Below are 43763 nucleotides of genomic sequence, written 5' to 3' on the forward strand. Positions count from 1 at the left end.
GGAAACGGACGACTCCGGCAATGGCGATAGGTCTCTGCTCTCGCCCCTTATCAACCCAGGAAATCCTCTGCATGAGAGGGTTTCGATACATCTCCTCTTAACGAACCAGTGCCGACAATATGACAATCAATACACAAAGTGTTGAAAGCAAAAAAATCGTGTTATTTAAAGAGTAAATAATTCCTTGATTCGGCTTGACCCTGAGTTTTACTTCGCTTGCTTTCACAGAGGCTGCAAACCCAAAAATAATTGCAAAACCACTGCCATAAGAAATCAACAGGGGGAATAAAGGTAAAGAGGGAGAGGATAAATTTGATAATACCCAAAATAGTGAGCCAATTACTGCTCCCTGAAATAATCCACGAAAAGTTTCTACTGCCACAAATTTAGATAAAGAGAAACTTAACTTCTCTACAGTTTTTAATTTTCCGGTTGTCGTGATAATTTTCAATAAGAGCGCAGATAGGCATCCAATAATCGCTCCAAAGGTTGGGAAAAGGACGAGTGCGTCGTTTGACCCAATAAATATTTTGACAACAAGTGAGAAAAATGTTCCGAAAAGCAATCCGACATTTATTCCGAAGACTAGTCGATAGATGTTTTTTTGCTTATCAGAGACAAGTGTCTTAGGCTGCATTTTCTCAATCAAGAACTCATCCTGTGACTGCTCTTTTAGCTGCTTGGCCACCCAGACTAGCCAGAGTCGTGTTTGCTTCGTTGTGGGTTGCTTATTCAATGGATAGTATTTGCTAGCTGCCCGCTCATTCAACCGCCGCAGAATGTAGGTATCGAGTAAGAAATCAAGTCGATCTTGGGTGTTTTGCAGTCGGCTCCACTGCACTTTATCGAGATCATCATTCGCCGAAATCGACACACTCAGCAATAGCGGGGTGCGCACCAGTTCTAATAGGTCGTCATCGTGCTGTAGGGTTTTCCACAGGTGCTGCATCTTCAGTGAGGCTAGGTAGCTTTTTAGCTGCTTGTCGGTTAGAGGGCTAAGGCAAATAGCACCGTTGAGGTCAAGCTTGCTAGCATAGAGTTCGTATTCTTCTAGGCGGCTGCACACCAGCAGGCGGGGTGCCCCGGTTTCGCTTTGCAGCCAAACGTTTATGCCCTGCACTACGAGCTCCTGGCGATCAGGGGGCAACTCATCAAGGCCATCCAGTAGTGGCAGCAGCTTTTTCTCAGTTAGCCAAATTTGGCCCAGTTTTGCCGACACGCCATACTTCAGCTTTAGCTCATTCAGCAGCCAGTCAGTAAAGCTCTGCTTAGCGTTTTGCCACGACGACAGGTTCACCATCACGGGGATAGGTTCATCGGGGTCACTATTCGCCCGCTGCACTAGGGTTGCCGCCAGGTCGAGCATGGTGGTGGTTTTGCCTGCGCCGGGGTTGCCCAGCACCAGCAGCTTACCGCCCACATCGCGGCGGTCAAACACCTCCGCGATATGGGTGCCGGGGGCTAAGATTTTAGGCTTTTGATCAGCCGTGCGCAGTTCGCTATCCCAGGGGCGGCTCACCTGGCGGCGCTGCTCAGCCATATCCAGGCGAATCAAGATGGCGTTGTGCAACGACTGGCGCAGGCGATCCTCTACCTCCGTCCACACCGCGTCAATCAGCGTTTTTTCGCTGCGGTCTTGGCGGTTAGATGCAGGTTTTTGCGCAGGCAAGCCATAGTTCCCGTCTTGCCCCTCCAGGTTGGGCTGCTCTACTGGAGGGGCTATTGAGGGTCGGGGAGCACATTGGCTAAAACAGTTTTTAGCGCGTCTAATCCTGGCCCTATGGGGCTTTCTAACCACGCCAGCAATTCTGGCACCCGCTGCCCCTGGGGAGCATTGGAGGGTGAAATGTTGCCCCTTGGCGGGTTGAGGGCAAACAAGACCGACTCAAACTGAGGGCCGGGGAGGTTGAGAAGGAGTTGGTAGAGTTTGGTACGAGTTTGAGAAATGGGGGAGGAGGCTGGAGAAGGTGAGGAAGATGGGGAGGGTGGGGCTTTCTTATTAATCAGCTCTGGGGTGGCGCTTTCCGGCTTGCCTGCCAGGTCGATCGCAGCGCAGCCCAGCCTAAAGGCAAACTCAACGCTGCGCCCAGCTCCAAGGGCATCATAAAAACCTACGGCAAACTCGATCGCCGCTTTGTCGCCCACCGCTTTGCTCATGCCCACCACGTAAGGCACATGGTCGGCAATAGCGTCCGCCTGCACCGCTGAGTAGCACCCATTTAGCACCACGCAGTGTATCGGGTCGGGGAACTCTGTCGGGTCAGTAAATAGCTCAAACAGCCCCGCCAGCGCAGTCCCAGAGACCACCTTGGCATTTCCACTTTCATCCTCAAACACCAACCCTTCTTCGCCGTCGCCGTGACCTGAGAAGTGAACGATCTGCGGCGTTTCTTCGAGCATGGCTCGCTGAATATCGCGGGGGCGCACCGCTAGCCGCTGGGCCAGGGTAAAGCGATCGCGGTGCTGTGCCCGCTTCAGCCCCTCTTCGATGTCGCGCAGTTCTTCGTCGAGACGTAGGCGGCTAGTGTTTTTGGGATTAGCCGCCAGGATGAGAATTTTTTGCATGGAGGGCTGAGGCAGTTTCTCTAACTATAGTCTCAGCCTCCGAAATAGCGAAAAGAGATGGTTCAACTGCCCCAAAACTGGCGAAAATCTTCGTCCTGGTCGCTGAGCTGAGCCCAGGGGGCACCCCACTGCTGCACAATCTCCGTCAGGCGGGCACAGGCCGGGCGCTCGGTGGCGTAATGGCCCGCGTCGATCAGCACGAGGTTGCGATCGCGCCCTTCCTGAAACTGGTGAAACTTGCAGTCTGAAGTTAGATAGGCCTGCGCCCCAGTTTTGGCCACCGCTCCCATAAAGCTAGCGCCGCTGCCCCCCAGCACCGCCACTCGGCTGATGGTTTGGGTCAGATCGGCGGCGGGAGAGTAGATCAGGCGCGGCGGCGAGAGCTGGGCTTGAATTAGATCCAGCAGCCCTTGCAGACTGAGTGCCGGGCTGAGATCGCCCACGCGCCCGTAACCAATACCAGGCTGGGTGGGCACCACAGGTGCTGAGTTTTGCAGGTGCAGCACCTGGGCCAGCAGGTCGGCGGTGCCGTCTTGCACCTGGTCAAAGTTGGTGTGGGCGGTGTAGATGCCAATGTTGTGGGCGATCGCCTGTTGCACCATTTCCCCCACCGGGTCACCCTGAATAACGCGCTTAAGCGGGCTAAAGATCAGCGGGTGGTGGGCCAAAATCAGGTTTACACCTACGCCCTGCTGGCGGAGTTTGAGGGCTTCGGCCATCACCGCCAGGGTGGGGGTGAGGCACACCAGCACGTGGGCTGGTTCATCGAGCAGGCCGGGCTGCACTTGCCAGCCGCAGTTGTCCCAGTCTTCTTGCCAGGCAGGGTTAGCCCAGGCTTCGAGTTTAGAGATCAGATCTGCGATCGCGAGGGCCATAAAAAACACCGCTGGCCGGGGTAGCCAGCTCCAGGAGAAAACCCTCCTAGTCTACCGCGCTACCCCTGACCAACGGCGTCAGGAAGGTCTGTTGAGTGGGTTTACTTGGTCATATTGCTCAGGGCGGCTTTGATCTTATCGATGGGCGAGGTAGCCTGACCAGAGTTCGCGGGGGTGTTCATCTGGTTAACATCGGCGTTTTTCTGCACTTCGTTCAGCCCTTTGTTGGCTCGGTCGATCATCTTGTCGCCATTGAGGGCGTTCTCAGGCTGCACCGCTTTTTCAGCTTCGTTGTAGATGCTATTGAGTGGGGCCGTGCCCTGTTTGGGGTTGCTCGGGGTACTGCTATTGGCCAAAGCAGGGGTAGCAGTCAGCAGCACCACCATGCAGGAAAGGGCGATCGCAGCGTGGCGTGCCCAGCCCATGGCCGCAGCAAAAAAAGTATTCATGGTCAGTCTCCAAATCGGATAGGAAAAACTTGTTTCGGCAACCTGATGATTCCTGTCTCAATCACCACTCACCAAAGCCTCCTATTTTTACCGATTTGACCACCCCGCTTGCATCGCTCCAGAGACGTAGGCAAGGGGCAGAGATTAATGGTGTCAGCGCTCTACCTTTAGATAGAGACAGAGCGCTCCGGGCCGCTTTAGCCAGCTTTAACCAAAAACTTCTGAGGAATTTGGGTGTATTGGCTAACAATCTGGCGAAATTCTTCGCCATCCACGGTTTCGCACTCTAGCAGCACATCCACCAGGTGATCCATCAGCACGCGGTGCTCGCGCAGCAGGCTGCGGGCGCGATCGAGGCAGTTCAGAGCAATGCCACGCACCTGGGCATCGATCTTGCTGGCCATCTCCTCGGACACTTCGCTGCGGGGCATCAGGTTACGGCCCAAAAATACCTGGTTGTCCATGCTTTCTAGGGCCACAGGGCCAAGTTCAGACATGCCGTAGAGGGTCACCATCTGACGGGCCAGGTTACTCACCTGCTGAATGTCGCCGCTGGCTCCGGTGGTGGTCTCGTCGTCGCCAAACACCTCGGCCTCGGCGGCAAAGCCCCCTAAGGCCACGGTAATGCGATCGACCAGCCAGTTGCGGGTGTAAAGGCCGCTGTCGATGATGTCTTCGTTGGGCAGCGACTGGGTAAAGCCCTCAATGCCGCCCGATCGCGGAATAATCGTCACCTTGTTCAGCTCGTCGGAGTGGGTGAGCAGGGTGGTGAGCAGAGCGTGGCCGACCTCATGGTAGGCGGTCATGCGCTTGCGGCTGCTGTCGAGCAGGGGAGTGAGGCTGAGGCCAATGGTGAGGCGATCGATCGCATCTTCAATCTCGGTCATGCCCATTGCCTCTTTGCGGCGGCGGGCGGTGAGAATGGCGGCCTCATTGAGCAGGTTGGCTAGCTCTGCCCCAGAAAAACCAGGGGTGCGCCGCGCCACTGCTTCCAGGGAAACCTCGGGCTCAATTTTTTTGTTGCGGGCGTGGACTTCTAAAATCGACAGCCGCCCCTTGTAGGTGGGCAGGTCAACTACCACCTGGCGGTCAAAGCGACCAGGACGCAGTAGCGCCAGGTCGAGCACATCCACCCGGTTGGTGGCGGCGATCACGATGATGCCGCTGTTGCCCTCAAAGCCATCCATCTCGGTGAGCAGCTGGTTAAGGGTTTGCTCACGCTCGTCGTTGCCGCCGCCGATGCCCGCGCCCCGCTGGCGACCCACGGCATCAATCTCGTCAATGAACACAATGCAAGGGGCATTCTCTTTGGCTTTGCGGAACAGGTCGCGCACCCGCGATGCGCCCACGCCCACAAACATTTCCACAAATTCAGAACCGGAGATGCTGAAGAAGGGGACGGCAGCCTCACCCGCGATCGCCTTGGCCAGCAGAGTCTTACCAGTACCGGGCTGACCAATTAGCAGCACCCCTTTGGGAATGCGCGCCCCAATAGCCGTGAATTTCTCTGGGCTCTTGAGAAAGGTGACCACCTCTTGGAGTTCTTCCTTGGCCTCTTCGATGCCGGCTACATCGTCAAACACGACGCCGGTTTTGGCTTCCATCTGAAAGCGGGCCTTTGACTTACCAAAGCTCATGGCGTTGCCTGCCCCTGCCGCCGATCGCCGCAGCAGCAGCAGTAGCCCAAAAATTAGAATCAGCGCCAGCAGCGAGTTGGTGGCCAACCAGGCCAGGGCACCGCTGCTCGACGAGTCGCGAATTTCTACATCGACATCGTTGGCGCGCAGGCGGCGAATCAGCTCAGCATTGCGCTCTCCGGCAAACAGCGCCACCTGCTCAGGTTCGGCGTCTTCGGCGGCATCGTCTAGGGTGACGTAGGCAATGCCTCGGGTTTCATCTAAGTCAACCTGTTCGACCTGGCCCTGCTCAATTTTTTCTAAAAACTGCCCATAGGTCAGCCCTTCAGGCTCGCCCTCGGCCTGGGCAAGGGCGGGGGGCAGCGGCATCAGGGTTTGCAGCAAAAACCAGCCAATAGTCATGACACCCGTGGCGGTTGCGCCAGTGCGGGGGCGGAGGGCAGGCTGCTTACCAGGGAAACGGAGGGTCATAGACGGTTTAACTCAGCGAAACTTTACCCGACGCTAGTATCCCCAGATACCGGATGGGCTGTTCACTAGTCTAACCCCCTAGCCCTGAAATGACCGCCCCGCCTCAAAAAGTATCGAGGTGTGAATGCTAGCATTCACACCTCGATACTCTTGCTATTTGAACGGGCCTGACGGGATTCGTAGACGAAGTCTGGGCTGTGCCCATACCCGCAACGGCCGACGGAAAGGCGAAAGGTGCGGGTGCTTGCTATTTGAACGGGCCTGACGGGATTCGAACCCGCAACTTCCGCCGTGACAGGGCGGTGCTCTAACCAGTTGAACTACAGGCCCATGGCTTAGGCAATCTCTATAGTGCAGCCTGGTGGGGCTTTTGTCAAACGACTGGCGAGAATTTCTAAAATTTTCATTTTCTTTGAATTCGGCTATTCCAAGAACTGAATCACCGTCACCGTGGGGGTAGATAGGTGGTCGTAGCGGCTGGCGGTAGCCTCGATCTGGCGCAGCTGGCCCAGGGCCAAACTACAGGGCATGCCGTATTTGGCCTGCACGCGATCGCTGGCAATGGTCAGGGCGGTGCGCGATCGCTCCACAAAATCCGTCAGTGGATAGCTGGTGGCAGGGGCAAAGTAGTCCTTCACCACCAGCGAGGGGGAGTAGCAGGTGTCTTGGTTGCCGTCGGGCCACTGGATTTGGAAGTGTATTTCGGGCATAGGGGTGGATGGGTAGGGGGTGGATGGGTAGGTAGGGAGCGACGGATTTTCAAGGACAGAGGTGGGTGGTCAGCGGTCTTTACTCATCCACCCATCCACTCATCTACCCCTCTAGGGCCGCTTCCAGCCAGCGATGTTCCAGGTGCTCAAATCCCAGGGGGTAAGGCTGATGCCGGTGAGGCGGTTGCTAACGCCGGAGGCATCGGCACGGTGGACGATTGGCATGACAGCGGCATCTTCGATTAGCAGATCGTTCATTTGAATGAACAGATCCTGCCGTTCTTCGGGGTCGAGGGTGGCGGCGGCTTGCTGCCAGAGGGCGTCGTACTCGGGGTTGCAGTAGCGGGCGTAGTTGCTGCCCGACCAGTTGTTGGCCTTTTGGGCAATTTCGTCGCAGGTGTAGGTTTGCATGTAGGAGCCAGGGTCGGGGTTGGTGTTGCCCGTGGCAAACATTTGCAGGTCGGCGGAGAAGCGCTCGAGAGTTTCGCGGCTGGCGGGGTCGCCCGAGAAGTAGACGCTGGCGTCGATGCTTTTCAGCTCTACGCTGATGCCGATTTGCTCTAGGGATTGTTTGACAATCTCCTGAGTTTTCTGGCGCACCGGGTTCACCGAGCTTTGAAAGACCACCTGCATTTCTTGCCCGTCTTTGTCGCGGGTGCCGTTGTTGTTGCTGTCGACCCAGCCTGCTGCGTCGAGCAGGGCAGCGGCGGCTTCGGGGTCATAGTCGTAGCTAGTGTTGCCTGAGGCAAAGGGGCCGGGGGCGACTAGAAAATTGGTGGTGGCTTGGCCAGTGGGTCCGTAGATTTGAGCGGCAATGGTGTCGCGATCGAGGGCCAGATTAATGGCTTGGCGCACCAGGCGATCGCTAAAGAACGGGTGTGGAAACTCGGTGCTGGAGGTTTCACCGTCGGCGGTGGCCTGGTTGGGGTCGGTAAAGTTGATGATAACGCGCTCGACTAGCGAACCAAAGTTGGTCACCACCTCGCCCTGGCCCGCCGCCTCTAGCTGTTCAAGAATGGCGGCCTCGACCTGGAGGTTGTTGGCGTAGTCGACATCTCCAGTTTGCAGCACCGCCCGCGCTGCCGAGGTGGCGTCGCCGCCGCCCTTCAGCTCTACGCGGCTAAAGGCGAGCTGGTCGGCGTCGCGGTAGTTGGGGTTGGCCTCAAAGACAATCACATCGCCGGGGGTAAAGCTGGTGACGCGGTAGGGGCCAGTGCCCACGGGCATGGTGTTGGCGGGGGCCTCTCGACCGTTGGGGCCGTTGTAATTTTCAAAGATGTGCTTGGGCAGCACCATCCCCTCGGTGCCGGTAAACACCAGATACCAGGCGGGGTTGGGTTCCTTAAAGGTGATGCGAACGGTGGTGTCGTCGATCGCCTCTACCCGTTCCACCAGCTCGTAGGTGCCCGCATTGACCGTTGCCACCTCAGGGTTGACGATGAATTCGTAGGTAAACGCTACATCCTCGGCGGTGAAGGGAGTGCCGTCTGACCAGGTAATGCCTTCCTTAAGCTTCCAGGTGACGGAGGTGCCGTCTGCGGCGACGCCACCATTGTCGAGGGTGGGCTCTTCGGCGGCTAAAAACAGCACCATGTTGCCATCGGCATCGAAGCTAGCCAGGGGTTCGAGGGTAATGCGGCTGGCCTCGGCGTCTTTGAACCCGCTAGAAAAGTGGGGATTGAGAATGGTGGGGGCCTGCCAGTAGAGCAACCGTAGGGTGTCGTCAGCGGCGGCAGTGGCAGTATCACTGCCAGTTTCAGTTTGAGAACTCTCCGGTGCCCGACACCCGCCAAACAGCAGCAAACAGAGACTAGCGACAGCGACGGCACGAACATTCATGGGCAACTCAGTAGCATCCTGAAGATGGGCGATTGAGGGAGGCGCAGAGCACAACTCGTGGACAGGGTTGCACCACGATGGCCAACATCCAGCGATCCCATGATCCCCAGGCATTAGCGTAGCGGGTCAGCAAATTGAGACGGTAAGGCAGGATACAAATCTGTTCTCAAAACCAACACCCTATGTACCCCCTCCTGCACCGAGGGCGGTGCTCCCTGGAGCTGGCGGTGCATGGTGGCAATGATGTCGGCGGGGACTTGGCGCGATCGCCCCCGATTTCGCTCTAGCGCCAGACTTAAGGGCAGATCAAACCAGACCAGGGTGATGGAGGTAAAGCCGGCTTGGCGAGCGGTTGCGATCGCCTCTCGCCGGTGCCGTCGGCGTGCGTTGGTGGCATCGTAGATTACGCCCTCTAGCTCGCCTTGGTGAATGGCCGCAACCCCATGCTGCCACTGGGTAATCACCTGCTGCCAGAGCCGTAGCCAGTCGCCCTGAATTGCTTCGTCGCCGTAGAGTTGGGCGCGAAGGGCATCGGTAGACACAATGCGATAGCGAGAGTGGGCCAAGACAAAATCCCTGGCCCAGGTTGATTTACCGCTGCCGGGAACACCCACCAGCATCAACAGGGGCACAGGGATTTGATCTCGCGTCACCGGGTACCCGGCTTTAGATGATCATGCCGTCAGGAACCACTGCGTTCTTCTGCACCACAACAATGCCACTGCGAATGTAGAAGCCCAGGTCTTCGCGCTCAGCCTCCTGCACATCGTCTTTGTTGATGATCTGCACATTGCGGCCGATGCGAGCGTTTTTGTCGATAATGGCGCGGCGAATCACCGAGCCTTCGCCAATGCCCATGGGAATTTTGCCCCGGGTCAGATGCTGGCTGCTCTCCGATAGCGGCTCGTAGTAGTCGGCCCCCATCAGCAGCGAGTCTTCGATCACGCAGTCGGCGTTGATGCGCTGGCGCAGCCCCACCACCGAGTGGTGCACGCGGCAGTTTTTGAGAATGCAGCCCTCGGTGATGCTCGACTGAGTGATTTGACAGTCTTGCAACTTGTTGGGCGGCAGGTAACGAGCGCGGGTGTAGATGGGCGCGTCTTCGTGGTAGAAGCTGAAGTCAGGGTAGGGCTGCTGAGTCAGCGCTAGATTCGCTTCGTAGAAAGACTCAATGGTACCGATGTCTTCCCAATAGCCGTCGAAGAGGTAGGCCTGCACGTTGTAGTCGCGCGACGAAGCCGGGATGATTTCTTTGCCGAAATCAGTTTGGTCGAGGTTCTTGCGCAGCAGGTCGATCAGCACCTGCTTTTTGAACACGTAGATGCCCATCGACGCAATAAAGGGTTTCTCTTCAGCCTGCTCAGCGCTGAGACCCAGGGAGGTGGTGTCAACCTTCATCAGCTCTAGGGCATCGCCCTTGGGCTTTTCGCTAAAGTCAACCACGCGACCGGTGCCATCGACCTTCATCAGACCAAAGTCGGAGGCTTGCTTGTAGCCAATGGGCACCACCGATAGGGTAATGTCGGCATTGGTGGCTCGGTGGCGCTGCACAAACAGGCTGTAGTCCATGCGGTAGAGGTGATCTCCGGAGAGAATGATAAAGTCCTCTACATTCCAGGAGTCAAACAGCCACAGGTATTTGCGCACAGCGTCGGCGGTGCCCTGAAACCAGCTGGGGCTGTCGGGGGTTTGCTGGGCCGCCAGCACTTCCACAAAGCCTTCAGTAAACTGCGAAAACTGGTAGGCCCGACCAATGTGGCGGTTCAACGAAGCGGAGTTGAACTGGGTCAGCACGTAAATTTTGTGGATTTCGGAGTTGATGCAGTTACTTACGGGAATATCAATTAAGCGGTATTTACCGGCCAAAGAAACCGCTGGCTTAGCCCGAAATTTAGTTAATGGATAAAGGCGAGTGCCGGCACCGCCCCCTAGAATTATTGCCAGAACTGATTTCACAAGATTCCCTCAATAAGCCCACAAACTGGCTCGTTTTACACCGTCTGTTTCACATTTCCAGTGTGAGCCTGAGGGTACCGCTTGACAAGGGGTTAACGAAAATATTGTGGCGGAATGTGACCTGGGACACGCTAGCGGTTTTGAATGATCCCTATAGGGTGGGCCTCAGATTGGGGGAGGGCAGCGTTGGTTGAGGGGCAGTAGGGCGCGTCGATTAGAGGCTTGTGGGTAAACTTGCTAACGTTAAAATCGTCTGACCTTCTACTAGGATCCAACCCCTAAAGCCGGATGACCGACAGCCTGATGGCGTTGGTGTTGTTTTCGGGAAAGGTGTCGATAAAAAAGGCACAGAGCTGTGCAGGTTCATCGACCTCCAGAGAAAGGGTGTCGGCATAGCCGTTGAGGGTAGACCAGGTGCCGTTGACCCAAACGCCAGTTTTCAAATTTGAGACTCGGCCGCCGTAGATCCACAGCAGCACCCAGGGTTCGCCCGGTTGGGTGTCGTTGCCGTAGTTAAAGGTGCCTGCTTTAATACGAAGGATGTAGGAGCCGGGATCGAGACTGTAGGTGGCGGCTACCTGGTCCTGTAGATATTGCATCTGGTCGCCTCTGAGCAGGACGGCGTTGTGGCGACTATGCACAGTTATGGTTTGAATTGAGCCAGTTTTAGAGACAACAGCAGCGACATCTCTAACAGGTTCGGCTGCTTTTGGATTTAGCACAGGAGCTATGACCACATTGTCTACCGAAGCTGCTACTGGAGGATCTGCTACCACCGGAGCTGCTACGGGTGGCGCTATTGGCTTGCTCTTACCCTTGAGTAGCCACCACAGCAGCCCGCCCAAAACAGGAATGCCCAACAGCCACCAGGGACGCCCTGATGAAGCTGTCTCTGTTGTGGTGCCAGCGGAGGGCACTAAAGCGGTGTCCTGTTCAGAGGTAGCGGTGGATTCAAGGGTCGTAGTTGGGACTGGAGTAGCGATCGGGGGAGTAGCTTTAGGTGAGGGTGTTGCTGTCGGTGCTGTTGCCTTGGTTGCGGCAACGGCAGCGTTGGTCTGCTCCGGCAGGTTCACGAAAAAGCCTACGAAGGCCAAGGCAGCAGGGGTTGGGTCTTCGGCGTTGTAGACGTAGGCCCGAGGCTGAGAGTAGGGGTAGCGCGGGTCGTCGGGCAGCGTTTGGTGCATCGCCAAAACCCGCACATCGCTGCGGCCTAGCACCTGGGAGGCTACCGCGTAGCTAATGCCGTCTGCGCCTAGGGCATCGACTACGGCCTCGGTGTCATCGTCATCAACGGGGTCGGCGGTGGAGCCGGTGCTAAAGGAGGCCCCGTCAAAGGCGGCATAGCGGCTCAGGGCGATGCGGGTATCGCTGTAGTTGGGGCGATCGACCACGCGAATGCGGGCCGGGGCACCGCCGACCTCTGCCCAGTTCCTAATTTCGCCGCGAAACATGCGGGCAAACTGCTCGAAGCTAAGGCTGCCGTCGAAGGAGTTCTCGGGGCCGACAATCACGGCAATTTTTTCGCGCTCAATAGGCACTTCTACTAGACCTTGACTGCGTTCGACAGCCGTCAAAGGCCGCCCGGCGGCCACAATATCTAGCTCGCCATCGATTAGCGCCCGCAGCGCTGCGTCAGTGCGGCTGGCATTCATTTCTACTGAGGCATTGGGGAATCGTTTGAGGAAGCGATCGCGCAAATCCTCATTGGCCAGCACCATACTGCTAGAGCCGTCGAGGCGCAGCACCGCATCTGCCGGTAGCTCAGTAGGGATCGAGACCGGATCGGGAAGGGTGCCTGGGGCTTGGGCCAGAAGGCGATTGGCGGCGAGCGGCGAGACCGCTGCTGTGGCCAGCAGCAGTGCCCCGACCCGAGCTAGGGAAAGCGCCAAAAAAGGCGGTTGAGTTGCCATAGTAATCTCCCTAACCGCTCCGCTAAATTCGCACGATCGAAAGGGTCAGTTCTTCATCGTTGTCTGCTAGATAGGTATCAAAGAAAAAGGCGCACAGGGTAGCGGGCTCCACCACTTCCATGACCAAGGCGTCGTCGTAGCCGTTGAGCGACACCCAGGTGGCATTCACAGGCACGTTGGTCTTTTGGTTGATTACCTGACCGCCGTAGATCCACAGCAGCACCACCGGCTCATTGCGCAGGGCATCGGCCGCATAGAAGGAGCCCGAGCGAATTTTGACAATATTGGTGCCCGGCTCTAGCTGCACCGAGACCCCAGTGCGCTGTAGCGCCTCCATCTGCTCAGGGCCGAACTGAAAGCAGTTGCGCTGACTGTGGACTGTTAGATCTGTGACTGTGCACCCGTCCATAATCAGGGTCTCCATCCAACGAGTTTGCTATTTAGAAGACTGTAGGGCGATCGCCCTGCGCCCAAACAAAGATCCCACAAATTTTAAGGAATGTCTGCCCGTTCGGACTCCTAAACTATCCCCTTGCCAGAGCAGTACAAATGCATTAGTGTTAGTTCATGCGTACTTATGGGTACAACCGTTCCCAACCTTGCTGTGACGGTTAGCCTAGCGCACTGCTGACCTGATATCCCCCACGAGAGTTTCCTATGACCACGACTACCGCCCCCCGCAGCCGCTCCGCCGCTGGTGCGACTCGGTCTTCGGCTAAGGCTCGCGGCACCCAAGCGGCCAGCGCCACCACCCCGGTGCTTGCCCTCGATGCCGGCAACTACGACCTCAAATTCTTTGCCGGCAGTGGCCACCCCAAGGCCATTCGCTCGGTGCGCTACCAGCTGCCCCTAGGGCGCGATGCTGTCAGTTTCTCAGAAGCCTCTCCCCTAATCGAGCTGCCCGATGGCCGTCGCTATCACTTTGGGGCCCAGGCCTATAAATACCGTCGCCAGCAGCAAACCGTCATTGAAAATAAGGTGGAACTGACCAAGCTGCACCTCTATGCCTGCCTTGAGCCCTTGGCTGGCAATGTGGCCGACTACAGCCTCAACCTCCATGTTTCTACCCCTGACCCGGCCCGCAACGGTGAAGATATCCAGGCTCAGCTGCTCGGTGTCCACGAGTTCATTCGCAACGACGTTGAGTTTCGCGTCAAGGTCGAATCGGTGGAGGTGGGACGTGAGGGCATGGGGTCCTATCACTATGCCAAAACCCAGGGCATTATCCCTGGCCAGGGCTACACCATTGTGGTCGATATTGGCGGCGGCACCTGGCTCACTCGCCTGGTTGATGCCGACGGCGAAGTCATTGACGAAAACATCATGGATCGCGGCGGCACCTACGAATTGGCCACCGCCATCAGCTTTGACCATCGTCTCACCGACCTCTTGGGCAGCAGCGCCGATCCTTGCATCGTCATGGATGGCTTTCGCACTGACCATGTCTATGCTGATACGGGTTTAGCCTGGGCTGACTGGCTCGATGAGTATTTAGACCCGTGGTTTAAGGGCATCTTCCAAACCGTGAAAGCTCAGTACACCCCCTATATGCCCAGAGTGACGCGCTTTTTGGTGACCGGTGGTGGCTCCCACCTGATCGCCGATCGCCTGCAAGGGCATGATCTGTTCGCCGTCATGGGCGACCCTCAATTTGCCAACGTTCGCGGCTTGTTTTTGATGACCGGTGATACCCAACTATGCATGACCACCAACTGACTCAACACGTCCCCAACTCGGGTCGCCCAACCCGCCACGACAATAAGGTTCGCCTAAGTCAGGATGTGCTCGAAAAAGCTGAGCTTATTGCTGCCGAGTGGGGGCTTAAGAACGCCCGCGCTGCCGTAGAGGCCGTGTTTCGCCGCTATTGTGACGACTACCTCTATGGTCGCCCTTCTGAAGGGGGAGACAGTTTTGCCGCTCGGGAAACTGCTCTGCCCAACTATGGTGAAGCAAAGTCTGTTCAGGCCAAGCGATCGCTTCCAGCCCCACCCAAGTGTGAAGCGCTAGATGCATTAGATCAGCTCTTGGCACTTTAAAGTTATTGGAACGCTAGCAAAAACTTAGTTCACTCATCGGGTGCGTCAATGGTCTACATTACGCACCTTTTTCTGTTTAGTGTAATGGTCTGCCGCAATGTCTCCGTGGATGCCCTGGTAAGTTGTGCCAGGCGGATGGGAGTAGATGTCTTAGATGGACGGGCCTTTGTCATTCTGCTGATAGGCTCCCTCAACTTGGTAGAAAGCGGTGGCGGCCCCCTAGAGAAAATCGGGCGAAAAGTTTGCCATAGTGCTAAGAGTAAGTGATTTTACTAATCGCTTAGCTGACTAACCCCACTATGGAACAGAAATACGACCAACGCTCATTCGGGTTTCGATGCGTAACAGGGTTTTGAGTATGCGATCGCCCAGTTAGCAAAATGGCGCGTTTTGGTCCGGCAAAGAGATGAGAAAAGCCGAAATGTTGCAGCTAACAATAAAATTCTGTGCTCTAACGGTGCAGTTACGCGGTGGCAAATAACTTCAGACACCCTTACACAAGCTATTTCCTTTCCGCACTAACGCAGTGCTAAACTGCTTTGACATGTGACTTTAACCACTTTGTGAATTCTTCTCGATTTAGTGAACCTGCCGCTAGTGACAGAATTACTAATTCTTGCTCGTCTACTGGAGAAAATATTTCTAAATCATTCATGACCAAGAAAATTTCCATCGCTGCGTGTCCAGTTCTTTTGTTGCCATCAACAAAGGGATGATTCATCACCAAAGAGAATCCTAGAGCAGCAGCTTTATCAATAAGCGTTGGATAGAGATCTTCTCCACCAAACGTCATCTTAGGTTGAGCTAAGGCAGATTCCAAAGAGCCTAAATCTCGAACTCCCGCTGTTCCTCCTGATCGCTTAAGTATCTGACTATGTAAACTTATTACTTCGTCTAGCGTGAGATAGCAGATCATGCCAGCCGTCGGTATAGTTCAGCATTTTTTTCTAGTACATAACTTGCTGCTTCGTTAAAGTCATGTTTGGACTTGCTCTGTTGAAAAGCAGTGCTAGAGGAGAGCAATATTTTAGGGGAAATGCCATTTTCTTTAGCTATATCTCTTAACTTTTGAGCCTGCTCAGTTGGACTGCTAATGGTAGCAGCAGCTAATACTTCTGCAACAATTCGTCTTAATTTCAAAGCTGGATTTAAAGTATCAATATCTAGATTGGTGATTACCTCTTCTTTGCTAGGATCAAAATCGTAAACAACATATGTCCATATTCCTGGCCTCCCAGCTTCTGCACTCTTGCCTTCGTAAAAAGTGGTAGTGCCATCTTCTTCAGAGTTGTAGTAGGCGGAGTAAATATCTTCCCACACACAATCTGAGTTTTCCAAAGTCTCACGAATGTTGGACAGCACACCAGCAATATGGTGGGGTTGGGTTTCTACTTGTACTAAACGGACGCCCTCCCAAGTGAAGTTGTGCAATTCGATGGGCATAGTGATTCCTACGATGTTTTGAAGTTGGTGCTATACCTGTAAGTCTATACAATCCAACGAGTCCTGACCGAGTTGCTTAAGCGGTCTAACTTGTTATTACGAGGCGTTTAGTTGAAGCGCATCTGCTTAATAAGCCTGTCTGGGCGATTAGAAAAAGGAATTGTAAGCGTAACTGCCTCTCTACTTTTAGTTACGATCGCTCAAACTCTCTTTAACTTCGTCTCCGTTACCAGTGAATGGGTAGCATTTGCACCAGCCTGTCTTGGTAACACGGTCGCATCCTAGCTACCCACGTTTGTACTTCTTCAGCGCTTGGCTCGTGAGAATCGCTACTTTTGCGTCGTGCTCAGCCGAATGAATTCCACCACTATGGCACAATGGTAGAATTCATTCCGGAATTTTGACCTCATCTTTTGAAACGCCTGTGAATTCTACTGTTGCGACCCCTTCGGCCACCTTTGCCCCCGCTCGCCGCGCGGTATTTCCCTTCACCGCCGTGATTGGCCAAGACGACATGAAGCTGGCCCTGCTGCTCAACGTCATCGACCCCAAAATTGGTGGGGTCATGATCATGGGCGATCGCGGCACCGGCAAATCCACCACCATTCGCGCCTTGGCCGACCTGCTCCCCGAAATCGAGGTTGTGGCTGACGACCCCTTCAACCGTTCGCCCCAAGACCAAGACGTGCACGCCGAGCGCAATACCGACGACCTGCCCGTAGCGCACAAAAAAGTGCCCATGGTTGACTTGCCCCTGGGGGCCACCGAAGACCGGGTCTGCGGCACTATTGACATCGAAAAAGCCCTATCTGAGGGCGTCAAAGCCTTTGAGCCGGGTCTGCTGGCTAAGGCCAATCGCGGCATTCTCTATGTAGACGAGGTCAACCTGCTCGACGACCACCTCGTCGACGTGCTGCTCGACTCCGCCGCCTCAGGCTGGAACACCGTAGAGCGCGAGGGCATCTCCATTCGCCACCCAGCCCAGTTTGTGCTGGTCGGCTCCGGCAACCCCGAGGAAGGCGAACTGCGGCCCCAGCTGCTCGATCGCTTTGGTATGCACGCCGAGATTCGCACCGTGCGCGACCCCGAACTGCGGGTGCAGATTGTGGAGCAGCGCTCTGAGTTTGACCAAGACCCCACCACCTACCTAACCAAGCACCAAGCCGAGCAGGAAGCGCTCCAGGTCAAACTGGTCGAGGCGCAGCAGCGGCTAGCCTCGGTCAACCTCGAGTACGAAGACCGGGTGCGCATCTCTGAAGTTTGCTCAGAGCTAGATGTCGACGGGCTGCGGGGTGACATTGTCACCAACCGGGCCGCCAAGGCGATCGCCGCCTACGAGGGCCGCACCGAAGTCACCCTTGACGACATCAAGCGGGTGATTGTGCTCTGCCTGCGCCACCGCCTGCGTAAAGATCCTCTAGAGAGCATCGACTCGGGCTACAAGGTCGAAAAAGTGTTCTGCAAGGTGTTTGGCCTGGCCGATCCCGATGCGGCGGTCAACGGTCGCCAGCCCGTGGGGGCTCGGTAAGTACTCCTGTGGGTCAGCGCATTCTTGGGCTTGACCCAGGGTTAGCCATTCTGGGATTTGGGGTGATCGACGGGGCCGATCTCTCGGCACCCGCTGCCTCTGGCACCCACGCTGAGGCAGCGGTGGTCGATTTTGGCGTGATTGAAACTCCCGCTAAGACTCCGGTGGGTGATCGCCTCTGCACCATCTACACCGATCTGCACAGCCTGCTAGAGCTGTACAGGCCAGATTTGGTGGCGATCGAAAAGTTCTTTTTTTACCGCATGGGCAACACGATTTTGGTGGCTCAGGCGCGCGGGGTGGTGATGCTAGTGCTGGCTCAGCACAGCTTACCCTTTGTGGAGTTCACCCCAGCCCAGGTAAAGCAGGCGCTGACGGGCTACGGTAATGCCGATAAGTCTGAGGTGCAGCAGGCGGTGGCCCGAGAGCTGAGTCTAGACCGCATTCCCCGCCCTGACGATGCAGCGGATGGGCTGGCGCTAGCACTGGCAGCCTGGTATCAGCGGTAACGACATTTCCAGGTCATCAACAGGTGGCCTCAATATAGACGTAGTCCTGCTCAGTCGTGGGGACTGCGGATCCACGGTAATATCCTGACATTTTCAGGCTTGCTCAGCATGGTGGGTTATAACTTAACCCACCATGCTGAGCAGGGATCAATGCCTTACCCCTGGTTTACATCAGCGTCTGGTTTGGCGGATAATGCTCCCTGTGAGGCACTACCGCCACCCAGATTCTGCAACGTCTGAGCCAAATCTAGCCCGGTGGTCTGCTTCATCTGCTCCATAAACGAGGCCAGCTTGGTGGCACTGCCGCCCTGCCCCGAATCGATCACGGTGATGCTTTCGACCTTCACCTCGGGCACGGTGTCGACCAGATTTGCCAGCAGCGACTCCAGCTTTTGAAAGAGAAAAATTTCTCGGGCGTGGTCGCCTGCGGCCTTCCAGGTGGTGGCCAGTTCGCGAATGCCTTCGGCACGGGCGCGACCGTCTTCGACGATGCTGGCAGCGTCGCCCTTGGCACGGGCCTGGGCCTGCTGGCAAGCAGCAGCAGCGGGGGTAATCACATCGGCCTGGAGCTGCTGCTCGACCTGGTTACGGCGTTCGCGCTGGACGGCGAGTTCAGCCTCGGTGCGGGCAACTTCGGCGGCGATCTCAGACTCGGCTTCAGAAATCGCGGCCTGGCGCTGGCTGAGGGCGTTTTGCAGGCGGCGATCGGCGTCGGCGCGAGTGGTGGCCATTTTTGCTTCGATCTGACGCAGGGAGGTGCGCTTGAGGTTTTCGGCGGCTTGGAGAGCCGACTGAGATTTAGCTTCGGCCTCAGCGATGCGGGCATCGCGCAGCAGGTCGGCTCGCTGTTTGCGGCCAATGGAATTGAGATAGCCGACATCGTCAGAAATGTTTTGAATTTGCAGGTTGTCGAGAACCAGACCGAGCTGGGCTAGGTCATCGTCGGCTTCGTCGAGCAGGCTGCGAACAAAGGCCATTTTATCTTCGTTTACCTGTTCGGGAGTTAGAGTGGCCAGCACCCCGCGCAGGTTACCTTCTAGGGTTTCGCGGGCAATTTTTTCGATCTCCTGCCGACTTTTGCCCAACAGGCGCTCGATCGCATTGTGAATGGCAGGTTCTTCGCCAGCAATTTTGATATTTGCCACGCCGTCGACGCGGAGGGGAATGCCGCCCTTGGAGTAGGAATTGTTGACCCGCAGCTCGATGATCATGTTGGTGAGCTCCATGCGGAAGGTTTTTTCCAGCAGGGGTTTGCGAATGCTGCTGCCGCCTTTGACCAAACGGTAGCCGACCCGCCGACCATCGCTGACCGTGCTGCGATCGCCCGAAAAAATCAGCACTTCGCTGGGCTGACAGACGTAGTACAGGTTTTTAATGAGCAACAGGAGACTGCCGGTAGCCCCAAACATGACCACCAGCAGAGCAAGAATCAGGCTCATAGTTTCTCCAAAGGGTGAATGGGGGCGTTTAGCGGCGATAAAGCTTGTGGCACTATGGGGGGCAACACTGGGGGCGTTAGACTGGCCGCCAGGGGAATGCCGAGAATGTCTTCGGACTGCTTCAAAAACTGCTTCACCATTTCGGGGTAGGCGTTGAGCAGCGATGCGATCGCCTTGCCGTCCCCATTGTCGATCACGTTTACATGACCGAGGTGGAGCCGACCAGGAATGCGACCCGCTTGCTTGAGCACCATTTCGAGTTGCTGCACCAGGAAGATTTGGGAGGCATCAACCCCCGTCTCCTGCCACACCTTGACCATCATTTGGCTGGCCTGGGCTGAGGCCTTAGCATTTTCTTCGAGGGTGGCGGCAGCTCCACGGGCCTGGAATTCCTGGGCACGCTGCTGAGCCCTGGCGGGCAGCACCTGTTCTACCTCCAGGCGCGCCTGTTCCAGGTGGGCGCGAATGGCCTGTAGCTCTCGCTGGGCGCGGGCGCGGGCCTCGGCGGCGGCGGACAGGGTGCGCTCTTCTTCAATGCGGGCCTGCTTTTCGACTTCGGCGGTAATCCGGCGCAGCTCGTTTTCTTTCTCTTGAATGACGGTGCGGGCCTGGGTTTGGGCGACTTCGGCCTGGCGGGTGCTGTCGGCCTCAATTTGTTCGGCGGCGGCCATAGCATTCGACTCGGCAATTTCGGCGTCGCGCACCACGTTGGCAATCTGGCGTCGCCCGATGGAGTTGAGGTAGTCAACGTGATCTGAGACGCTTTGAATTTTCAGGGTGTCGAGTTGCAAACCCAGCTTGACCAAGTCGTTGCGCACGTCGCTGGCAATGCGTTCGGCAAACTGGAGCCGGTCTTCGTTGAGCTGCTCGGGGGTGAGGGTGGCTACGACACCGCGCAGGTTGCCCTCCAAGGTTTCGCGGGCGACGCGGGCAATTTCTTTGCGGTCTCGGCCCAAAAAGCGCTCGATCGCGTTGCCGACCATGGCCTCGTCGCGGGCGATTTTAACGTTGGCGATCGCCTGAATATGCAGCGGTGTGCCGCCCCTAGAGTAGGCGTTGGTGACCTCAATGGGCACGGGCATGGTGGTCAAATCCATGGTTCTGACCGTTTCAAGAATGGGAATGCGGAAGGTGCGCCCGCCGTAGATCACGCGATAGCCGGTGGTCTGACCGTTGAGGCGGCGGTACTCGCGCCCGGAGATGATCAAAATTTTGTTGGGGTCGCAAATTTGCACCAGGGCGTTGACGCCCCAAATGGTGAGCAAAAGGACAAAGATGAGAACGGCGAGCGCCCCACCTCCCAAGATTTGGCCGCCGGTCTGCCCGATGACTGGAGCAGTTGGTATTGCCCCCGTCAGGGTCACCGTTTCGGTGTGGTCAATGCTTGCTCTCATGCCTACTCGCTCCTTAGGTGGATATCAATACTCGCTGCCTTTTCCGCAATGGGCAGATGCCGTCTGCCCTAGCTGTCTATCCCCTCCGCTGAGGCTACCCATAGCTTGTTGTGCTCCAACCCCACCACCAGTACCGAATCCCCTCTTTGGAAGGATCGCTCCTCCTGGGTGATGGCGAAGAAGCTGATCGTCGAGTCGCGCAGGCGCAGGCAAACTTTGCCCCGGCTGTGGGTGTCGAAGGGAATTTCTACCGTGGCGATCTGGCCGGTCAACTCGTCGGGGCGAATCAGGCTGCTGACCGACTGCCGACCCAGCGATCGCAACACCAGCGCCGCCACCAACCCGCAAAACAGCCCCATCAGCACCGCAATCAGCGCCCCCAGCCAGCCCACCAAGCTGGGCTGCATGAGGGTGATCAGTAGCCCCGTCAGCCCAAAGAAGCAGAGGGCAAAGGTCCAAAACCGCAGGCTGAGAAAGGGCAGCCACCAGCGATCGCGCAGGGCCGTCAGCGTCTGGTCAATCTGGGTACCCACGTCAATGTCGTCAATATTGGCGGACACTTCGGCATCAAAATTAAAATCGGTGTCGATGTCTACACCATCGAGCCCGCCGACAGCAGCCAGCAAGACAAAAATGCCCCCGACAATAAAACACAGACCATAGATCAGCATAGTTTAGCGGCACCTCAGGGGGTTGGCCAGGTTAACCCCCGTTGCCAGGGTACTCGCGCCGCCTAATCTACGCCCGTGTTCTTCATTAATTAGAACGTGAGAGTGGCCGCGATCGCTAGGTCAAAATGTCGGCCGCACCGGGCCGGTAGCGGCGAGTCAGAAGGGGTAGAGGTGTGATTTATCCGTTGCTTTTTTGCCCATCGGAAAACCGATAAGGGCCATCAAAGTTACCGACAAAAACAGTATGGGAAACCAAACTCCCATTTCCCCATATGTGGAGCTGATAGGCAGGGGGTTCCATTACAAACTGGCTGGCTGTATCAGGCTGTAGATCTAAGAAGCCTTGATGGACCAGGCTAGGCTGTGTGCTAGCGATAGTGCCAGCCCAACGAAGATACATCACCCGATGCAAGTGGCCACAGCTAATCCGCTCGACCTGGCTGTGCTGGGCAATCAAGGCTGCTAAAGCATCGCTGCCACCAAGCCTGCGTCGATCCATCCAGGGAATACCCGTCACAAAAGGGGGATGATGCATAAACATCAGGGTTGGGGCCTTGGGTGCTCTCACCAGTTGGGCCTCTAGCCACGCTAGCCGCTGATCATCCAGTCCGCCCGACTTTTTCCCAGGCAGCGTGTTGTCCAGCATAATCATGCGGATTGGATAGTCGTCTACGACATAGCTCAGATGATTCATAGAGCTAGCCAGGTAGTGATGATCGGCAAATACCTGTTGCAGGTTTGCTCCATCGTCATGGTTCCCAGGCATTAGATAAATTGGAGCCCGTAGGTTTGCTAGCAGCTCTCTCAGCTGTTGATAGTCTGCCAAGGTGCCTTGCTGGACTAAATCACCTGTAGCAACGACTAAATCTGGTTGGGGGTTTAGCTGGTTTAGATGCGCGATCGCAGCCTGCACCAATGAATTAGTATCAACAATGCCATAGGCCAATGCGCCTGCCGATTGCACATGCAGATCGCTAATTTGAGCAATCAGTGTCATCGCAAATCAGCCGATTGGCAGGCTTTCTGCAGGCTGGGTAGGAAATGTTCTAAATCTGGGGTGTCTTGATCAGGCACTTTAGCCAGATCATCCCAGCGGCGCAGTTGCACTGCCTGCTGGGCGTGGGGTTGCTGGATAAAGGCTGTGGCAGCAGCCGGTGAAAAAACACCACCCTGAAGTTCCAGGCTACGTTTGGAAGTCGCCGATAAAGAGTCCCAGTAAGCTTCATCTACGGCACAGAGATAGCGTTTTGCGGCTACATGCAGCTGGATCGGAATGGTTACCGCAGCCGGAAAAATCTGTTCTAAAACAGGGATTGCTCGCTGTTCATGGCGATCGTCAATGCCGCGAAGGGCTGGATCATCACCCAGGTGATGGACCAGGTGCCCCAGATCATGGAACAAGCAAGCTGCGATCATCTCAGGAGGTTGCCCAGCTTGTTCAGCTAAAGCAGCACACTGGAGGGCGTGTTCAAATTGGCTGACAGCTTCGCCGCCGTATTGGGCCTGACCCCGTTGGCGATAGAGATCAAGCAGAGTTGCGAGGGTGTATGGCATAGGGCTGAAAAATTAGAGGGATTGTTTAACCGGCAGGCCATTGATGTAGACCGCACGAATGGCGCTGGGTAAAGAGCCATCGGGAGTCAGCAAGAGAAAATCGGCATCGTAGCCAGGAGCGATTTTGCCTTTTTGATCACCAATTTTGGCGGCTTCAGCGGGGTATTCGGAGACGCACTTCCACGCCTGCTCAAAGGGCATTAGTTCTTTTTCGGCTAGTAAAAAAGGAGCATGGAATAAAGAGGGGTAGTGATAGTCAGAACAGAGGCAATCTAGGACCTGAGATTGGGCCGCTTCTGCAACACTCATATAACCGACATGGGAACCACCACGTACCAGGTTAGGGGCTCCCATCAAGACGGCGGCTCCATAGGCACGGGATGCTGCTGCTAGCGGTATAGAGGCTGGAAATTCTGCGATCGCAACCCCTCGCTCTCGGCTTTTAGCCACATCGGCTGCCGTTTCATCATCATGGGAAGCCACCGGAATACCCAGATGATGACAGCGTTGCACCAAATCTTCAAACTGAGCTAAGCCCTCCTCCTGGCGGGGATAGGCAGACTGAATCAGGGCAAGGATGTCTGCTTCGGACAGCTTCAGCCGTTGACGTAACCCCTTCGTATATCGCTGTAACGCTTCATCATCAGTAGCAAGCGGTAGATGGTTATTGAGGGAAATCAACGTGACTTTGTGAGTTTCTAGCCAGTTGCACAGTTCATCATAATCAGCAGTGTTGGCTTGTTCGTGGCGTATGTGAATGCGGCTATCGACTCGCAGCTCATTATCAGGTTCCGAAATCCGGTTAATTAACTGACGCGCCATATCCCGGCTGCGTAACCCCGGTTCAAAGGAGTCGGTAATAGAGTAGAAGAATGTAGTAATCCCTGCTCCAAGCAAAGCTAGATCGTTTTCCACCAGGGCCATATCCAACGGCAGGTTTACACCAGGCCGAGGGCAAATCATTCGTTCAAAAGCATCCCCGTGAATATCAATAATGCCGGGAAGGAGGTGCAGACCTGTGACATCAACAGCAACATAGCCGCTAGGTTTGGCCGCTTGATCGACTGCAACAAATTTTCCGTCTTCAATTAGCACCGTTGCCGATTCTAGCCATCCGGTCGGGGTCAACACAGTTGCGCCTTGCAGAGCAAGTTTGGGTGTAGATGGGGGATGTTTCATGGAAGAAGGGCAGGAGGGAGGAGTGATCGGAAATTCGTTTCTAGGCGATTCGCTGGCCCTGACGGTGGACGGAGGTGAAGCGGGGGACAACGCCGTCGTGGTGGACCGTGATGAAGTCAGCGCGTTTGCCAACTTCGAGGCTGCCGCGATCGCCATCGAGGCCAATGGCTTTGGCTGGGTTTAAGGTAAATAGCTGCATGGCTTTGTATAAAGGCCGCTGCTGAGCGATCAAAAACATGGCCTGGAGCAAACTCTGGGGCACATAGTCAGACGAGATGATATCGACTAAATCTCGCTCGATCAGCTCTATAGCTGAAACGTTGCCAGAATGAGACTGGCCCAAGATCAGATTTGGTGCGCCCATTAACACCTGGAGGCCGTGGAGGTGAGCTTCTTTAGCGGCATCGAGGGTGGTTGGAAACTCGGCAATTTCGGCTCCGTCCTGCAAAGCTTCCTGCACATGCTCAGGGGTGGCGTCGTCATGACTGGCGAGGCAAATCTGATGCTTCTGGGTGAGTTCTACGAGCTTGCGGCGGTTCTCATCGGCATGACGCTGCTGGGCTTCGATGCGGGCTTGAATGAAGCCTTCCATTTCATCCGCTCCGACGCCATGTTTGCCCTGGTAATACTCTTTGTACTTCTCTACCTGGGCAAACTGCCGCTGACCAGGGGTGTGATCCATCAGCGAGATTAGCGACAGTAGGGGGTGATCGGCATAGGTCGCCGCCACATCATGCACTTGCTCGTAACCCAGCTCACACCGCAGGTGGAGACGATGATCCACTGCAAAGCGCCCCTCAATTTGGCCTTGATGAATCGTGTTGATCATCGGGTCAAATTGGGTCATGCGCATGGATGTCGGCGTAATGTCACCCACTGCGATCGCATCACAAACCGTGGTAATTCCAGCCGCTGCTAAATCCCGATCATGGTATACCGCAGCAACATCCATTGGCCAACGCACCTTGGGTCGGGGCGACAGCCGCTGCTCAAAGTTATCGGTGTGCAGTTCTACCAATCCGGGCAGCAAATAGTCGCCGTCGCCGTTGTGCCCTTGGGAAACAACACCGGGCTGAACCTCGGCAATCATGCCATCCCGCACGACTAGCGTACCGAGAACCTCTTCATTAAGGAGTTGTAAGCGGTAGTTGGTGAAAATAGTTTCGGTCATGGGATACGCAATAAGGACAGATTTACATTAGATACATCTAGACATCTATACTCATATCGGATCAAGATTAACCAGACGTTATCGTGGTCCTAAGGTCTCTAAAACTGAAGGACGCGATCGCAGACCCGCTCTCTCACTTCGTCATCATGAAAGATGCCGACCATGGCACATCCCTGGGCTTTGCGGTCTTCAATTAGCTGCATCACGACGTCGCGATTGGCGGCATCTAAGGCAGAGGTCGGCTCATCCAACAGCAAAATTGGATAGTTGACGGCAAAGGCCCGAGCAATATTGACCCGCTGCTTTTCCCCACCAGAAAACGTGGTTGGAGACAGATGCCATAGTCGCTCAGGTAGGTTCAGTTGGGCAAAGAGAATCCGAATTTTGTCATAAGCGATATCGGGGTCCATGCCCAAATCCAGCAGGGGCTCTGCGGCCACTTCCAGCGCCGGCACCCGGGGAATTACTCTGAGAAATTGGCTGACGTAACCCACGCTGTGCTGTCGCACCTCTAGCAACTGGTGGGGTTGAAGCTGGGGCAAATCAACCCAGTCACCTTGATGTTTCACCCAGATCGAGCCCTTGTCAATGCGGTAGTTGGCATACAGCGATCGCATAAACGTCGATTTTCCAGAGCCAGATGGCCCCTGGAGAGCCACACACTCACCAGCCTGGACAGTGAGAGAAACCCCCTCTAAAACTGGAATGCAGACACTCCCTTGATGATGCAGAACGAAGCTCTTATAAAGCTCATCGGCCCGGAGCATGGCTCCGATAGGCGGCGAAACGGGTGAGGGGGAATGATTCGACAACAGCGATTGGGTCATGGCTTAAGGGTGTCAAGAACAGTAGAACGATAGGCGGCACGTCGCTTAGGGCATTAGGGTGGCACTCACCAACTGCTGCGTGTAGGGATGGTGGGGGTCATCCAGCACCTGATCGGTCAACCCGGTTTCGACTACCTGACCGTTTTGCATCACCATCAGTCGATGGGCTAAAAGCCTGACTACACCGATATCGTGGGTCACCAGAATGACGCTGAGATGGAGCGTACGGACTAAGGAACGCATCAAGTCCAGGAGTTTGGCTTGAACCGAAACGTCTAATCCGCCAGTGGGCTCATCCATAAGGACTAGCCTCGGTTGCGTCACCAGAATACGGGCGAGTTGAAGCCGCTGTTGCATACCGCCGGAAAAGGTACTGGGTAAGTCATCCATGCGGCTGTGGGGAATTTCAACCTGGCTTAGCCACTCCATGGCCTCGGATCGAATATTGCCGTAGTGGCGTTCTCCCACATCGAGCAAACGCTCACCAATATTGGCTCCAGTAGTTACGGTCATGCGCAGCCCATCGCGGGGATTTTGCTGCACAAAACCCCATTCAGTTTTCATCAGCTTGCGGTGGTGAACTTCTGGCAGAGTGCGCAGGTTAATGGGCTGATCACTGCGATCGCAGTAGGTAATCTCCCCCGCATCCACTGAAATTTGCCCGGCAATGGCGTTTAATAACGTACTTTTTCCCGATCCAGATTCGCCAATAATGCCTAGGACTTGACCGGGATACAGATCAAAGGAAATGCGATCGCAGGCGCGAAGCGAATGGTAAGTCTTGCTGAGATTGTCGATGGTTAATAGTGGCTGCATGGTGCTGCGTAAGTTCTCAATGTAATGTGGGGGCCGGCAAATGATTGTTTTGCTGTCGCTGGTTGCAGTAGTCTGTGTCAGAGCAAATCCACAGGCGGCTGCCCTGGTCATCCGTTACCACCTCATCGAGATAGGTGTCTGTCGCGCCGCAAAATTCGCAGGGTTGATCCCAGGTTTCAACGCTGAAGGGGTGATCCTCAAAATCAAGGCTTTTGACCTTGGTGTAGGGGGGAAGGGCGTAAATCCGCTTTTCTCGCCCTGCCCCAAAGAGTTGTAGGGCGGGATTCATGTGCAGTTTAGGATTGTCAAACCGGGGAATCGGGCTGGGCTTCATCAAGTAGCGATCGTTCACCATCACCGGATAGTCGTAAGCCATGGCAATGTGGCCAAAGCGGGTGATGTCTTCGTACAGCCGCACATACATTGAGCCGTATTCTTCCAGCGCGTGCATTTTATTGGCCTCGGTGCGGGAGGGCTCGATAAAATACAGCGGCTCCGGCATGGGCACCTGATAGACCATGATTTGGCCCTCCCGCAGCGGCGTTTCAGGAATCCGGTGGCGGGTTTGAATTAGCGTGGCCTCTTCGGTGCGTTCGGTGGTGTTGATACCGCAGACCTTACGAAAGAACCGACGAATATTGACGGCGTTGGTGGTATCGTCAGCGCCTTGATCAATCACCTTCAAGGTGTCTGTCTGGCCAATCACTGAGGCGGTTACCTGAATTCCCCCTGTTCCCCAGCCGTAGGACATGGGCATTTCACGGGAGCTAAAGGGAATCTGATGTCCCGGAATAGCCACAGCCTTGAGAGTGGCGCGGCGGATTGATCGCTTCGTCTGTTCGTCTAGGTAAGCGAAGTTGAAGCCCGGTTCAGGGGGAGTTGGGGAGCTGGGAGAATAGGGCGCAAGGGTCATAGGGATGGAGTGACTGGTTGGGCGTTATTGAGGCTACGGCAGATATTTTCTGAACTGACGAAGAGAAGATTCAGGATGGCACCTCGGATGGAGCGCGGGAATCAGGAGATGAAGGATGAATTTTGCTGTCCTCGGTCGAGGCTCCGTTGTTGGCAGGAGGATGGTCTGGGCTAAAGGCTTGGGAATCTGGGTTGCTAGATGAGGGTTGCTCAACGCCAGGCTGCTCGGCCTGGGCCTGGTCGTAACTACGCCGCAGCTTACGGACGAGGTTAAGCTCGGCCTGAAAGTCAATGTAGTGGGGTAGTTTGAGGTGCTGGACAAATCCTTGGGCTTCGATGTTATCGGAATGAAATAAGACAAAGTCTTCATTCTGGGCTGGCCCGTCGATCGACTCGCCTAAATCCTTAGCCTGCAAGGCCCGGTCTACTAATGCCATGGCCATGGCCTTGCGTTCGTTATAGCCAAAGGTCAGGCCATATCCCTGGGTAAACTGGGGTGGAATCTCCTTGCTGCCTTTGAACTGGTTCACCATTTGGACTTCGGTAACAGAGATGTCTGCGATCGCAACCTCAAACCCCAGTTCTTCGGGGCAGATCACGACCTCCACCTCACCCACCCGAATCTCCCCCGCAAAGGGATGATTTTTGCCATAGCCCCGCTGGGTAGAGTAAGCCATCGACAGCAGGAAGCCTTCGTCAGCCCGGGCCAGGTTTTGCAGGCGAGCGTCGCGACTGGTGGGGGTACTGAGGGATTGGCGAGTGATGTCGAAGGGGAGTGAGAGAGTTCCGGTGAGATCGTCTGATTTGGTTACACCGATTAAACCTTCATGGGCCAGGGTATTGAGAACTCGGGGCGTGGCTTCGGTTGCATCAGCGATCGCATCCCCTATTTCGGTTGTGGGGGCAGAAAACTGGTTATTTTCGGCGGCCAGCTTAAAGTCGAGCAGCCGATGGATGTAATCAAACGTAGAACCCAGTTTTTGGCCACCAGGGGCGTCTTTAAAAATCGCCGAAATGCGCCGCTGAATGTGCATGCGGTCTGTCTCAACCGGCTCGCTGTAGTAGAGCCGGGATAGGGTTGTCCGATAGGCGCGGAGTAAAAAAGCCGCCTCCACTAGATCCCCCCAAGATTGCTTGATCGCTAAGGCAGCCAGATCTGGATCGTACAGGCTGCCCTCAGCCATAACCCGATTGACGGCTAGCTGCATCTGCTGCTTAATCTGCTCTAGCGATAACTCTGGCACAGCCGATTCGCCACGCCGTTTGGCCTTAAGCAAGGCTTCGGCGTTTTGGATGGCCTGTTCTCCACCTTTGACGGCAACATAAGGCATAAAACTCTCCGCAATTTAACCTATCGCTCGATCTATAACTCGACTAAAAAACTGTAGCCATGCTTCTGAAACCCTAAGGATTCATAGAAGGCGTGGGCTTCCTGGCGCTTGAGATTGGTCGACAAACTCAGCTTGTAGCAACCAGCAGTTCGACATTGGGCAGCTGCAAACTGCATCATCTGCTGGCCAATTCCCTGGCCTTGAAACTCTGGATCGACCGCAACCCCTTCCACAACCCCGGAGGGACTACCGTGATGCACCAGGTTATCCATCACTAGCAGCGTGAACGTGCCAACCCGTCTATCGTCTAGCTCTTTTAGGGTGGCGACCCACAACCTGTAGTTGGGGTATTGCTGTAGGCGCTGAAACCACTGTTCGGCCTCGGCCAAGGTTAAGCCGCAATCCTGATCTAAACCAGATTGGCCATATAACCCCATAACGTCTGGCAAGTCTTCAGGGGTGGCTAAGCGAATCGACACATCCATTACCGCTCCTCCTGTCGGCCAGCGATCTGGGCCGTGCGCGGTAAGCCCAAAACCTGGCGATCGGCAAAACACCAGGCGTCAAGTCCGAGGGGGTAATGGGCTGTCATCGCCTGCCACTGCTGCCAAAAGCCAGTATGCAGGGGCGTTTGAAGGGTGATGGTGTCTAAAATTCCTGGACCTTGTAGGGTGGCAGACCCTGTTTCCTCTAGGGCTGGCAGCTGAATCAGTAGAGATGTCGAGGCCTCTGGATATGCTGCTGTGCCCCAGTTAAACTCATCCAGCCTGGGCATGGTCTCAATCTGATCAATCACGGCAAAATCAGCAGTTTGAGGCTCAGCCGTGAATCGGCACCCGGTGTGAAACAGCAGCCAAGACCTGACTGATTCTGAAATACCTGGCTGCAGCCATACCGTCGTCTCCAAATCGAGCAGCGTCAGGCAAGCCGCAGCGCAGCCAGGGTTTAGCCCCCCCGGCGGTGTCAGAGATGCGGTTGCTTGCTGGATGCCCGGTCGCGCCAGGGCATCCAACAACGCTCGAAAAGTCTGCTGAGCGTCATGGACAGGATCTTTGAAGCCAGGGAGCTGGGTCGTGAGCATAGGGCAGGGATGATGGGGAAATTTTAGATTGCGGCCGAGACAGGCGGTAGGCTGTTTGAACATGGCTAGGGCTAGCCGCTGCTATAGCCATCGCCGCAAAGGTTAGGACGTTCTTTACAACCGTCTATTGGCGATCGCCTATACAACCAGTCGTCGCCCCAGTTTTGCGGTTGGTAGTTGAACCGTCCCACGCGACCTGGCCAAAGCTATATTTCAAGCTTCTCCTCGCAGCAGGGTAAAGAAATTGACGCGGGTAGAGTCTACCTCAGCTGTTTCAGCCGCCCGCTGTTTATAGGCAGCACCCTGCAGCGGCTCAATCACCTGGGTTTGAACCTTAGATTGCCAGTCTGGATGTTGCAGCAGAGCGTCGCAAACGGCGGCTAGTTCAGCATGGCGCTGAGACCGTCCCGCCACATAGCCAAAACCCGAGATAAATTCGTCATCAGCCTGCTCTCTAGCCGCCAGCGACAGCTGAATAACGCAGCGGGTTAAGGTCATTTCCCCCAGGTTGAAGGGCTGACCCGCACCTTCTGTGCGTCCACGCACCATGGCCAAACCAATTTCGGGCGATCGCAGAAAGCGATAGTCGGGCAGCGCCCCTAATGTGGCGACCCGCCCTTCCAGAAGCGCCAGAGGTGCCTTTGCCAAGGCCGACATCCAGATCGATCTCGACTGTGCTTGGGCTGTGTCTACCATCACTTAACCAAAGATTAACAGCAACTTAAATTCATATAGATGTCTAGACAAATTATGGAGCATGAGCCAATAGAAAGCAATCCCCATTTGTTTGAATAAAGTACCGTGAAGCCTTGTATTATCCCAATCGCTGCACCAGATGCAGCGGTTCCGGTTCTCCAGTACTCACCAGTTTTAGAGCGCTTCTGGGCAGTACCCGCAGCACTTCCTCTACGGTTGTGACGCCGGCCATGACTTTTTCAATGGCCGATGTTCGAAATGAGATAGAGTCGCTCTTGCTGAGGTGGCGGCGCAGTTGAGTCATGGTGCCATCGTAGATCAACTCGCGCATGCGATCGTCCACCTCTAGCATCTCGACCACCGCCTCCCGGCCCGAATATCCGGATTGGAAACAGGATGGGCACCCTCGTCCCCGTCGCCAGTTGCCCTTTTTGATTTGAGCAGCATCCAGTTGCAGTATGGCGAGTAGTTCTGGGTTGGGCTGGGTGGGTTCAGCACAGTGGGGGCAAATGCGCCGCACCAGGCGCTGAGCGACTACCCCTAAAAGGGCATCGCTGATCAACCCTGGATCTGGCCCAATATCTTTAATGCGGGGAATCGCCCCGGCCGCGTCGTTGGTGTGCAGGGTGGTGAACACCAGGTGGCCGGTGAGGGCAGCCCGAATGGCGGTTTCTGCGGTTTCGTGGTCCCGCACTTCTCCCACCATGATGATGTCCGGGTCTTGCCGCAGGATAGATCGCAGCCCTGCGGCGAAGGACATGCCCGCCGCTTCGTTCACCTGGGTCTGGGTGATGCGGGGCAGCACATATTCTACCGGGTCTTCCACCGTGACCACGTTGACATGCTCAGTGGCGATCGCCTGCAGGCTGGTATAGAGGGTACTGGTTTTACCGGAGCCGGTAGGTCCAGTGAAGACAATGATGCCCTGGGGCTGTTCTAGCCAGGTTTTGTAAATCTTCAGCGCTTTGGGCGAAAACCCTAGCTTATCAATGGTGGTAAAGGGGTTTTCGCGGGGCAGCAGACGCACTACAGCTTTTTCACCACAGACGCACGGTAAGGTGCTGACTCGCATGTCCATACTCTGGTCGGCTTCGTTGTCGACCTGGTACTTTTCCCCAATCCGGCCATCCTGGGGACGGCGGCTGTCAGCAATGTCCATGTTGGCCATCACCTTCAGGGCCACGACCACCCGGCGGCTGATTTCCCCTGGCAGCAGGGTAATATCGCGCAGTACCCCATCAATCCGGTACCGCACCCGCAACCCTTCTAGGGTCGGTTCTAGGTGAATGTCGCTAGCCTGGTGCTGTAAGGCGCTGGAAATAATGGCCTTAATCCGCTCAATTTGCCCCTCTGCCTTCGACAGAAATAGCTCAGTGGTTTCGCCAATATCATCGGTCGATTGCTTGCCGGTGATTGGGTCCAGCAGACGACTAGAAGTAATGCGGGTCAGATCAGCGGTGCGAGTGTGGTACCAGGCCCGATAGCTCTTGGCTGAAATGGGTATGACTTTAACGGTTGTCAGGGTGCGATCGCCAATCGTTTCCAACACCTCGGAAGAAACTTCAACCGGGCTTCCCAGGTAAAAGCAGCTTTGCCACAGGAGCAACGGCACCACAGGAGGCAGTTTTTGCCCCTGACAATACTGAAAGAAGCGACTACAAACCTCCTCATCCAGCAAGCCTAGATTTAAAGTGCCCTCGTCATCACGCACCAGGCTAAGAGCTTCTTCACAGGAAATGTGCCCCTGTTTGAGTTGCTTCCAAGCAGAGACTGGCCAAGGTACGGTTTGCATAGAATCGGGGTCCTGAATATAAGCGTGATGACAACCTGATCCAGCCTCACCAACTGCCAGAACAGAAACAGTTTTTCGTCCCTGTTCTTAGTGACGGCTGGAGAGATGACCAAAAGGTAAAGAAATCAGCCAGCCCAGGTAGAAACCAAAAGCTGGCTGGTAGAGGTTACGTCAGAATTAGGGTGATTGACTCAACACCAGCTATGCCGTTGCACCATTTAAGGCGATCGAGCGATTATCCGTCCGCCAGATGCAGTAAGTAATGCCAGATCCTTGGGCATTAACGTACATATACTTGCCATTCTGAGAGAAACAGGCACCGGCAAACTCGCTAGTGCTGCCGGGAATGATGTTGCGACAGAACTCAAACAGACCACCGCTAGCATCTACTCCAACCACCCGCTGGCTGAAGTTAGGAGCGCCCGGTTGACCACCGCTGCCATCTTCACAGAGATAAAGGGTGCCATCGCGAGCAACAGTGATGTTGTCGGGGCCATCCAGGAGGTTTTCACTCGTCGACTCAACCACCAAGGTAACCGTTTCAGTGCCGGGGTCATAGGCCCATACCTGCCCTTCGCCCTTATCCCCGGCATTACTGCAAACCCAGTAATGCTTGCCCTGGTGATACCAGGCACCTTCGCCCCGATACCACGCGGCAGCCCCTTTAGCCAGTGCTTCATAGCGCAGGGTATCTCCCTGGGGGTCAACATCATCTAGCTTGACCCACTCTACGCGGAGAGGTTGCCCCAAGAAAGGTAGCAAGCTACCGGAACCATTCGCGCCCAAACCACGGGTATCAACCCCGCTAAAGCTTCCGCCTCGGTCATTCGTCCCGCCGGAGGGAATTAAGTCTCCAGTACAGTCAGAACGCTGCCCTGGCTTAATTACCATGGCATACAGGTCGCCCCCTTGCTGCAGATCACCAAAGCCATTGGGTTTCCGCACCTTAGGAACGAACTTGTAGTAGGCGCTATCGCCTCGGTCTTCGGTTTCAAAGATATATCCACTCTGAGGATCAACCGAAACCGCTTCATGGTTCATGCGGCCCATAGCCACCAGGGGAATAGCGTCAACCGCTTCACCCAACTGGGAAGGAACCTCAAAGTTGTAGCCATGCTTTTTGGTCACCCGAGGGTCGGTAGCCGGAGTGGCTACGTTTTCCTCAGAAGAAATCCAGGACCCCCAGGGGGTAGGGCCACCGGCACAGTTGCGGATGGTACCACTCAGGGAAACATAGTGCCGGACTACTTGACCATCGCGATCAACTTCGACCGTGGTGGTACCGCCGCCGCCGCTGTTGAAAGCGCTACCCGTGTAAGGGTCATATTGCTTACCATTAGGCGCAACGGTGCCACCGCCCCCAGGATTTCGCTCATGGTTGCGCACCAGGATATAGTTGCCATTGCGCCCCTGAAAAGCGGCCATTCCATCGTGGTTGCCAGGAACAATCGCACCATCGGACATGGTCTGCCCTTGAATAGAGATAGCGGTGTACTGAAACTTGTCAGGCAGGGTCAGCAAGGGAGTGTTAGCAAGGCTTCCCAAACTTTTGGTGTTGATGGGCAACTTAGGCGTGGGGGTGCCAAATCCCGGCACTGTAAAGCTAGCGGTATTACAGGTTCCCTGGGCCATAGCCCGACGAGTATTCAGCAAGCCCATAGGGGCCACTGCTGTACCCGCAGCCGCTGCAGACATCAGCATGACAAACTGACGCCGTGAGAAATTAGACATCGTACTCCTGCTCCTCTCTAAAGCATTAAATCTTACAGACCGTCGCCGAGCCAAAGGCATCCAAAGCCGTTATAGGGTTGCCCCTAAAGCTGCCTAAAAAGCTCATTTGAGCAAAGGTTATTCCATCTCTTTTTGTGGATGAAAGAATCTAAATACAACAAGAAAACCATTTCAAATTAATGGGTATCTTGAGCGAGTCTTTCCATCAGTAATTCTGACCCAGCAATGTATTAATTGCAACCAAATTAAAGTTAAACTTCGGTTAATTAAAAATTTCCTTTGAATCAAGCAATCGAATTTTTTACTAACCATTCTCGTTCCTTTAAAAGCCTGAACAAAGATCGATGGCTTATAAAGCTAATGTAAATTGGGATTGCAAGAATTGCGAAACCTGTCACTCTCTGAGTTGGCCAAGAGTAATGTCTAGGGGCGACCGATTAGACCTAAAGCCGTTATAAGCTGAAACGCTATTTAATGAGGCACAGGCTTGCCTGTAGCGTATCTTAGGCCAGTGAAATATAGCGAGCTAGTCGAGAGCATTTACTAATTGATCGTATTCCTCGGGGCTTAAACGACCTTGACGAAACGCCTCGCCTACTTGGACAGACGGGTCCCGACTCACCACCGGCGACGATGAGGCCTGGGCTAGAGTTGTTGAGGTTCGACCTTCATCGTCTGAGTCTAACCCTAGTAAACCGTAGGAAGAGTAATAATATTGAGCAGTTTGAAGGGCAGTCTGGCGACTCCTCAACCACTGTTCTCGAGAAACACTAAGACTAAAAATTGGAGCTACCCGTCCGTTGAGCTGCCCTAAAACGTTGATTTGAACTGAACTTAACTGCGAATTTTGGGTAAAGGCTCTCGTAATCTCATCGACTGCTGCAGATTCAGCTTGTCTGTCCAACGCACCCCGCGTAGGTGTGCCGTAAACTTCTACAACTACCGTCAGAGGATCCGGATTTGCACGAACAGGTTGGCCAATCGAAAATGCTTCAAGAACAGCGGCAAGCATTGCGGCAGCTAGTAGTTTCACTGCCATTTTTTTAAGATCTGACAACATTAAAAAAGTCATCATAAAATGCTTGTCCCAACCAACAAGAACTAAATTCCTCAACGAAGGTATTTTTCCACTAAACGGGAACACTTCAGGTAAAAAAGCAGTTAAATGAACCCTATATTTTGTTAACCTACAAGAATTTATTTTGAATAAATTACGTGTAATTACTGATTCACTACTGAGTAGCATCTGAAACAGTCATTTTTTATTGGTTTCGGATCCTGAATGCAGAGTATGGCTGCGCGGCAACCTAGTTCTAGCCAATGTCAAAGGCGTTAAGGAACCCTGGGCTATCATCACCGATGAACTGCCCACCCTCAATACCCTATGGCAATCTGCTCTTCAGTTTCGGATTGAGGAACTCTTCCTCACTTTTAAATCCGGGGTCTTTGAGTTGCAAGTCTTCGGCATCGGTTTTGCTCAAGCTCTAAAACGCCTTTATCCCATTGCTGCGATCGCTTTCCTTGATGGCTCAACTCAGGGTATAGCCGTGCACCTCGACAGCCTGCGATCGCCCGCCGTGGGAGACGACTATACTTATTTACGGCTTCTGTCTGAGCCCCACCTAATCAACATGCATCAAGAAGCTCTGCCACTGTATTTGCAAATTGCCAGTCAGTTGCGTCGCAACATTCAAGAAGCTGTGTTTAAAGTCGGCGATCGCTTACCGACGGAAACCGAGCTCAGCGAGCGATTTGGGGTAAACCGTCACACCCTGCGACGGGCGATAGAGGTTTTGCGACAAGAAGGAATTGTTGGCGTGGAGCGAGGCCGGGGCACTTTTGTGATGGCTGATCCGATCGCCGTGCCGATCGGCAAGCGGGTGAGATTCAATGAATCCCTCAAGGCCCAGGCTCTGCAACCCGTGTGGCAGGTGCTGCGCATTGTCGAGATCAATGCCGATGCCAGGCTGTCAAAACGGTTGGAGATTGGCGTCGGAGCGTCAGTCATATTATTTGAGCGCCTGAGTTCCATTGAGGATATACCCATCAGTATTTCCAGCAGCTACTTTCCAGGCCAGCATTTTCCAGGATTGATTGACCACTGCGAAACCTATCGCTCCATTTCGAAGATGTTGCAGACAGAATATGGCCGTGACCATATTCGTCGCAGCACGCGCCTCTCGGCCCGTCTAGCTCAGGCTAACGATGCACGACTGCTAAAAATGCCCGCCAATGGACCAATTTTGCTATCTGAGTCGATTAATGTCGATCAGAGTGGTGTGGTGATTGAGTACGGTGTCACCCGATTTCGAGGAGAACGGATGGAACTGGTGCTGGAAAATGAGTCTTGATGGCTACCCGCCTCCCCTTGAATCCTCCTAACCTAAGGACTTCAAGCTTCTGACTGCCCCCACGATTGGGGCTAAGGGGGAAATATCGGCGTTAAACAATGCCGCCAAAAACCTTAAACGGTTTTCTACGCAAACTTAATCAACCCTGGGGAGGATCTTAAACTGCCTGCCGGATTATGTTTATGGCTCGCTATGGATCATTTTGTCTAGACATCTACATAAATTGTTTGGCCATCAACATCCATCTATTCCGGGTCATGATGTTCAACTGGGCCAATATATAGCCATGCGATCAGCTACGGAGAGTGCGTTGGAGGCTTCCTTTGCCGCCCCCGCTGTCAAGGTTCAGCAATTGACTAAGTCTTTTAGGGGCCAACCTGCGCTCCAGGCAGTGAATTTGCAGGTTGATATGGGGGAAATGGTGGCGCTGGTGGGAGCTTCTGGTTCCGGGAAGTCTACCCTGTTGCGTAACCTGAATGCCCTGCAGCTAGCTGAACAGGGCACCATAGAAATCTTCGGTAGTCCGCTGCAAGTCAACGGTAAGCTGCATTCTAAAGCGCGTCAGCTGCGGAGCCAGATTGGGTTTATTTTCCAGCAGTTTAATTTAGTCAATCGTCTAACGGTTCTGGAAAACGTTCTGGTTGGCAACTTGTCGCAGGTTTCAATGATGCGATCGCTCGTTCGGGGCTTTAGCAAGCAGGAAAAACTGCGCGCGCTCAGTGCTCTAGAACGAGTCGGCATCTTAAATCAGGCCTATAAGCGGGCTTCATCCCTCTCGGGCGGTCAACAGCAGCGAGTGGCGATCGCCCGTTGTCTGATGCAGGGAGCCAAAATCATTTTGGCCGATGAACCCATCGCTTCCCTTGACCCAGAGTCGGCCCGCAAGGTGATGGAGCTATTGACCCATCTGAACCAGGAGCAGGGCATTACCATCATCACCTCATTGCACCAAGTGCAGGTGGTGCGCTGCTATTACAAACGTGCGATCGCACTACGGGATGGCACCGTTCGATTTGACGGTCATATCCATAACTTAGATGACCAACAGCTCAACACTATTTACGGTGCCGCCGCCGAGGAGCTGGTTTTGAGCGGTCATGCCGAAGTCTTTTCAGCTTTTTAGCAGGAGCCAATCAAGGGTTCCGCCTGGGTAACCCCTACGCACGCGCTGAATTTCTCAAGCCTGTAGCTAACTCATTCCCACAGTTCTAATTTGTAGCCTTAAGGATTTGCCACCATGACATCTGCTTTAACCCAGTGGTCTGCCCGATTTTTTATGGTTCTAGCCGGTACTGCTCTGATTGCAGGTTGCAGCACAGGTGGGCAGGGCAATACCGATGCCACCGGTGAGGCTGCCGATGCCGCTGGCGCACCCTGTGCGCCAGAATTAGCCGAAATCGATTTCGGCATCATCTCCACTGAATCCCAAGCCAACCTTAAAACTCAGTGGGAACCTTTCTTGGCCGCTATGGAAGCAGAGATTGGTCGCCCCATCAACGGTTTATACGCCACTGACTACGCTGGCGTCATTGAGGCTATGGGCGCGGGTAAGGTTCAGCTGGCCTGGTATGGCGGTAAGTCTTACATTGAAGCGGCTGCTCGTTCTGATGCTGAAGCGTTTGCCCAAACCGTTAACTCAGACGGCACTAAAGGCTACTACTCCCACTTAATCACCAACAAGCAAAACCCCATCCTTGAAAACATTGATACTGAATCCGGCGATGGAGATCAGTACGTCATCGACAACACATCTGATCTAACCTTTGCCTTTAACGACCCCAACTCTACCTCGGGCTTCGTGGTTCCTAGCTTTTATGTGTTTGCCAAGAATGGTATCAACCCAAACCAAGCCTTTGAAGAACTGGTGTTTGCGGGTAGCCATGAAGCAACAGCCCAGGCCGTTGCAAATAATCAGGTTGATGTAGCTACTAACAACAGCGAAAACTTGCTGAAACTCAAGCAAGGTGATCCAGAGGCCTTTGAGAATATCCAAATCATTTGGACATCTCCCGTTATCCCTAGTGATCCGGTGGCCTATCGGAATGACTTACCCGACTGTCTGAAAGAGCGGTTTAAAGACTTCTTCTACAACTACAAAGATGCTGCTGTTCTAGAGCCCCTGGGCTGGCAAGGCTTTGACCAAGCCGCCGATGCCGATTGGGATACCATCCGTGAGCTGGACCTCGGACAAAAAATGATGGAAGTGCAGAACGACGCAAACCTGAGCCCTGAAGCGAAGCAGTCTCAGCTCGATGAGCTGAACAAGCAGCTCGAAGCCTTGTAAGAGTCATGGGTAGGGTGGGTACGCCCAACTCTATCAAGGTGGACTGTGGATTCGCTCTCCTCCAGATGTAGGTGCATTATGTGCGTCTCGGTTGACTGCGAGGACATCTGGGGTGAGCGCGATGACACGTCCAACGACTAATAGAGTTATCAGAGGGTTCGATACTGCTCTACCCGATCTACGAAAGCGCCTGAAGATTTGCCTGAATGTAAGCTGCGATCGCACCTTGACCTATTTACCCTATGACTGAATCTCCGGCTTCTATTCATCCCGAGCAACTCGTCGCTTCTCCTGCGGCTCGCGATCTTTTGGCTAAAGAGCGCCCCCGAATTACTCCAGTCCGCATTGGTTATTTAGCCGTAGCGATCGCTGTATTGATTTACGCGGGCCAACTGAGTGACCTGAGCTTTGTTGAACTATTCCAGGGCAGCGGCACGATGGCGGAATACATTACCCGATATTTTCCGCCTGACTTTTCCAACTGGCGGTCTTACCTGCAAGATACCCTCGAAACTGTAGCGATGGGCATTTGGGGCACGCTGCTATCTGCCATCCTGGCGGTTCCCCTGTCAATTCTGGCCTCAAGCAACATTTGTCCAGCCTGGATTGTCTTTCCTGTGCGACGGGTTCTAGATACGATGCGAGCGATTAATGAGGTTGTTTTTGCGCTCATCTTCGTTGTTGCAGTCGGATTGGGCCCCTTTGCTGGGGTATTAGCGCTGTTTATTCATACCGCCGGTATTTTGGCAAAGCTCTTTTCAGAGGCGATCGAATCCATCGAGGTTGGCCCCGTAGAAGGCATCCGCGCCACCGGGGCAAGCAAGGTGCAAGAAATTGTCTTTGGCGTGATTCCTCAAGTTGTGCCGCTGTGGACTTCGTTCACGCTTTATCGCTTTGAATCGAATGTGCGTTCAGCAGCAGTATTGGGAATTGTTGGCGCTGGCGGAATTGGTGTTTCCCTTTACCAAAGCTTTCGCGCCTTTGCATATCAAGACGTTTGCGCCATTATGATCATTCTGATCATAACCGTTTCCTTGATCGACACGATTTCAGCCAAGTTAAGACAGCATTTAGTTTAATTTATTTTAAGCCCATCCAAAAGATAGCCACATGCGTGACTATCTTTTGGATGGGCACCCCTGATGTTAATGAAGTTTTTCTTTTCGGCAAATCATTGGTTCTCACAAGTTTAAGAATGTTATTTCGCCAATCTCTAAGGCCCCAGATAGATGGCAAACGACAGAGACAATTCTTCTTTTTTAGATGTTTGATCTGAGGAGGAAAATACATTGAATCAAGAGCTTTGGACGGCGGTAGATGAGTATTTTACCAAGGCTTTTCTGCCGTCAGATGCCGCTTTAGACAATGTACTGCAAGCGAGCGAAGCCGCTGGGCTACCGCCCCACCATGTTGCCCCCAATCAAGGAAAGTTGTTGCAGCTTTTATCTCAGATCCAAGGTGCAAAAAGGATTTTAGAGATTGGAACGTTAGGTGGCTATAGCACCATTTGGTTTGCACGAGCGGTTCTACCAGATGGCTGCGTCATCACCTTGGAAGTCAATCCTCAGTACGCTGATATCGCCACTTACAACATTGCTAGAGCAGGCTTAGCAGAAATTGTTGACATCAAGGTTGGCACAGCCATCGATTCAATAAGACAATTAGTGCAACTAGGTGTTGCACCCTTTGACGTTATCTTTACTGATGCAGATAAACCCAGCAATCCCGAGTATTTATGTGAGTCACTGAAGCTTTCTCATCCAGGGACAATAATTATTGGAGATAACGTTGTGCGTGAGGGTGAGGTGGCAAATGCCGCTTGCTCTGACCCTAAAGTGCAAGGTGTGCGGCAATTCTGTGATTTGATATCCTTAGAGCCTAGACTATCAGCGACGGCAATTCAAACGGTGGGCAGTAAAGGATACGATGGATTGGTGCTCGCCCGGGTAATGTATTAAGAAGTTTTTGATAGGTCAGATTTGAGCCGTCGCTGAAGTCGTTCAAAGCGAAAGCAGCGGCGATAGGTAAACCTAAATTTTTGGGTGTTGCTGAGTTGAAGCATGAATTTGGGTGGGGCAAACGGCCGTTTGCCCCTACGAGAGACGTTGCAGTTTTGAGCCATACCTGTATCCAGCAACACCGATTTTTGCTAGCCGCTTTTCGATTAGTCGTAGAGTTCTCCACGGCTTGGATGGAACGCTGCAAAAAGCTATATAGCGTGGTGATGCTTGACAAAGTTTGGCATTTTGAATAGTGTCGAATTATGGAAATAGCCAAACCTTCTGAACGCTCCATTGAAGACATTGCTGCTGCTTTTGCCGCACTGGGGCAACCATCGCGGCTGCGGATCGTGCGACTGCTACTATCGGCTTACCCCAAAGGGCTGCCGGCCGGGGAAATTCAGAAGGAACTGAAAATTTCTGCCCCGACTTTGTCTCACCACCTGGACAAGCTACGGCAAGTGGGTATCGTTACCCCTGAGAAAGACCGGCAATGGATTTGGTATAGCGTACGGTCAGAAGCGCTCAAAGAGCTTATGGCTTTTCTTTATAAGGAGTGTTGCACCCGCAATCATGTTGTTGAGATGGACGATGTCGCGGAAATGCCTACGCCAGACTGCTGTGACTAAACCACAAAAGTCTTGGCTCTTATTTCGACATTTGTCTAAATATCAAAGGTATAAACACTATTAAGGACTAGCCCCAGATGGCAACCAATGTACTGACAAGATTTAATCGCAGTGTACGGCGATGGGATGGGGTAGCCCTGACGATCGCCCTTCTGTTCTTGCTCCTGGCACTTCTTGTACCAGCCAAAGTATCTGGCAGTCTAACTTTTACCGCTGTCAGTCTATGGAAAGTAGCCCCCTTTCTGCTTTTGTCTATCGGCATTGCCGCCTATGCTCAAGCCAGCGGTGCCGATAATCTGATTTCCAAAGCGTTTCAGGGACGCATTGCGGTGATGATTCCCGTGGCGTCCCTATTTGGTGCGGTTTCGCCCTTTTGTTCCTGCGGCGTGATTCCGCTAATTGCAGCGTTGTTGTCGATGGGGGTGCCAGTGGCGGCCGTAATGGCATTCTGGCTGTCGTCGCCGCTTATGGATCCGTCTATGTTTGTGCTGACAGTGGCTACCCTGGGGCTAAAGTTTGCGATCGCAAAAACCGTTGCCACCGTGTTTATTGGCTTACTAGGCGGGTTTGGCACCCTAGCCCTGATGCACTCGGGGTGGTCATCCGCAGCCTTTGCTAATCCCCTCAGAGAAGGGGCGGATAATGGCGGCTGTGGTGGCAGCCGGGTTCGTAATCCTAAGCCGCCTGTCTGGCGGTTTTGGACACAATCAGAGCGACGGCAAAAGTTTTGGCAAGGGGCACGTAAGAATGCCTGGTTTTTGGGCAAATGGATGGCCCTGGCGTTTTTGATCGAGAGCCTCATGTTAGTTTACGTGCCGGATGGATGGATCCGAACTATTGCAGGTGATAGCGGTCTGCTCTCCATTCTTGGGGCTGCTTTGGTAGGCATTCCGGCTTATCTCAATGGCTATGCGGCACTTCCTCTTGTGGGCGGCCTCATCCAGCAAGGCATGTCCCCCGGTGCAGGCATGACTTTTCTGCTGGCTGGCGGTGCAACCAGTATTCCGGCGATGATTGCCGTTTTTGCACTGGCTCGCCGTCCCGTTTTTCTGGCCTATCTTGGCTTCGCCTTCCTCGGCTCTGTGATCGCTGGGTTGCTATATACCGTAAGCCTGGGATAAGGGAGCAAATCATACCGTCGTTAAGCAACACTGCCCAATCATCTCCGCCCGGCTCACGCCCTTATCCCTTGCCCCTTAAATTGTAACCATGCACCCCATCGAAGCCTTACCTGACACAACGCTCCAAACTCATGGCCCGATCGCTGAGAAGTTTTTACAGCAAGGGCTAAAGACTTTTCACGAGGCTTGCCGCTGGACAAAAAATTTGCCCTACGCCGCCAACTCCAATAGCGAAAATTCTCTAATTCTGTTTGAGGAAGGCTATGGCAGCTGCACCACCAAACACGGTGCGATCGCTCGCCTGGCTCAAGAACATAACCTGCCAGTCCATAAAAATCTGGGGTTCTACCGTCTGAATGATGAGATCGTCACGGGGGTCAATGCTCTGCTACAACCCCATGGTCTAGACTTTATTCCTCAGATTCACTGTTTTTTGGTCTACGAAGAGTGTCGGGTAGACCTGACCGAAGGCAACTGTAATGGAAAGAATAAAACCATAGAAGACTATGATTTTGTGATTCAGATCGCCCCTGACCTCTCTTATGCCCAACACCAAGCCTACTATCTAGAGTTTCTGCGGCGTTATGGGGTTTTCTCGCCCCAGTTAGTGGCCTTAAGCGACACTACTATTATGGACCTGCTAGCGGCATGCGATCGCCAACTCAAGTATCAGTGCTCCATCCTAGCCGATGCCCTCAGTCTCGGCCAACCGGCCTAGTATCAGAGAAAGTAAGAGGTGTTGATATAGCTATGGCCAAGGTGATTAGGACGTAGCCTAAGCAAGGGAGTCTCATTGTAAGGAGTGAAATGGCCAAACCCTACAGCCTTGATTTGCGTCAGAAGGTCATCGACGCCA

At 54.3% G+C, this 43763-nt stretch carries 41 protein-coding genes, 1 tRNA gene and 2 pseudogenes; 12 read left to right on the forward strand and 32 right to left on the reverse strand.

Features of this window, described 5'->3' with window-relative positions; translation table 11 throughout:
• Positions 1–97: 97 nt before the first annotated feature.
• From H6F57_RS09570 to H6F57_RS09625, 12 genes and pseudogenes are all read right to left on the reverse strand, one after another.
• Positions 98–1669: an NACHT domain-containing protein gene (locus tag H6F57_RS09570; protein ID WP_190794996.1), complete on the reverse strand. Its 1572-nt coding sequence runs from the start codon at positions 1667–1669 to the stop codon at positions 98–100.
• A 335-nt stretch (positions 1670–2004) separates the two neighbouring features.
• A pseudogene (locus H6F57_RS09575) lies at positions 2005–2565 on the reverse strand (CHAT domain-containing protein); the annotation flags it as partial.
• 62 nt (positions 2566–2627) lie between these two features.
• Positions 2628–3440 (reverse strand): Nif3-like dinuclear metal center hexameric protein, encoded by an 813-nt coding sequence (locus H6F57_RS09580; RefSeq protein ID WP_190625521.1) that lies wholly within the window; start codon positions 3438–3440, stop codon positions 2628–2630.
• Positions 3441–3541: 101 nt separating this feature from the next.
• Complete coding sequence (locus H6F57_RS09585) at positions 3542–3889, reverse strand: hypothetical protein (protein ID WP_190625522.1); 348 nt, start codon at positions 3887–3889, stop codon at positions 3542–3544.
• Between the two features lie 197 nt (positions 3890–4086).
• On the reverse strand, positions 4087–5997 hold the full coding sequence (ftsH, locus tag H6F57_RS09590) for an ATP-dependent zinc metalloprotease FtsH (RefSeq protein ID WP_190625523.1): 1911 nt from the start codon (positions 5995–5997) through the stop codon (positions 4087–4089).
• 256 nt (positions 5998–6253) lie between these two features.
• A tRNA-Asp gene (locus H6F57_RS09595) sits at positions 6254–6327 on the reverse strand.
• Between the two features lie 92 nt (positions 6328–6419).
• The gene (locus H6F57_RS09600) at positions 6420–6707 is read right to left on the reverse strand and encodes an MSMEG_0570 family nitrogen starvation response protein (RefSeq protein WP_190625524.1); all 288 of its coding nucleotides are present in this window, start codon (positions 6705–6707) and stop codon (positions 6420–6422) included.
• Positions 6708–6818: 111 nt separating this feature from the next.
• Complete coding sequence (locus H6F57_RS09605; protein ID WP_190625525.1) at positions 6819–8546, reverse strand: peptide ABC transporter substrate-binding protein; 1728 nt, start codon at positions 8544–8546, stop codon at positions 6819–6821.
• 113 nt (positions 8547–8659) lie between these two features.
• Positions 8660–9199 (reverse strand): AAA family ATPase, encoded by a 540-nt coding sequence (locus tag H6F57_RS09610; RefSeq protein ID WP_313933561.1) that lies wholly within the window; start codon positions 9197–9199, stop codon positions 8660–8662.
• A gap of 13 nt (positions 9200–9212) precedes the next feature.
• Complete coding sequence (locus H6F57_RS09615; protein ID WP_190625526.1) at positions 9213–10502, reverse strand: glucose-1-phosphate adenylyltransferase; 1290 nt, start codon at positions 10500–10502, stop codon at positions 9213–9215.
• Positions 10503–10780: 278 nt separating this feature from the next.
• Positions 10781–12412: a substrate-binding domain-containing protein gene (locus H6F57_RS09620; RefSeq protein WP_190625527.1), complete on the reverse strand. Its 1632-nt coding sequence runs from the start codon at positions 12410–12412 to the stop codon at positions 10781–10783.
• Positions 12413–12434: 22 nt separating this feature from the next.
• Entirely contained in the window at positions 12435–12821 is a 387-nt protein-coding gene (locus tag H6F57_RS09625) for a hypothetical protein (protein ID WP_199289575.1), read from the reverse strand.
• Positions 12822–13069: 248 nt separating this feature from the next.
• Between H6F57_RS09625 and H6F57_RS09630 the strand changes: the two genes are divergently transcribed.
• On the forward strand, positions 13070–14128 hold the full coding sequence (locus H6F57_RS09630) for a ParM/StbA family protein (protein WP_190625528.1): 1059 nt from the start codon (positions 13070–13072) through the stop codon (positions 14126–14128).
• The gene (locus tag H6F57_RS09635; protein ID WP_190625529.1) at positions 14110–14448 is read left to right on the forward strand and encodes a hypothetical protein; all 339 of its coding nucleotides are present in this window, start codon (positions 14110–14112) and stop codon (positions 14446–14448) included. The genes H6F57_RS09630 and H6F57_RS09635 overlap by 19 nt, the downstream gene beginning before the upstream one ends.
• 66 nt (positions 14449–14514) lie before the next feature.
• Here the strand turns inward: H6F57_RS09635 and H6F57_RS28315 are convergent.
• The 3 genes and pseudogenes from H6F57_RS28315 to H6F57_RS27140 form a co-directional block, all read right to left on the reverse strand.
• A pseudogene (locus tag H6F57_RS28315) lies at positions 14515–14697 on the reverse strand (family 1 glycosylhydrolase); the annotation flags it as partial.
• 280 nt (positions 14698–14977) lie between these two features.
• On the reverse strand, positions 14978–15364 hold the full coding sequence (locus H6F57_RS09640; protein ID WP_190625530.1) for a type II toxin-antitoxin system death-on-curing family toxin: 387 nt from the start codon (positions 15362–15364) through the stop codon (positions 14978–14980).
• Positions 15361–15891: a hypothetical protein gene (locus H6F57_RS27140; RefSeq protein ID WP_199289576.1), complete on the reverse strand. Its 531-nt coding sequence runs from the start codon at positions 15889–15891 to the stop codon at positions 15361–15363. Before H6F57_RS27140 ends, H6F57_RS09640 begins: the two co-directional genes overlap by 4 nt.
• Before the next feature lie 424 nt (positions 15892–16315).
• On the opposite strand from H6F57_RS27140, the gene bchI reads away from it, so the two are divergent.
• The gene (gene bchI, locus H6F57_RS09655) at positions 16316–17419 is read left to right on the forward strand and encodes a magnesium chelatase ATPase subunit I (protein ID WP_190625531.1); all 1104 of its coding nucleotides are present in this window, start codon (positions 16316–16318) and stop codon (positions 17417–17419) included.
• A gap of 8 nt (positions 17420–17427) precedes the next feature.
• Positions 17428–17928, forward strand: coding sequence for a crossover junction endodeoxyribonuclease RuvC (gene ruvC, locus H6F57_RS09660; RefSeq protein WP_190625532.1), 501 nt, complete (start codon positions 17428–17430; stop codon positions 17926–17928).
• 155 nt (positions 17929–18083) lie between these two features.
• On the opposite strand, the gene H6F57_RS09665 is transcribed toward ruvC, so the two are convergent.
• The 17 genes from H6F57_RS09665 to H6F57_RS09745 form a co-directional block, all read right to left on the reverse strand.
• On the reverse strand, positions 18084–19367 hold the full coding sequence (locus tag H6F57_RS09665; protein WP_190625533.1) for an SPFH domain-containing protein: 1284 nt from the start codon (positions 19365–19367) through the stop codon (positions 18084–18086).
• A complete protein-coding gene (locus H6F57_RS09670) occupies positions 19364–20761 on the reverse strand; it encodes an SPFH domain-containing protein (RefSeq protein ID WP_190625534.1) in 1398 nt (465 codons plus the stop codon). Before H6F57_RS09670 ends, H6F57_RS09665 begins: the two co-directional genes overlap by 4 nt.
• A gap of 68 nt (positions 20762–20829) precedes the next feature.
• Positions 20830–21432: an OB-fold-containig protein gene (locus tag H6F57_RS09675; RefSeq protein WP_190625535.1), complete on the reverse strand. Its 603-nt coding sequence runs from the start codon at positions 21430–21432 to the stop codon at positions 20830–20832.
• 178 nt (positions 21433–21610) lie between these two features.
• Entirely contained in the window at positions 21611–22429 is an 819-nt protein-coding gene (locus H6F57_RS09680) for a phosphodiesterase (protein WP_190625536.1), read from the reverse strand.
• Complete coding sequence (locus H6F57_RS09685; RefSeq protein WP_190625537.1) at positions 22426–22986, reverse strand: phosphonate degradation HD-domain oxygenase; 561 nt, start codon at positions 22984–22986, stop codon at positions 22426–22428. Before H6F57_RS09685 ends, H6F57_RS09680 begins: the two co-directional genes overlap by 4 nt.
• Positions 22987–22998: 12 nt before the next feature.
• Positions 22999–24165 carry an alpha-D-ribose 1-methylphosphonate 5-triphosphate diphosphatase gene (locus H6F57_RS09690; protein WP_190625538.1) on the reverse strand — a complete coding sequence of 389 codons (1167 nt, stop codon included), beginning with the start codon at positions 24163–24165 and terminating at the stop codon, positions 22999–23001.
• A 40-nt stretch (positions 24166–24205) separates the two neighbouring features.
• Entirely contained in the window at positions 24206–25336 is a 1131-nt protein-coding gene (locus H6F57_RS09695) for an alpha-D-ribose 1-methylphosphonate 5-triphosphate diphosphatase (RefSeq protein ID WP_190625539.1), read from the reverse strand.
• A 98-nt stretch (positions 25337–25434) separates the two neighbouring features.
• The gene (gene phnL / locus H6F57_RS09700; RefSeq protein WP_190625540.1) at positions 25435–26163 is read right to left on the reverse strand and encodes a phosphonate C-P lyase system protein PhnL; all 729 of its coding nucleotides are present in this window, start codon (positions 26161–26163) and stop codon (positions 25435–25437) included.
• A 45-nt stretch (positions 26164–26208) separates the two neighbouring features.
• Positions 26209–26979 carry a phosphonate C-P lyase system protein PhnK gene (gene phnK, locus H6F57_RS09705; RefSeq protein ID WP_190625541.1) on the reverse strand — a complete coding sequence of 257 codons (771 nt, stop codon included), beginning with the start codon at positions 26977–26979 and terminating at the stop codon, positions 26209–26211.
• Positions 26980–26995: 16 nt separating this feature from the next.
• Positions 26996–27892, reverse strand: coding sequence for an alpha-D-ribose 1-methylphosphonate 5-phosphate C-P-lyase PhnJ (locus H6F57_RS09710; protein WP_190625542.1), 897 nt, complete (start codon positions 27890–27892; stop codon positions 26996–26998).
• Positions 27893–27962: 70 nt separating this feature from the next.
• Positions 27963–29222, reverse strand: a complete 1260-nt coding sequence (locus H6F57_RS09715) for a carbon-phosphorus lyase complex subunit PhnI (RefSeq protein WP_190625543.1) — start codon at positions 29220–29222, stop codon at positions 27963–27965.
• Positions 29223–29254: 32 nt separating this feature from the next.
• Positions 29255–29707 (reverse strand): GNAT family N-acetyltransferase, encoded by a 453-nt coding sequence (locus tag H6F57_RS09720; protein WP_190625544.1) that lies wholly within the window; start codon positions 29705–29707, stop codon positions 29255–29257.
• Positions 29707–30303 (reverse strand): phosphonate C-P lyase system protein PhnH, encoded by a 597-nt coding sequence (gene phnH / locus H6F57_RS09725; protein WP_190625545.1) that lies wholly within the window; start codon positions 30301–30303, stop codon positions 29707–29709. Before phnH ends, H6F57_RS09720 begins: the two co-directional genes overlap by 1 nt.
• Positions 30304–30516: 213 nt before the next feature.
• On the reverse strand, positions 30517–30999 hold the full coding sequence (gene phnG / locus H6F57_RS09730) for a phosphonate C-P lyase system protein PhnG (protein ID WP_190625546.1): 483 nt from the start codon (positions 30997–30999) through the stop codon (positions 30517–30519).
• 118 nt (positions 31000–31117) lie between these two features.
• Positions 31118–32791, reverse strand: a complete 1674-nt coding sequence (locus tag H6F57_RS09735) for a GspE/PulE family protein (protein WP_190625547.1) — start codon at positions 32789–32791, stop codon at positions 31118–31120.
• Between the two features lie 201 nt (positions 32792–32992).
• Positions 32993–34522: an alkaline phosphatase PhoX gene (locus H6F57_RS09740; RefSeq protein WP_190625548.1), complete on the reverse strand. Its 1530-nt coding sequence runs from the start codon at positions 34520–34522 to the stop codon at positions 32993–32995.
• 526 nt (positions 34523–35048) lie between these two features.
• Entirely contained in the window at positions 35049–35768 is a 720-nt protein-coding gene (locus tag H6F57_RS09745; RefSeq protein WP_190625549.1) for a hypothetical protein, read from the reverse strand.
• A gap of 19 nt (positions 35769–35787) precedes the next feature.
• On the opposite strand from H6F57_RS09745, the gene phnF reads away from it, so the two are divergent.
• The 8 genes from phnF (at position 35788) to H6F57_RS09785 (ending at position 43625) form a co-directional block, all read left to right on the forward strand.
• Positions 35788–36873 carry a phosphonate metabolism transcriptional regulator PhnF gene (gene phnF, locus H6F57_RS09750; RefSeq protein WP_242024791.1) on the forward strand — a complete coding sequence of 362 codons (1086 nt, stop codon included), beginning with the start codon at positions 35788–35790 and terminating at the stop codon, positions 36871–36873.
• Between the two features lie 286 nt (positions 36874–37159).
• Positions 37160–37996: a phosphonate ABC transporter ATP-binding protein gene (gene phnC / locus H6F57_RS09755; RefSeq protein WP_190625550.1), complete on the forward strand. Its 837-nt coding sequence runs from the start codon at positions 37160–37162 to the stop codon at positions 37994–37996.
• Between the two features lie 114 nt (positions 37997–38110).
• Positions 38111–39157 (forward strand): phosphonate ABC transporter substrate-binding protein, encoded by a 1047-nt coding sequence (phnD, locus tag H6F57_RS09760; protein WP_199289578.1) that lies wholly within the window; start codon positions 38111–38113, stop codon positions 39155–39157.
• A gap of 242 nt (positions 39158–39399) precedes the next feature.
• Positions 39400–40236: a phosphonate ABC transporter, permease protein PhnE gene (gene phnE, locus H6F57_RS09765; protein ID WP_190625551.1), complete on the forward strand. Its 837-nt coding sequence runs from the start codon at positions 39400–39402 to the stop codon at positions 40234–40236.
• Positions 40237–40446: 210 nt separating this feature from the next.
• A complete protein-coding gene (locus tag H6F57_RS09770; protein ID WP_190625552.1) occupies positions 40447–41115 on the forward strand; it encodes an O-methyltransferase in 669 nt (222 codons plus the stop codon).
• 305 nt (positions 41116–41420) lie between these two features.
• Entirely contained in the window at positions 41421–41786 is a 366-nt protein-coding gene (locus tag H6F57_RS09775) for a metalloregulator ArsR/SmtB family transcription factor (protein WP_190625553.1), read from the forward strand.
• Positions 41787–41863: 77 nt separating this feature from the next.
• Entirely contained in the window at positions 41864–42907 is a 1044-nt protein-coding gene (locus H6F57_RS09780) for a permease (RefSeq protein ID WP_190625554.1), read from the forward strand.
• An 88-nt stretch (positions 42908–42995) separates the two neighbouring features.
• Entirely contained in the window at positions 42996–43625 is a 630-nt protein-coding gene (locus H6F57_RS09785; protein WP_190625555.1) for a hypothetical protein, read from the forward strand.
• The last annotated feature ends 138 nt before the right edge of the window (positions 43626–43763 follow it).

The organism is Leptolyngbya sp. FACHB-60 (assembly GCF_014695775.1).
GTDB lineage: Bacteria > Cyanobacteriota > Cyanobacteriia > Phormidesmidales > Phormidesmidaceae > Nodosilinea.

Coding starts and splice junctions, on each gene's coding strand:
- phnE (WP_190625551.1), top strand. CDS start 39,400: ATGACTGAATCTCCGGCTTCTATTCATCCCGAGCAACTCGTCGCTTCT.
- phnH (WP_190625545.1), bottom strand. CDS start 30,303: ATGCTCACGACCCAGCTCCCTGGCTTCAAAGATCCTGTCCATGACGCT.
- H6F57_RS09585 (WP_190625522.1), bottom strand. CDS start 3,889: ATGAATACTTTTTTTGCTGCGGCCATGGGCTGGGCACGCCACGCTGCG.
- phnK (WP_190625541.1), bottom strand. CDS start 26,979: ATGCAGCCACTATTAACCATCGACAATCTCAGCAAGACTTACCATTCG.
- H6F57_RS09605 (WP_190625525.1), bottom strand. CDS start 8,546: ATGAATGTTCGTGCCGTCGCTGTCGCTAGTCTCTGTTTGCTGCTGTTT.
- ftsH (WP_190625523.1), bottom strand. CDS start 5,997: ATGACCCTCCGTTTCCCTGGTAAGCAGCCTGCCCTCCGCCCCCGCACT.
- H6F57_RS09580 (WP_190625521.1), bottom strand. CDS start 3,440: ATGGCCCTCGCGATCGCAGATCTGATCTCTAAACTCGAAGCCTGGGCT.
- H6F57_RS09735 (WP_190625547.1), bottom strand. CDS start 32,791: ATGCAAACCGTACCTTGGCCAGTCTCTGCTTGGAAGCAACTCAAACAG.
- H6F57_RS09675 (WP_190625535.1), bottom strand. CDS start 21,432: ATGCTGATCTATGGTCTGTGTTTTATTGTCGGGGGCATTTTTGTCTTG.
- phnD (WP_199289578.1), top strand. CDS start 38,111: ATGACATCTGCTTTAACCCAGTGGTCTGCCCGATTTTTTATGGTTCTA.
- H6F57_RS09680 (WP_190625536.1), bottom strand. CDS start 22,429: ATGACACTGATTGCTCAAATTAGCGATCTGCATGTGCAATCGGCAGGC.
- H6F57_RS09775 (WP_190625553.1), top strand. CDS start 41,421: ATGGAAATAGCCAAACCTTCTGAACGCTCCATTGAAGACATTGCTGCT.
- H6F57_RS27140 (WP_199289576.1), bottom strand. CDS start 15,891: ATGCCCATCGAATTGCACAACTTCACTTGGGAGGGCGTCCGTTTAGTA.
- H6F57_RS09715 (WP_190625543.1), bottom strand. CDS start 29,222: ATGCCTTATGTTGCCGTCAAAGGTGGAGAACAGGCCATCCAAAACGCC.
- H6F57_RS09685 (WP_190625537.1), bottom strand. CDS start 22,986: ATGCCATACACCCTCGCAACTCTGCTTGATCTCTATCGCCAACGGGGT.
- H6F57_RS09600 (WP_190625524.1), bottom strand. CDS start 6,707: ATGCCCGAAATACACTTCCAAATCCAGTGGCCCGACGGCAACCAAGAC.
- H6F57_RS09710 (WP_190625542.1), bottom strand. CDS start 27,892: ATGACCCTTGCGCCCTATTCTCCCAGCTCCCCAACTCCCCCTGAACCG.
- H6F57_RS09665 (WP_190625533.1), bottom strand. CDS start 19,367: ATGAGCCTGATTCTTGCTCTGCTGGTGGTCATGTTTGGGGCTACCGGC.
- H6F57_RS09695 (WP_190625539.1), bottom strand. CDS start 25,336: ATGACCGAAACTATTTTCACCAACTACCGCTTACAACTCCTTAATGAA.
- H6F57_RS09670 (WP_190625534.1), bottom strand. CDS start 20,761: ATGAGAGCAAGCATTGACCACACCGAAACGGTGACCCTGACGGGGGCA.
- H6F57_RS09690 (WP_190625538.1), bottom strand. CDS start 24,165: ATGAAACATCCCCCATCTACACCCAAACTTGCTCTGCAAGGCGCAACT.
- H6F57_RS09630 (WP_190625528.1), top strand. CDS start 13,070: ATGACCACGACTACCGCCCCCCGCAGCCGCTCCGCCGCTGGTGCGACT.
- H6F57_RS09625 (WP_199289575.1), bottom strand. CDS start 12,821: ATGGACGGGTGCACAGTCACAGATCTAACAGTCCACAGTCAGCGCAAC.
- H6F57_RS09635 (WP_190625529.1), top strand. CDS start 14,110: ATGCATGACCACCAACTGACTCAACACGTCCCCAACTCGGGTCGCCCA.
- H6F57_RS09740 (WP_190625548.1), bottom strand. CDS start 34,522: ATGTCTAATTTCTCACGGCGTCAGTTTGTCATGCTGATGTCTGCAGCG.
- H6F57_RS09620 (WP_190625527.1), bottom strand. CDS start 12,412: ATGGCAACTCAACCGCCTTTTTTGGCGCTTTCCCTAGCTCGGGTCGGG.
- H6F57_RS09745 (WP_190625549.1), bottom strand. CDS start 35,768: ATGCTACTCAGTAGTGAATCAGTAATTACACGTAATTTATTCAAAATA.
- phnG (WP_190625546.1), bottom strand. CDS start 30,999: ATGGTAGACACAGCCCAAGCACAGTCGAGATCGATCTGGATGTCGGCC.
- phnL (WP_190625540.1), bottom strand. CDS start 26,163: ATGACCCAATCGCTGTTGTCGAATCATTCCCCCTCACCCGTTTCGCCG.
- H6F57_RS09720 (WP_190625544.1), bottom strand. CDS start 29,707: ATGGATGTGTCGATTCGCTTAGCCACCCCTGAAGACTTGCCAGACGTT.
- phnC (WP_190625550.1), top strand. CDS start 37,160: ATGCGATCAGCTACGGAGAGTGCGTTGGAGGCTTCCTTTGCCGCCCCC.
- H6F57_RS09780 (WP_190625554.1), top strand. CDS start 41,864: ATGGCAACCAATGTACTGACAAGATTTAATCGCAGTGTACGGCGATGG.
- H6F57_RS09785 (WP_190625555.1), top strand. CDS start 42,996: ATGCACCCCATCGAAGCCTTACCTGACACAACGCTCCAAACTCATGGC.
- H6F57_RS09640 (WP_190625530.1), bottom strand. CDS start 15,364: ATGATCTGCTATCTCACGCTAGACGAAGTAATAAGTTTACATAGTCAG.